This window comes from Pelomonas sp. Root1444 (assembly GCF_001426885.1).
Lineage (GTDB): Bacteria > Pseudomonadota > Gammaproteobacteria > Burkholderiales > Burkholderiaceae_C > Pelomonas.
This window is the reverse complement of record NZ_LMFP01000028.1, coordinates 214,760-271,460: the sequence shown is the minus strand read 5'-3', so window position 1 is coordinate 271,460 and position 56,701 is coordinate 214,760. Positions and strand designations below refer to the sequence as shown.

The window sequence follows — 56,701 nt, the reverse complement described above, 5'->3', positions numbered from 1 at the left end:
CGCGTCAGCTCGGCCTGCAGCCGCCCGACGTGGGCGCGCAGCGCCTCCTCGTCCAGCCGCGGCACCAGCAGCATCGCGAACTCGTCGGCCGACAGCCGCGCCACCTGGTCGCCCGGCCGGCAGTGCAGCCGCAGCCGCTGGCCGATGGCCTGCAGCACGGCGTCGCCGGTGGCATGGCGATGCTGGTCGTTGATCTGCTTGAAGTCGTCCAGGTCGAGGATGAGCAGCGTCGCGCCGCCGTCATGCTGCAACGCACGCTCCAGCAGGCCGCGCATGTGCTCGCGGTTGGGCAGGTCGGTCAGCGCGTCGAAGCGCGCGAGGTAGCGCGTGCGGCGCTCGACCTCCTTGATCTGCACGCGCAGTCGCTTGGCCATCAGCCAGGCCAGGCCCGCCGTCGCCAGCAGCGTGCCCACCGTGGCGCCGAGGAACTGGGCCAGGTCCACCCACATCGGCAGGCGGCTGGCCTCCACGGCCAGCGTGCCGACGCGCCGGCCGTTGGCCTGCACCGGCACCTCGACGCGGGCATTGCCGGCCAGCGCGTCCAGCCGCGAGTCTTCGTCGGCGACGCGCGCATACAACGTGAAGACGCTGCCGTCCTGCTTCAACAGGCGCGCATGCAGGATGGCCGGGTTCTGCTGCAGGGCCGCCAGGCTCTCGCCGGCGTCGGCCCTGCTCTCGAAGACCAGCGCCGCCGACACCGTCTGCGCGACGATGCTGGCCTGGGTCTGCAAGTCCTTGAGCTGGCGTTCCTGCAGGCGCAGGTACTGCAGCAGGCTCAGCACCAGCGCGAAGGCCAGCAGCGCGGCCAGCGCGACGACGAGTTCGCGCAGGCGTTCGAAGGCGTCGGCAAAGCCCGGCTTCATGGCGATGCGGTCTGGTGGCGCACGAAGCGGGCCAGGCGCAGCAGCTTGGTGCTGATGACGAGGCCCGCGCGGCGTGCGGCGTCGAGTTCCACGTCGAAGACGATGCGGCCGTCCTCGACCTGCAGGTTGATCATGGAACCCTGGTCGAGCATGGCGGCGGCGTCGGACACGACCAGCACCGGGGCGTCGCCCAGCGCGCTGCGCAGCGCGGGCTGCGGCGCCGGCAGGTACAGCAGGTGGCAGCCGGCGTGCTGGTCGGGGCGGTCCAGGCGGCGCACGGCGACCTTCAGCTGGCGGATGGGCCGGCCGACGAGGGCCTGCAGCGCGCCTTCGACGCGGCCCTCTCCCAGCGTGCAGATCTGCAAGCCGCGCTCAGGCACTTCGCGCTCTGGCGGCCAGTTGACGAACATCAGCACGCGGTAGATGACCTCGGCCTTGAGCGACTCGGGGCTGGCCGGCTGCGCCTTCACCGGCAGGGGCAGCAGGCAGCAGGCGAGCATCCACAGCGCCGCCCAGCGCGACTGCGCCGAACTGCCGAGGACGCTGAGCCAGTGCCGCATAGGATTCAGAGTGCGAGCCGCCAGTCCAGGCGCAGCGTGCGCCCCGGTTGCGGGATGCTGCTGAGCACGGTGTCGGGCGTCGCCGGGTCGAGGTTGCGACGGTCCAGCGCGTTGTTCACGTGCAGGGCCAGGCTCTGGCGCGCATTGAGCCGGTAGCTCAGGTGCGCGTTGATGCTGGAGGTGGACGGCACCTCGACACGGCCCAGGCGGGCGCCGAGCAGGTTCCATTCCACACCCAGCTGCCAGCGCTGCCACTGCGGCGTGATGGCGTGGCCCTTGAGCATCCACGTCGGTGCGTTGGTGAGCCGCGCGCCGGCCTCGTTGCGCGCGTCCATCCACGACGCGCTCGTGCGCCACAACCAGCCGCTGGCCGAGCGCTGCTCCACTCCCAGGTCCACGCCGCGCAGGCTGACCCGGCCGATGTTGCGGTACTGCACCAGCGCATCGACGGCATCGTCCAGCGGCACCAGCTCGATGAGCCGGCTCATGCGCGTGTAGTAGGCATTGGCGCTGAAGGCATGGCCGCTGGGCAGCAGGTATTCCCAGGCGGCCTCGACGGCGTTGACGCGCTCCGGTTTCAACGCCGTGTTGCTGAGCTGGGTGGCGCCGCCGTCCTCGTAGAAGCGTTCGTACAGGTTGGGCGTGCGGAAGGAGCGCGCCCACATCAGCTTGAGCGACTCGCGCTCGTCGGGCCGGAAGGCCAGCACCGCGCGCGGCGACAGCGCCGGCGCGAAGCCACGCACGTGATCCAGCCGCAGGCCGGTGGTGAGGTGCAGCGCCGACGACAGCCGCCACTGGTCCTGGGCGTAGACGGCTGCGGAGTCCTGCGTGACGTTGGAGTCGAGCACCGATGCATGCGGCTCCACGTCGTAGTTGCGCTGCAGGCCGTAGGGCGAGGTGCGCACTTCCGCGCCCAGCATCACCTGGTGGTTGAGCAGGCCGCGCCAGAGGATGCGGACCTCCAGCGTCGTCCACTGCGCGCGCGCCACGTCCTTGTTGACCAGGTCGGGCGCCTGCTCGAACACGTAGCGGCCGCGGAAGTCGTAACCCGCCACGCTCAGGCGCACGCTGCGGCGCACGTCGTCCTGCCAGCCGGGGTCATAGGCGACCTCGCCGAGCACGAGGCTGTCGCTGTAGGTGGTGCCCGGCACGCCGGCCAGCGTGCCGTAGGGCGCGGTCGCCGCGTCCTTCTCGCGGCGCACCGCGTTCAGAGAGAACCGCCAGGCGCCATGGCGCAGCTTGGCCAGCAGCGCGGCCTGGCGCTCGCCGTCCAGGCCGCGCACCCAGCCGTCCGGCGTGCCGAGTTCGGGCAGGTAGAGGTTCTCGCCGGCGCTGCGCTGCAGGTTCAGGCCGACGAAGAGATCCTGGTCGGCCGCCGCGCTGGCGCCGTAGTGCATCTCGACGCGGCGCAGGCCCAGCTCGCCGATGCTGCCTTGCGCGGTGAGGCCCGGTGCATCGGCGCCGTTGAGCGTGACGACGTTGACGACGCCCAGCAGCGCATTGCTGCCGTAGACCGAAGAGCCGGGGCCATGCACCAGCTCCACGCGCTTGACCCACTCCGCCATGACCGGCAGCTCCAGCTGCGGCAGGCCCTGGTCGTAGATGGCGTCGTTGACGCGCTGGCCGTCGACGGCCATCAGCACGCGCGAGCTGTAGTCGCCCGGGCGGTTGAAGCCGCGCAGGCCCAGCGCGCTGTAGGTTCGCGAGTTGCTCAGGTAGACGCCGGGCAGCCGCGCCAGCAGGTCGCCGACGGTCTGGTGCCCGAGGGCGTTCGACGTCTCGCGCTCCAGCACGCTGACTGAAGCCGGGGCATCCATCAGGCTCTGCGCATAGCGCGAGGGGCCTTGCACCTCGCGTTTGAGCAGGGCTTCCAGGGCGGCGTCATCGGCGGTGTCGGACGCCGGCGCGGCCGCCGCGGGCAGGGCGAGCGCAACCAGCCAGGCCAAGGCAAAGGTGTGGCGTGTCACGGTGTCGGTCGCCGTCATTGCGACGGCCGAAGGGAGATGAAGAGGAGCTTAGCCTTGGGTCCGCGCGCGGTCGTTGTCATATGTCACGACGCCCGCCGGATTCGAGCGCGTGTTACAGGCGCTATTCCTCGACGATGGCCACGCCCCATGGCGGCAGTGCCACCTGCCCGCCCTTGTCCACGCGTTGCCCCGACAGCAGTTCCGTGCCGGCGTCGAACGGGTTGACGACGGTGAGCTCGCTGGCCGAGTAGTTCAGCAGGTAGTGGACCGGCCGGCCGTTGTTCGACACCCCGCTGCGCACGACGGCCGGATGGTGCAGGCGCTGCTGGGCGCCCCACAGCCCGGCGCGCCGCACGGCCTCTTCCAGGATCTTCTCGGCCAGCACATCGCCGGGCATGAAGCCCATGTAGGTCACCTCGCCGGCGCCATGCCGGTTGCGGGTCAAGGCCGCATAGCTGCCCCAAACCGGGTGCTGGTAGCGGGCCAGCACCTGGGCGGTGGTGGGCGTCAGCAGCTCCATCCACCAGCGCACGCTGTTGGCCGGCTGGCCGACCTGGTAGGGGTCGCCGGCCAGCGACACGTCCTCGGGCACGGTGAACTGGCTGTACTTCACGCCGGCCGCCCCGGCGATCGCGCCGGGCTGTTGCGTATGGCGGACCTTCACGTTCTCGTCCGAGAAGCCGCTCTTGAATGTGTAGAGCAGGTGCCCGCCGGCGTGGGCGAAGTCGTTCAGGCGCTGGATCTCTGCGTCGGAGGCGGCATACAACGCCGGGGCAACGATGAGCTTGTAGGCCGACAGGTCCTGCGTGCCAGGGTGGACGAAGTCGACCTCGACGTTCATGCGGTACAGCGCGTCGTACAGCGACCGCAGCACCTCGTTGTAACCCTTGTCGTAGCCGGGCCCGAACTTGAAGGCGTTGGTGCCGGTCAGCGCCCGGTTACTGACGTAGAAGGCCACCCGGTTGTGCTTGCGCAGGTTGGCCAGCCGGGGGCCCAGGCGCTCGAGTTCGGCGCCGATGACCTTGGCCTCCTCGTAGGTCGGGTTGGGCTGGTAGTCCTGCGCCAGCAGGCCGCGCCAGTAGGTCTCGATGGCGTTGGCCGTGCTGCCCCAGTGCCAGTACTCGACCATGTTGGCGCCCGAGGCGATGTGGCTGTAGGCCTGCAGCCGCAACTGGCCGGGGTAGGGCGTCCAGCCCGGGAAGCCCATGGCCTGCGTCTCCAGCAGCAGGTAGTTGCGGTTGCCCTTGAGCGAGCGGGTCAGGTCGCCGCCGAAGGCGATCTCCGCGCCGGTCAGCTTGCTTTGCCCCGGGTGGTAGATGTCGACACCCGCGATGTCCAACGCCTTGGCGGCCTCGAAGTGGTCGACAACCGACTGGACGCCGTAGGAACCATCGCGCCAGTCGAGGTCGAAGTTGTGCGTGACGAACTGGTCCTTGCGGCCGTGCTGGCGCACGAGCGCGGCCTGCCAGGCGAGGAACTCGGTGACCAGCCCGCGCTGGAACTCCGCGAACGCGGACGACAGGCTGGCGTTGATCGAGCCGTTCACGGAAGGGAAGTCCTCCCAGCGGTTGACGCGGTTGCTCCAGTAGTTCAGGCCGAAGGCGTGATTGAGCTGGTCGAGGTCGGGGAAGCGCTTGCGCAGCCACTGCTGGAACGCCGCCTGCACGTTGGGGCCGCTGGTCTCGTAGGGCTTGGTCTCGTTGTCCACCTGGTAGCCGATGACGGCGGGGTGGTCCTTCACGCGCTTGACCAGCGCCACGATGACGCGCTCGCAGGCCTTGCGGTACTCGGGGTCGGTGATGTCCATGTTCTGGCGTGCGCCGTACTGCGCCTTCACGCCGTTCGGGCGCTGCACCAGCACGTCGGGATGCTGGCGCGCCAGCCAGGTGGGGATGGCGTAGGTCGGCGTGCCGACGATGACCTTGATGCCCGCCTTGTGCATGGCGTCCAGCACGCGGTCCACATGGCTGAAGTCGAACACGCCCGGTTGCCGCTCCAGCGTGCCCCAGGTGGATTCGGCGATGCGCACGACGCTGATGTGGGCGGCCTTCATCATCGCCACGTCCCGCGCCAGGCGGTCCTCCGGCGTGTATTCGTCGTAGTACGCCACGCCGAAGAGGACGGTGTCGGGCATCTGCGCCTGGCTGAGGCCGGGGGCGGTGATCGCCAGCGCCAGGGCCAGCCAGCTTGAAATGGGAAGCTTCATCGCTTTGCAATGGTTGGAGTCGACGGGCAGGCGGGTCGAACGCCGCGGCACGGGCTGTGCGTCGCGCAGCGTAATGGATGCTCAAGGAGCCGACCTGCCTCGCCAGCGTCCTTGCTCAAGGCGCTGAGCGCTTGACGGATTGCCCGGCCACGCAATCGCGTCGTTGTCCGACGCGGCCGGCGCGGGCGCGGCCCTAGCCTTCGTGCATGCCTGACCCGAGCAGCACGCACCCAGCGCCAGCACGCGCCTTCATCGGCACGGCCGGCTGGTCCATCCCCGCCGCGGTGGCCGACCGATTTCCGGCTGAAGGCTCGCAATTGCAGCGTTATGCGGCCGTGATGAACGGCGTGGAGATCAACTCGTCCTTCCATCGCAGCCACCGCCCGCAGACCTACGAGCGCTGGGCGGCGAGCACGCCGGCGCATTTCCGCTTCGCGGTGAAGTGCCCGAAGCAGATCTCGCATGAAGCCCGGCTCGACGGCGTGCAGGAGGCGCTGGCGAGCTTCGTCGGCGAGGCAGGCGCGCTGGGGCGCAAATGGGCCGTGCTGCTGGTGCAGTTGCCGCCGTCGCTGGCCTGCGATGCGCGGGTGGCCGGGAGGTTCTTCGAGCAGGCAAGGGCGGCCTACGGTGGCGCCATCGTCTGCGAGCCTCGCCACGCGAGCTGGTTCACGCCCGAGGCCGTGCGGATGCTGCGTGACCATGGCATCGCGCGCGCCGGCGTCGACCCGGCCAAATGGCCGGGCGCCGACGAGCCGGTGGTGCACCGTCGCCTGGCGTACTGCCGCTGGCACGGTTCGCCGCGCCTGTACTGGTCGCCCTACGAAGAGGACTGGCTGCGCGCCCGGCTTGCGTCGCTGCAGGCCCGGCCGAAGAGCGCGGCGTGCTGGTGCATCTTCGACAACACGGCCTCGGGCGCGGCATTGCACAACGCGCTGGAACTGCAGGCCATGCTGGCCTGACTGGCATTCACCACTTGCAACCCTTGCCGCGCACCGCGTCGACCGCCAGCGGCACGACGGCGAGGATGCCCGCGTTGGCGTAGGCGTTGCGGCAGTCCTTGTTGGCGGCGTCCTCGATGGACTGCTCCAGCTTGGACTTGCGCTCCGGCGGCGGCGGCAACAGGTCCACGAGGCCAGGGCCGCGGCGCGAGGCCATGTCGCCGCCGCGCGGCAGCGAGAGGTTGAGCGGCGCACGCACCGCGCTGGCGGCGGCCGAAGGCGGTACAGGCAGGTCGGGGCCCAGGCGCGGGCCCGCCTCCGGCGAACCGGCCGAGGCCTTGGGCGCGGCGTAGGGGTTGGCGTTCGGATCGCCGCGCGCCGGGCCGGCCGGTGCGCTGACCTGGCCGGGTAGCGCGCCGGACAGCTCGGGCAGCGTGGAGCCCCCCGGCGGCGCCTGCATGCTGCGTGCGCTGGGGGCCGGCTGCAAAGGGGCAACGCCGCTGGCGCCGTCGGCGGCCTCCAGCCGGCGCACCGGTGCGGGCAGGTCCTGCGCACCGGGCAGGGCGGGCGCTGCCACGCTGGCGCTGGGCGTTCGCAGCTCACCTTGGCGGGCTAGCGGGGTGACGGCGGTGCCAGCCGCGGCGGGCGCTTCCAGGCGCTGCACCGGTGCGGGCAGGGCAGCGCCGGTCTCGGGCTGCGCGATGGCGGCCGGCGCCGCACGCAGCTCGGCCGGGCGGGGCAGGGGCGTGGCGACGCTCGTGTCGGCGGGCGCCTCGAGCCGGCGTACCGGCGGCGGCAGATCGGCGCTGGGCGCTGCGGTGGCCGGCGCGGGCGCGGTGCGCAGTTCGGCGGGCCGCGGCAGCGTGGCGGCGGCAGGGGCCGCGGGCGCGGCGTCCAGGCGGCTCACCGGCGCGGGCATCTCGGCAGGCAGCGTGGGCAGTTCGGCCGGCCGGGCGGGGGGGCGCAGGTTGGCGGCCGGCTGCAAAGGCGCCAGGGCAGCGTCGGGGCGCGTCTCCAGGCGGCCGACGGCGGTGGTGGGCAGCTCCGGCGCCGGCAACTGCGAAGGCGCGCGGCGCGGCGGCGGGCTGAGGTCCTGCCGCTCGATGGGACGGAAGCCCTCGGGCAGGGCGAGCGTTGCCGGACTGGGCGGGGTGGGCGACACCTCCTCGGTGCGCGCCGCCTCGGGTGGCACATCCAGCGGGTTCCAGCGGCCTGCTTCGGCGGCGCCGGTCTCCGCCGCGGCCGCAGGGGCGGGCGGGGTGGGGCGCGCCTGGCTGCCCTGGCGCTGCGCGTTGGTGGGCGCGCCGTTGTCCTGCGGTTCACGCGTCGGGTCGCCGGGGGGGGCGCCCGGTGCGCCGCCGCTCTTGCCCGTGAGCTTGACGGTCAGGCTGCCCCACACGCCCTGCCCGGGCGCGGCGGTGCCGGTGGCGTTGCCGAAGACCAGCACCAGCCAGATGTGCAGCAGCACGGCCAGCAGCAGGCAGCGCTGCAACTGGCGCGGGTCGGGCGGCGGGCGGCGGAGGGCGACGACGGCGGCTGTCACGGCGGGGGATTGTGGCCCGCCGCCGCAAGGCGTTTGTTACCGGCCTCGACGCGCCCGGAGGCCGGCCGTGGCTTAGAGCACGCGCAGGGTGACCAGCGTCTGGTTCAGCAGCTGATAGCCGATCTCGCCGAAGGTCATCGGGCCGGCCACGCCGCCGATCGCCTGGCCTTCGAGCTCGCCATGCACATAGTTCAGGATGCAGTTGCAGGAGAACACCTGCCCGCCGCTTGGCGCGGCCGCGATCCGCTCGCGCAGCGCGGCGGCGTGGCCGGCCACCGGCTTGGCGAAGCGATACGCGACCTGCGGGAACACCGGCGCATACAAGTCCACGGACGTGTCGTTGACGCGCTGGATCGACGCGTTGATGGCCGCGCCCGAGAAGTCGCCCACCAGCGGCAGCTTGCCGTCGTCCAGCCCCCTGCTGCGCAGGTAGCTGGCGAAGTCGACGCGTTCGCCGTTGACGAGGCAGTGCCGGACGTGCATGCCGATCTCGTCGAAGGTCAGTACGTCGCCATCGCCGGCGTCGAACAGGTTGACGATGTCGATGGTGGCGAGGCGCTCCGGCGGCAGCGTGACATGCACGACGACGACGCCGTTGTCGGTCTTGTTGCCGGTCTTGCCGTCGTACACCTTCGCGCTCGCCTGGCCGATGTCGGCGAGCCGCACGCCCGCGACCCAGCCCGCCACCGGGCGTTCGAACGCCAGCGGATGGTTGGGCACCTCGGAGGCATAGCGGGTCAGCGACGCGCTGCCCGCGGGAACGATGGCGATCGCGAAGCCGTTCTCCGGCACCTCGTCGTGGATGCGGCCGATCTGCGCCTCGTCGTAGGCGCGCACGGTGCAGGCGCCGACATCCGTCAGGTCGGTCACGAAGACCTTGCCCTCGACGTCGCTGGTGCCGCCCTCGGGCAACATGAAGTAGGAGCAGGTGCCACCGATCCATTGCCCGTGCGGCAACTGGTCCAGCGACTCTTCAGGTCCTGCGATGGTGAGCGTGCGCCCCTGGCGGATGAGTTCCGCGGCGCTCTGGATGCTGGTCAGCGTGTTCATGGGATTGCCTTGTTCAGAGCGTCGAGAGTTGTTGCACTTCATGGGGCAGCGCGCGCTCCCATTTCGAGAAGAACGCGTGGATTTCGCGCGCCTTGGCGGCCGGGGCGTCGGTGCTGCGCTCCAGCCGCTTGATCATCAGCTGCGTGCCCAGGTGTTGGGTCTTCATGCGCGTCAGCGCGCCGCTTGCAAGCCGTTGCCAGCAGGGGTGTTCGGCGGAAGGTACGGGCATGGGTCATCTCCAAGACGGTGGATTCGGTCTGCGTTTTCCGGCGCCCTCAAGGCCCCGACGCGTCCACTCTAGAAGCCATCGATCGGCACGCCAATGCCGGAGCGCCGCAAGGTTGACTGCGGTCAAGCAGCGGGCTGAATCAGCCGCATTGCGTGAATACTTTGGCGCTGCGAGGCCGCAGCGTTCAGGGCCAGCCAGCGAGCCTGTGCACGACCGGCGCGAGCCAGCGGCCGTCGGCGGCGACCGTGCGCTCGATGACGCTCGTCGCACCACCGGCCTCGCGAACCAGCACCGTCGAGCAGCGCGTGCCGTAGCGCGCGATGCCGGGGCTGGACGGGTCCGTCATGCGGACGAAGCCCGCCGACAGCAGGCGCTCCCGATCGAGGCCCACGCCCGTGTCCGGCAGCGCGGCGTCGGGTGCTGTCGTGGCGTCGGCGAGAGCGCCCAGCAGCTGATCGGCCAGTTGCGCTGCCGACGTCGCAGTGGCGAGCGCCAGCGCCAGTTCGGCCTTCAGGGCGACGGTCTTGGGCCAGGGGGTGTCCATGGCGGCGTTGGACAGGCCATGGATGCCATCCGCGAGCGGCACGGCCCAAGCGTGGCGGTTGCCGATCCAGTGCCAGGCGTTGCCTCCGACATCGGCGGTGACGAGGTTGAAGCCGTTATAGCCGCCGGCCAGGCGTTGGGCGAAGGCCGGTGCGCTGTCGGCGGCACGCAGCCAGTCCACGACCAGGGCGCCGCGCGAGGGTGCGTCGGGGTTCTGCCGGCCAGGCTCGCGCACGTTGGTCAGCAGCGCCAGCCGGCCGGCGCGCGTGAGGCCGAACCAGGTGCCGCCAGCGCTCAGGTCGCGACCGGCCAGGATGTCGGGCCGGTCCGGCCACCAGCACATCGGCTCCGCGGCGCGGGCGAAAAACTCGTCACGGTTGGCGGCGATTACGAGCGGGAAGCGCGGATGGGCGTTCAGCGCGAACGCGGCGAGGCACATGGCCGCTTCAGCACTCGACGATGTTGACGGCCAGGCCGCCGCGGGCGGTTTCCTTGTACTTGGTCATCATGTCGGCGCCGGTGTCGCGCATCGTCTTGATGACCTTGTCCAGGCTGACGAAATGCGTGCCGTCGCCGCGCAGCGCCATGCGCGCCGCGTTGATGGCCTTGACCGAGGCGATGGCGTTGCGCTCGATGCAGGGGATCTGCACCAGGCCGCCTACGGGGTCGCAGGTCAGGCCCAGGTGGTGCTCCATGCCGATCTCGGCGGCGTTCTCCACCTGCTCGGGCGTGCCGCCCATGACGGCACAGAGCGCACCCGCAGCCATCGAGCAGGCCACGCCCACCTCGCCCTGGCAGCCGACCTCGGCGCCGCTGATGGAGGCGTTTTCCTTGTAAAGGATGCCGATGGCGGCGGCGGTCAGCAGGAAGTCGACGACGCCACGGTCGGTGGCGTGGTGGACGAAGCGCGTGTAGTAGTGCAGCACGGCCGGCACGATGCCCGCGGCGCCGTTGGTGGGCGCCGTGACGACGCGGCCACCAGCGGCGTTCTCCTCGTTGACGGCCAGCGCATAGAGGTTGACCCAGTCCATCACCTGCAGCGGGTCGCGCAGCGCGGCCTCGGGGTTGGCGGTCAGGTCGCGGTGCAGCTGCGCCGCGCGGCGCTTGACCTTGAAGCCGCCGGGCAGCACGCCCTCGGTCTTGCAGCCGCGCGTCACGCAAGCCTGCATGACGTCCCAGATCTTCATCAGGCCGGCGTCGATCTCGGCCTCCGTGCGCCAATGGCATTCGTTGCGGCGCATCAACTCCGCAATGGAGATGCCGTGGCGCTTGGTCAGCTCCAGCAATTCGTCGCCCGACTTGAAGGGGTAGGGCAGCACGGTGGTGTCGGGCGCGATGACCTTTTGCTTGCTGCCGTCGGCCGCCACCTCGTCGCTGACGACGAAACCGCCGCCGACCGAGTAGTAGACGCGGTTGGCGATCTCGGCGCCGTCGGCGTCGAAGGCGATGCAGCGCATGCCGTTGGCGTGGAAGGGCAGGGTCTCGCGGCGCTTGAAGACCAGGTCGCGCGCTTCGTCGAAGGTGACGGCGTGCTGGCCGAGGATCTGCAGGTGGCCGGCGCGGATGTCGGCCAGCAGCAGCGGGATGGCCTCGATGTCCACGGTGTCCGGCTCGTGCCCCGCCAGGCCCAGCAGCACGGCCTTGTCGCTGCCGTGGCCCTTGCCGGTGGCGCCGAGCGAGCCGTAAAGGATGACCTGCACGCGGGCGACGTTGGGCAGCAGGCCGTCATGCTGCAACCGCAAGCCAAACAACCGTGCCGCGCGCATCGGCCCGACGGTGTGCGAGCTGCTCGGGCCGATGCCGATCTTGAAGAGGTCGAAGACGGAGACTGCCATGGGAGCCTTTCGGGAGGAACTGGGCTGGAACGGTTGCAGGCGCTGCCTACACTCCCGCCCCATGAAAAAAAGGTGTTGGGGCGGGCGCCACCAGGTCTGGCGGTGGTGCGTGGTGGGGGTGTTGTGGCTGTTGTCGGGCGTCGCCTGGGCGGGCGGCATCGACCTGCAGGCCCTGCCGGCCGATGGGCTGGCGCTGGGGCCGCACTGGGAGCTGCTGCAGGACGCCGACCGCAAGCTGGACCTGGACGGGGCGGTTCGCGGCGACTGGCAGCCGAGCACGGCCAGTGGCGAAGCCGTGTCGTTCGGCTACACCGGCGCCGCGGTGTGGCTGCGCCTGCCGCTGCGCAACGGCGGCAGCCAGCCCGTGCAGGCGATGCTGGACATCAGCTATCCGCTGCTGCAATACCTCGACGTGATGTTGCTCGCGCCGGACGGCACGGCCGTCAGGCACGAGACCGGCTACCAGCGCGCCTTTGCGCAGCGGCCCTGGCCGGGGGGCAACTTCAGCGTGCCGGTCACGCTGGCGCCGGGCGAGACGCGGACGTTGATGCTGCGCGTGGCGTCCGCCAACTCGCTGATCGTGCCGGCACGGCTGTGGCGCGCCGACGCCTTCCCGCGCTTCGACCAGCGCCGGCTGGCCGTGCAGATGCTGTATTTCGGGCTGGCGCTGGCGGTGGGCCTCTACAACCTGGTGATCTTCCTGCTGCTGCGCGACGCGTCGTTCGGCTGGTACGTGCTGTTCGCCGGCAGCATCGCGGCGGCGCTGGCCTGCTTCACCGGCATCGGCAGCAATTTCCTGTGGCCGGACGCGCCCTACTGGCAGCAGCGCGGCGTGAACGTGCCCGGCTCGGTGGCGGCCATCGCGCTGATGATGTTCTCGCGCCGCATGCTGCGCACGCCGCAGACCATGCCGCGGCTGGACCTCGGGCTGCGCGCGCTGATCGCACTGAATGTGCTGCTCATCCCGTTGCTGATGGGCTGGTTCGCGCAGACGGCGCCGTTCTGGGCCGTCTGCAGCGCCACGACGGCCGCGCTGCTGCTGGCCTGCGGCATCACCGGCACGCTGCAGCGCCAGCGCAGCGCCTACTTCTTCGTCGTGGCCTTCAGCGTGCTGCTGGTGGCCGTGCTGCTGGGCCATATGCGCAACCTGGGCGTGCTGCCCAGCAACCTGATCACCAGCGCCGGCACCCAGGCCGGCTCGGCGGTCGACCTGCTGCTGCTGTCGCTGGCGCTGGCCGACCGCTATGCGCGCATGCGCGCCGACAAGGAGCAGGCCCAGGCGCGCGCGCTGCAGGCCGAGCAGGCCCGCGTGCAGGCACTGACCGACAGCGAACGCGTGCTGGAAGCCCGCGTGCTGGAGCGCACCGCGGCGCTGGAGGCGGCCAACCGGCAGCTCGAGCTGATGAGCCAGACCGACGGCCTGACCGGACTGGCCAACCGCCGGCATTTCGACGCGGTGCTGGCGGCCGAATGGGCGCGCGCGCAGCGGGCCGGCCAGCCGCTCGGGCTGGGCCTGCTGGATGCCGACCTGTTCAAGGCCTACAACGACCGCATGGGTCATGTCGCCGGCGACGACTGCCTGCGCCAGATCGCGGCCGTGCTGGCCGAGACCGTTGGCCGGCGCAGCGGCGAGCTGGTGGCCCGCTACGGCGGCGAGGAGTTCGCCTTCATCGTGCCCGGCGCCGGCGCTGCACAGATGCTGGCGCTGGGCGAGCGCATCGTCGCCGCGCTGCGCGCGCGGGCGCTGCCGCACCCGGCCAGCCCCACGGGTCATGTCACGGCCAGCATCGGGCTGGCGGCCGAAGTGCCCGTCGCCGATCGCCACCCGGAGCTGCTGGTGCAGACCGCCGACGAAGCCCTGTATGCCGCCAAGGCGGCCGGGCGTGATCGGGTGTGGCTGGCGCACGAGGGCTAGGACCGGTACTTGGGTGTTGTCGGGCACCGGCGCGCCGCCTTCGAGCCAGCGCCTCAGGCTTCTTCGTATTCCGACAGCGGCACGCAGCTGCAGAACAGGTTGCGGTCGCCCCAGACGTTGTCCACGCGGCCGACCGGCGACCAGTATTTCTGGCGGCGCAGGCTGGGCAGCGGGAAGGCGGCGTCCTCGCGGCTGTAGCCGTGGGTCCACTCGGACGCGCTGACGACCATGGCCGTGTGCGGCGCGTTGACCAGCGGGTTGTCCTCGCGGCTCAGCTTGCCGGACTCGACCTCGGCGATCTCGTGGCGGATCTGGATCATCGCGTCGATGAAACGGTCCAGCTCGGCGCGGCTCTCGCTCTCGGTCGGCTCGACCATCAGCGTGCCGGCGACGGGGAAGCTCAGCGTCGGTGCGTGGAAGCCGTAGTCGATCAGGCGCTTGGCGACGTCCTCGGCGCTGACGCCCGAGGTCTCCTTCAGCGGGCGCAGGTCCAGGATGCACTCGTGGGCCACGCCGCCGCCCTTCACGCCGGCGATCTCGCCGCTGAAGTGGATGTCGTAGTGGTCGCTCAAACGCGCAGCGACGTAGTTGGCCGAAAGGATGGCCACCTCGGTGGCGCGCCGAAGCCCCTCGGCGCCCATCATGCGGATGTACATCCACGAGATCGGCAGCACGGCCGCGTTGCCCAGCGGCGCGGCGGACACGGCGCCGATGTTGGTGGCCTTGCCCAGGCCCGCCGTGCGGTGCGCCGGCAGGAAGGGCACGAGATCGTCCACGACACAGACCGGGCCCACGCCCGGGCCGCCGCCGCCGTGCGGGATGCAGAAGGTCTTGTGCAGGTTCAGGTGGCTGACGTCGCCGCCGAACTCGCCCGGTGCGGCCACGCCGACCAGCGCGTTCATGTTGGCGCCGTCCACGTAGACGCGGCCGCCATGGGCCTTCACCTTCGCGCAGATCTCCTTCACGTGCGTGTCGAACACGCCATACGTGGAGGGGTAGGTGATCATGATCGCGGCAAGCTTGTCGGCGTGTTGCTCGCACTTGGCCTTTAGGTCGGCCAGGTCGATGTTGCCTTCCTTGTCGCACTTGGTGACGACGACGCTCATGCCGCACATCTGTGCCGAGGCCGGGTTGGTGCCGTGGGCGCTCTCGGGGATCAGGCAGACCGTGCGCTGGTGGTCGCCGCGCGACTCGTGCCAGGCCTTGATGGCCAGCAGGCCCGCGTATTCGCCCTGCGAGCCGGCGTTGGGCTGCAGGCTGATGCCGGCGTAGCCGGTGCATTCGGTCAGCCAGTTCTGCAGGAGCTGGTCCAGCTCGGTGTAGCCGGCCAACTGGTCCTGCGGTGCGAAGGGGTGGACGCCCGCGAACTCCGGCCAGGTGATGGGGATCATCTCAGCCGTGGCGTTGAGCTTCATCGTGCAGGAGCCCAGCGGGATCATGCTGCGGTCCAGCGCCAGGTCCTTGTCCGACAGGCTGCGGATGTAGCGCAGCATCTCGGTTTCGCTGTGGTGGGTGTTGAAGACCGGGTGGGTCAGGTAGGCGCTGGTGCGGCGCAGGTTGGCCGGGATCAGGCTGTCGACGCCGGCGACGAACTCGGCCACCGTCGGCACCTTCGCACCAGCGGGCGCGAACCAGCTCCAGATCGCCTCGATGTCGGCGCGCGACGTCGTCTCGTCCAGCGCGATGCCGACAAGCTTGTCGCCGAGCTTGCGGAGGTTGGCCTGGGCCGCCACGGCCTTGGCCATGACGAGGCCGGGCTCGCACTCGACCAGCAGCGTGTCGAACACATGCGGCGTGACGACCTTGACACCCATGCGCGTCAGGCCGGCGTGCAGAATGGCCGTGTAGCTGGCCACGCGCTCGGCGATGCGCTTCAGGCCTTGCGGGCCGTGGTAGACGGCGTACATGCTGGCCACGACGGCCGGCAGCACTTGCGCCGTGCAGATGTTGCTCGTCGCCTTCTCGCGGCGGATGTGCTGCTCGCGGGTCTGCAACGCCAGGCGCAGCGCGGGGTGGCCTTGCGCATCCTTGGACACGCCGACCAGGCGACCGGGCATCGAACGCTTGAACTCGTCCTTGCAGGCCAGGAAGGCCGCGTGCGGGCCGCCGCAGCCCATGGGCATGCCGAAGCGCTGCGTGTTGCCGACGACGATGTCGGCGCCGAACTCGCCGGGCGAGACCAGCAGCGTCAGCGCCAGCAGGTCGGCGCAGACGATGAAGGCAGCCTGCTTGGCATGGGCCTGCTCGGTGAAGGCCTTCAGGTCGTGGATGAGGCCGGTGGTGCTGGGGTATTGGCAGACGACGGCGAAGTAGTCGTTCTCGGCCATCAGCGCGGGCGCCATGCCGACCTTCACCTCGATGCCCAGCGGCGCACAGCGCGTCTGGATGACCTCGATGGTCTGCGGGTGCACGTCGCCGGCGACGATCAGCGTGTTGCTCTTGCTCTTCACGCCGCGCTTGGCCAGCGTGACGGCCTCGGCGGCCGACGTGGCTTCGTCGAGCATGGAGCCGTTGGCGATGTCCATGCCGGTGAGGTCGGTCACCATCGTCTGGAAGTTGACGAGGGCTTCCATGCGGCCCTGCGAGATCTCGGCCTGGTAGGGCGTGTAGGCGGTGTACCAGGCGGGGTTCTCGAGGATGTTGCGCAGGATGACGCCCGGCGTGTGCGTGCCGTGGTAGCCCTGGCCGATGAAGCTCTTGTAGACCTTGTTCTTGCTGGCGATGAGCTTGAGCTCGGCCAGCGCGCCGGCCTCGGTGATGGGCGCGGGCAGGTTCATCGCCTGGGCGCGGCGGATGGACTTGGGCACGACCGCGTCGATCAGCGCGGACCGGCTGGCCACGCCGACGGCGGCGCACATCAGCGATTCATCGACGGCATCCGGCCCGATGTGGCGGGCGTGGAATTCGGAGGCGTCTTCGAGTTGAGAAAGCGGCGTCGGCATGGCAGGTCTACAGCAGGTGGATCAGAGGGTCTTGAGCAGGGCGTCGTAGGCGGTCGAGTCCATCAGCGCGTCGAGCTGGCTGGGGTTGCTCAGCTTGACCTTGAAGAACCAGCCGGCCTTCAACGGGTCGGAGTTGGCCAGCGCCGGGTCGTCGCGCAGGGCCTCGTTGACCTCGGTGACCTCGCCGTCGACGGGCATGTAGACGTCGGCCGCGGCCTTCACGGATTCGACGACACCGGCGACTTCCTTCTCGGCATAGGTCTTGCCGACCTCGGGCAGGTCCACGAAGACCACGTCGCCCAGCGCGTCCTGCGCGTGCACGGTGATGCCGACCGTCGCGGTGCCATCACCGTGGACTTCGAGCCATTCGTGGTCGGGGGTGTACTTGATGCTCATCGTTCAGGGCTCCGTGATTAGCCGCGGTAGTAGCGGTTGGGGGTGAAGGGGGTGGGGGAGACGGTCATGGGCGTGCGCTTGTCGCGCACGATGGCGAAGACTTCGGTGCCGACGGCGGCATACGGCGTGCCGATGTAGGCCAGCGCCACCGGCTGGTTGACGGTAGGGCCCAGCGTGCCGCTGGTGACGACGCCGATCTCGACATCGTTGGCGGTGACGATCTTGGCGCCTTCACGCACGGGCATGCGCTCCTTGCCGACCAGGCCCACGCGCTTGCGCGCGGCACCGTGGGCGAGCTGCTCGTCGATGACGGCCGCGCCCGGGTAGCCGCCGGCACGCGCACCGCCGGCGCGGCGCACCTTCTGGATGGCCCAGGTGATGGAGGCTTCGACCGGCGTGGTCGTCTCGTCGATGTCGTGGCCGTAGAGGCACAGGCCCGCTTCCAGGCGCAGCGAGTCGCGCGCGCCGAGACCAATGGGCTTGACCTCGGCATGGGCCAACAGCTTGCGGGCCAGCGCGACGGCGTCGTCCTCGTGGACGGAGATCTCAAAGCCATCCTCGCCGGTGTAGCCCGAGCGGGTCAAGAAGGTGGCTATGCCGTCCAGCTCGAAGAAGCCGCCGGTCATGAAGGTCAGCTTGGCGACCTCGGGGTTCAGGCGGCTCAGCACGTCCACCGCCTGCGGGCCTTGCAGCGCCAGCAGCGCGCGCTCCGGCACGGGGATGACCTGGCAACGCGAGCCGATGTGCTTTTGCATGTGCGCAATGTCCTGCGACTTGCAGCCGGCGTTGACGACGACGAACAGGTCGTCGGGCCGCTTGCAGACCATCAGGTCGTCCAGCAGGCCGCCTTGCTCGTTCGTGAACAGCGCGTAGCGCTGCTTGAACACGCCGAGGTCGACGATGTCAACGGGCACCAGCGTCTCCAGCGCGGCGGCGGCATCGGCGCCGACCAGCCGCACCTGGCCCATGTGCGACACGTCGAACAGGCCGGCGGCCACTCGCGTGTGCTTGTGCTCGGCCATCACGCCGGCGGGGTATTGCACCGGCATGTCATAGCCGGCGAAGGGCACCATCTTGGCGCCGAGTTCGAGATGGAGGGCGTGCAGCGGCGTTTGCAGCAAAGAGGACATCAAGGGCTCCGACGGAATTCGGGTTTGGATGTCCTCGCCGTCCGGGGTACCTGAGAGATTGACCCCAGGCGAATCGCCTCGGGCTTGCCCCTTCGGTGGGCCGGCTCAAGGACCGGCCTCTCTCCAGTGAGGAACGCGCCGAGTGTCTGTCACCCGCCGCGTCTTGTCAGTCCTTCTGCCTGAGCGTTGTTGCGCCTTCGGCGGCCCCCACCTTCACCGGGGCGCTCTCCTGACCGGCGGCATTCTAGGGGCTGATTACAGCAAGCTGATCGCAGCCAGATTGCGCAACGAGGTTTCGCGCATCAGCCGGACGAAATCGGCCAGGAAGGGCTTGGCCGCCAGGCCCTCGGTGCTGACGGCGTACAGCCGCCCCGTCAGGCCCGCCTCGCCGATGCGCTGGCGCGCCACGTAGCCTCGCGCCAGATAGCCTTCCACCGCCCACAGCGGCAGCGCCGCGAAGCCGCGGCCGCTGGCCACCAGCTGCAGCATCGCCACCGTCAGCTCGCTGGTGCGGCGCGGCGGCGTGATGCCGGCGGGCTGGAGCACGCGGCGCACGAGGTCCAGCATGTCGTCGGGCACGGGGTAGGTGATGAGGGTGTGGTCGGCGAAGTCGGCCGCCTCCAGCCAGGGCTTGGCCAGCAGCGCATGGCCCTTGGGCAGCAGCGCGACGATCTCGAAGCTGAACAGCGGGTGCACCGCCACGCCGGTCTCGTCGGCGTCCACGTCGGACACGATGGCCAGCTCGGCGCGGTCCTGGTGCAACAGGCCGACGGGATCAGCCTGGAAGCCGGAGACGATGTCCAGCTCCACCTCGGGCCAGCGCTCGCGGAAGGCATCCATCGCCGGCATCAGCCAGTCGAAGCAGGTGTGGCACTCCACGGCGATGCGCAGCTGGCCGGCCGAGCCGTCCACCAGCCGGCCCACGTCGCGGTCGGCCTCGTCGACCAGCGGCAGCACCGCGTCCGCCAGCTTCAGCAGCCGCTGGCCGACGACGCCGAACACCAGCGGGTTGCTCTTGCGCGCGAACAGCTCGGCGCCGTAATGCGCCTCCAGCCCCTTGAGCTGGTGGGACAGCGCGGACTGCGTCAGGTTCAGCAGTTGCGCGGCGCGCGACAGGTTGCCGGCCTCGCGCAGGGCGACCAACGTGCGCAGTTGGCGAAGCTCCAAAGGCGTTGGCATGAGCAGAACTTGTGATGATTCAGAAAATGTTTCGTTTGAATCATAGTCATGGATTGTCGATCATGACGAATCAATTTCAGCATCGTTCGATTCATCATGATCAAGACTCATATTCTCGGCTTCCCTCGCATGGGCGAGCAGCGCGAACTGAAGATGGCGCTGGAGCGCCACTGGCGCGGCGAGCTGGACGCCGACGCCCTGGAAGCGCAAGCCGCCACGCTGCGCGCAAGGCACTGGACGCTGCAGCGCAACGCCGGGCTGGACCATGTCACCGTGGGCGACTTCGCGCTCTACGACCATGTCGCCAACCTCATCCAGCTGTTCGGCTGCGAGCCGGCGCGCTTCGGCTTCACCGGCCGGGAGACGCCCCTGCAGCGCTACTTCGCGATGGCCCGCGGCACGGCCGCCCACGTGCACGCCGACAGCTGCGGCTGTGGCGCGGCCCCCGGCGAAGGCGTGCCGGCGTTGGAGATGACCAAGTGGTTCGACACCAACTACCACTACCTCGTGCCCGAGTTCGACGGCGCCACCCAGTTCAGCCTGCACGCCGAGCGCCTGCTGGCCGAGGTGGACGAGGCCATCGCGCTGCCGGCCAGCCCCAAGGTCGCGCTGCTGGGGCCGGTGAGCTTCCTGTACCTGGGCAAGAGCAAGCAGGAGGGCTTCGACCGCCTCGTGCTGCTGAAGCGCCTGCTGCCCGCCTACGAGCAGCTGCTGACCCGCCTGGCCGCACGCGGCGTGACCTGGGTGCAGCTGGACGAACCCATCCTCGGCCTGGACCTGCCGCCCGCCTGGGCCGACGCGCTGCGCCTGGCCTACGCGCGGCTGGGCGTGGTGGGCCAGCCGCTGCTGCTGGCCACCTACTTCTCGCCGCTGGCCGACAACCTGAACCTGGCCTGCGAGTTGCCCGTGGCCGGCCTGCATGTGGACGCCGTGCGTGCGCCAGGTGAGCTGCTGGCCGTGGCGATGAAGCTGCCGCAGGACCGCGAGCTGTCGGTGGGCGTCGTCGACGGCCGCAACATCTGGCGCAGCGACCTCGACCAGGCGCTCGGCCAGTTGCGCAAGGTGCAGGCGCTGCGCGGCGGCCGGCTGTGGGTGGCGCCGTCGTGCTCGCTGCTGCACGTGCCCTTCAGCCTGCGCGACGACAAGGCGCTGGACACCGAGCTGCAGGGCTGGCTGGCCGGTGCCGTCGAGAAGCTGGACGAGCTGCGCGTGCTCAAGCGTGCGCTGTGGGGCGACGAAGCCAGCGTCGCTCGCGAGCTGGCCGAGGCGCGCGTCGCGCATGCGGCCCGCGCCGTGAGCCCGCGCGTGCGCAACGGCACCGTCGCGGCCCGCGTCAAGGCGCTGCCTGCGGATGCCGACAGGCGCCGCTCGCCGTTTGCGGCGCGCCGGGCGGCGCAGCGCCAGCGCCTGCGGCTGCCTGCTTTCCCGACGACCACCATCGGCTCCTTCCCGCAGACGCCCGCCATCCGCGCGGCGCGCGCCGCCTTCAAGCGCGGCCAGCTCCCTGAGGGCGACTACCGCCAGGCCATGCAGCGGGAGATCGAACTGGCCGTGCGCAAGCAGGAGGCGCTGGGGCTGGACGTGCTGGTGCACGGCGAGGCGGAGCGCAACGACATGGTCGAGTACTTCGGCGAGCAGCTGTCGGGCTTTGCCTTCACGGCCAACGGCTGGGTGCAGAGCTACGGCTCGCGCTGCGTGAAGCCGCCGGTGCTGTTCGGCGACGTGTCGAGGCCACAGGCGATGACGGTGGACTGGACCGTGTTCGCGCAGCGCCTCACTAGCAAGCCGATGAAGGGCATGCTGACCGGCCCCATCACCATCCTGCAATGGTCCTTCGTGCGCGACGACCAGCCGCGCGCCGACACGGCCCTGCAGATCGCGCTGGCCATCCGCGACGAGGTGGCCGACCTGGAGGCCGCCGGCATCGCCGTCATCCAGATCGACGAGCCCGCCATCCGCGAGGGCCTGCCGCTGCGCCGCGCGGACTGGGGCGCCTACCTCGCGTGGGCGACGCGCGCCTTCCGCGTGGCCGCCAGCCCGGTGCGCGACGACACGCAGATCCACACCCATATGTGCTACTCGGAGTTCAACGACATCCTGCCCGAGATCGCGGCGATGGACGCCGACGTCATCACCATCGAGACCAGCCGCTCCGACATGGAGCTGCTGCGCGGCTTCGGCGACTTCCGCTACCCCAACGAGATCGGCCCCGGCGTCTACGACATCCACTCGCCGCGCGTGCCGGACGCGGCCGAGATGCTGCGCCTGCTGCAGAAGGCCGCGGCCGTCATCCCGCCCGAGCTGCTCTGGGTCAACCCCGACTGCGGGCTGAAGACGCGCGGCTGGCCCGAGACCGAGGCCGCGCTGCAGCAGATGGTGCAGGCCGCCCAGACGCTGCGGCGGCAGCTGGCCTGACGCCTCAGTCGCCGAGGTGGCCCGACTCCAGCGCCTCGTTGTCGATGGGCATGGTCTTGCCGTCGGCGCCGTCGAAGAACAGCGGCTTGCGGGTCTTGGCGACCGGGGCGAGCTGGTTCATCGTCGCGGCGTCGAACAGGCGGCCGTTCTGCATCACCTGCACGACGCGGTCGCTCTGGCGGATGTCGGCCAGCGGGTTGCCGTCGATGACGACGAGGTCGGCCAGCTTGCCGGGCTCGATGGAGCCCAGGTCCTTGTCGAAGCCGAAGTTGCGCGCCGGGTTGATGGTGGCGGTGCGCAGCGCCTCGTGCGGCGTCATGCCGCCCAGCACGAACATCCACATCTCCCAGTGCGCCCCCAGGCCCTCGCGCTGGCCGTGGGCGCCGATCATCGTGTTGACGCCCGCGCGTGACAGCGCCGTGGCCGTGCGGGCCACGCGGATGATGTTGAAGTCCTCCTCCGGCGCCGTCACGCGGCGCACGGCGCGCGGCTCCAGCACGGTGCGCGGCACGTAGCGGCTCAGCAGCGGGTGCTGCCAGACCTCCGTGCGGGCGTACCAGTAGTGCTCGCCGTCCAGCCCGCCGTAGCCGACGTTGAGCGTGGGCGTATAGCCCACGGCGGTCTGGCCCCACAGCTGCTTCACGTCGTCCCAGACCTCGGCCAGCGGCAGCGCGTGCTCGATGGTCGTGTGGCCGTCGACCACCATGCCCATGTTCATCTGGAACAGCGAGCCGCCCTCGGGCACGACCATCATGCCGGTCTGGCGTGCGGCCTCCAGCACTTGCTGGCGTTGGTCGCGGCGCGGCTGCTGGTAGCTCTTCACGCTGATGGCGCCTTCGGCCTTCTGGCGGTGCAGGTGGTCCAGCGCGTCGTCCAGGCCTTGGATGTCGGACGTGAACGGCGTCTTGGCGCCGTACAGGATGGTGCCGGTCGAATAGATGCGCGGCCCCAGCACGATGCCGGCGCGCTGCATCTCGGCCTGCGTGAAGATGGCGGCGTTGCTGTTCGAGGGGTCGTGCAGCGTCGTCACGCCGAAGGCCAGCGACGCCAGGTTGATCCAGCTCTGCTGCGGGATCAGGCCCGCGTCGTTCATCGAGCCATGCCAGTGCGCGTCGATGAAGCCGGGCACGATGGTCTTGCCGCTGGCGTCGATGCGCTTGGCGTCGGCCGGGATGGCGACGTCCTTGCCGACGGCAGTGATGCGGTTGCCGTCGACGACGACCGTGCCGCCTTCGATGACTTCATCGCCCTTCATCGTCACGATGCGCGCACCGGTCAGCGCGATCTTGCCGCCGGGTTTGTCGCTGGCTTGCTGGAAGCCGATCTTCTGGCTCGTCGCCTGGTCCTGGCCCGCGGCGTTGGCCGTGAACAGCGCGTCGCCCAGCGTGAAGTGAAGCCGCTGGCTGTCGCCGCTCCAGTGCAGCGCCGAGCCGGCGTTCGCGTCCAGCCGCCGCACCGGCAGCGCGTCCATCTTGGCGCCCACGGTCAGGACCTTGCCGGCGCCCTGCGCATGGGGCAGCGGCGTCACGTAGGCGTGGAAGCGCTCGACGAAGCCCAGCCACTGGCCGTCGGGCGACACGCTGTACTCGCTGGCGAGGTCGCTGCGCGCCACCTCGGTCTCGCTGCGGTCGCGCAGGTTCAGGCGCGTCAGTGCAAAGCGCTGCTCGACCTCGCTGGGGCTGCTGGTCTTGGTGAAGAACAGCTCGTCGCTGCGGGCGCCGAAATGAGCGCCGCTGCCTTCCTTGCTGATGCGCTCGGTCTTGCCCGAACCGTCGGCCGCCGCGAGATAGAGGCCGGTGTCCAGGCTGTGCCACGGGCTGGTCAGCCCGCCGCCCTTCACCTTGCGGTAGACGACGCTTTTGCCGTCCGGCGACAGGCGCGGCTCCAGGTACTTGCCGGGCTCCTTGACGAGGACGGTCTCCTTGCCGGAGGCGACGTCCAGCCGGCGGATCGTGCCTTGCGTGTCGTCGCGCCAGGTCGCGTAGACGAGGCTCTTGCCGTCGCGCGCCCAACTCGGCGCGAGCTCGAAGGCTTCGTCCTGCTTGGTCAGCCGGCGCGGCGTGCCGTCCGGCAAGTCCTTCACGTACAGCGCGCCCAGCGCCGAGTAGACGACGCGCTTCCCGTCCGGCGACACCTGCGCGCCGCGCAGCTGATGCACGGCGAACTTCTCGGGTGCCACCTCCTGCGCGAAACGCATCGGCTCGCGCAGCTCGCGCGTGTCCTTGACGTGGAAGGGAATCTCCGCGGCGCTGCCCTTGAACGGGTCGACGCGCCAAATCTTGCCCTCGGCCCAGACCACCAGTTCCTTGGAGCCCGGCATCCACGCGAAGCTGGGGTAGACGCCCCACATCGCCCAGATCTCCTGCAGGTCGCGCGACAGGCCGCTCCAGGCGGGGCGCTCCACGCCGGTGGCCAGGTCCTTCAGGAACAGCGTGCTCTGGTTGCGCACGCGGCGCACGAAGGCGAGGTACTTGCCGTCGGGCGAGGGCGTGGGCCGCACCGCGCCGCCGGCGCCCTGCACGAAGGGCTCGACCGAGCCGTCGGAGAGGTCCTGGCGGTAGATCTTGTAGATCTCGCCGTTGCTGTCCTTGTTGTACTCAAAGACGCGGCCGGGCGTGGTGTCCTGCGAGTAGTACAGGTACTTGCCGTCCGGCGAGATGGCTGGCTCGCCCAGGTCCTTCTGCCAGTTGGGCTTCTCGTTGAGCTGCACGCCCTTGTTCTTGGCCGCGTCGCCGTCGACGTGGAACAGCCAGATCTCGCCCGAGCCCGCGCTGCGCGTGCCGGTGTAGTGCTTGCGCGCCAGCAGGTACTTGCCGCTGGGGTGCCAGGCCGGGTTGTTCAGCAGCCGGAAGTCCTCCTTCGTGACGGCGCGCGCGCCGCTGCCGTCCGCGTTCATGACCCACAGGTTGTCGCCGCCGCCGGCATCGCTCAAGAAGGCGATCTGCTTGCCGTCCGGCGAGAAGCGCGCCTGCTGCTCCCAGGCGATGGAGTGCGTCAGCGGCTTGGCCTCGCCGCCGGCGATGGGCAGCGTGTAGAGGTCGCCCAGCAGGTCGAACACGATCGTCTTGCCGTCGGGGCTCACGTCCACGCTCAGCCAGGTGCCGGTCTTCACGTCGATGCTGGCCGTCTTGGCAACGCCGGGTGGCGCATTGACGTTCCACGGCGCAGGCTTGGGCGCTTCTTGCGCGTTCGCAGCCAGGGCAGCGGCCAGCAGCAGGGCGGGGGCGACGTTCAGACGGGGCATGGAAGGTGTTTGGGAGGACCAAAACCTTCGATGCTAGCGAAGGCAGGCTTGCCGGCCCGTTCGTCACGGCCGGGCAAACCCGGGGCGCTTCAGCCGAACAGCCACCAGACCAGCAGGCCGCCGAAGATCAACCACTGCAAGCCGTAATAGGCGAAGCGGCTCCGGGCCTTGATGCGCTTGCCGAACAGGCGCACCTGCTGCACGTAGGCGAACAGCCGGTTGATGCCGCCGGTGCGGTCGGTCTCCGAGTTGGGGGCGGACGCCGCGCGGATCAGCGTGTGGCTGATGAAGTGGTTGAACCAGCGCGCCACCGGGTTGTTCAGCGGCCGCTCGATGTCGCAGAACAGGATGATGCGCATCATGTCCGACTGGTTCTCGGCGTAGTGCAGGTAGGTCTCGTCGAAGATGACGCCCTCGCCGTCGCGCCAGCTGTAGCGTTCGCCGTCCACCGAGATGTAGCAGCTGTCGGCGTTGGGCGTGACCAGGCCCAGGTGGTAGCGCAGCGAGCCGGCGAAGGGGTCGCGGTGCGTGACCAGGCGGCCGCCCGGTGGCAGCGCCGCGAACATCGCGGCCTTCACGGTCGGGATGCGTTGCAGCAGCTCGGTAGTCACCGGGCACAGCTCGCGCGCCGACGAGTGCGCCTCGTCGTACCACTTCAGGTGAAAGCGCGTCCAGCCGGTCTTGAAGAAGCTGTTGAAGCCGGCGTCGTCGTACTTGTCGCTCTTCTTGATCTCGCCCGCCGCCGCCAGCTTGAAGGCCTCGGCGCGGATGTCCTGCCAGTGGTCTTCCAGCAGCTTAAGCTCCGGGAAGCCGGCCACCGGCAGGTAGGGCCTGGCCGGCAGCTTGGAGAACATGTACATCAGGCAGTTGATGGGCGCCATGAAGGTGGAGTGGTCCATCAACTGGCGGAAGAAGCGCAGCCGCACGCGGCCGCGGAAGTGCACGTAGACCGTGCTCGCGATGAAGATCGCGACGATGCTGAGCTTGATGTAGGGGATGTCGTGAGTCATCGCGAATAGAAGTCGGCCTCGCCGGGCGGGCGCGACTTGAAGCGCTTGTGCAGCCAGAAGTACTGGTGCAATTGTCGGCGCGCCTGGGCTTCGATGACGGCGTTCATCCGTGTCGCGTCGGCCACGATGTCGTCGGTCGGGAAGTTCTCCAGCGCCGGCTCGATGACCAGCGTGTAGCCGTCGGCCTCGCGGCGCGGGTAGCAGGGCAGCACCGCCGCCTTGGTGACGGCCGCCATGCGCGACAGCCCGCCGATGGTGGCCGCCGGCACGCCGAAGAAGGGCACGAAGACCGAGTCGCGGTGACCGAAGTCCTGGTCGGGCAGGTAGTACAGGCGGTAGCCGTCCTTCAACGCCCGCAGCGTCGGCCGCGTGCCCTGCTGGCGCGCGAAGATGATGCCGGTGCCGAAGCGCAGCCGCTTGGCGCGGAAGAAGGCGTCCAGCCAGGGGTCCTTCTGCACCGAGTAGATGCTCACCAGCGGCGTCTCCAGCGACACGCGCAGGCCGGCCAGGTCCAGCCCGGTGAAGTGCGGCATCATCAGGATCACGTTGCGTCCGTCCAGCGCGCGCAGGTGCTCCAGGCCTTCGATACGCATCAGTCGCTTGAGCCGCTCGCGCGACGCGAACCAGCAGTAGCCGTACTCCAGCAGCATCTGCACCATGGCGACGAAATGCCGGCGCAGCAGGCGCTGGCGCTGCGCGGGTGTCCAGTCGGGCAGCGCCAGCCGCAGGTTCACCTCGCCGATGTGGCGGCGCGACGAGGGCAGGGCGGCGATCAGGCTGCCGATCACCCAGCCCAGCGCCGAGAGGACGCGGAACGGCAGCCAGCTCAGCAGCCAGACCAGCCCGACGAGCAGGCGCATCAGCAGCCCCACGCGCACCCACCCATCTCAGACAAATCCATCCAACGCATCGGTCCCACATCCCATGTCCAGGGGCGGCATCGTAGTGGCTCGGGCCATCGCGCTGTCCGGCCCCGCCGATCCCCTAAAAACCCTGCCAGCATGGAGGCCATTGCCACGCCATTGCCTCCCAGCAACATGACTTCCAGAATGAACTGACCAAATAGCTGAAGAGGCGGCATGTCCGATCAAGCGAGCGGCCGGGGGAGACGGGAGACGGAACTGCAATGCTTGAAGCCCCGCGGCGGGGCGCGCCCTGCCATGGGAGCCCTGGCAGTGCTGTGCATGCTGGCCTCGGCGGGCGCCATGGCGAACACCGCAACCAACCTCGCCGACCTCTCGCTCGAACAACTCGGTGACATCGAGGTCACGTCGGTATCCAAACGCGAGCAGCGCCTGGGCGATGCGCCGGCCTCGGTCTACGTCATCACGAAGGAGGCGATCCACCGTGCCGGCGTCAACACCCTCGCCGAAGCCCTGCGACTGGCGCCCAACCTGCATGTCGCGCGCATCAATGCCAGCCAATACGCGATCAGCGCGCGCGGCTTCAATTCGGCCACGGCGAACAAGCTGCTGGTGCTGGTCGACGGCCGCAGCGTCTACACGCCGCTGTACTCGGGCGTGTTCTGGGAGACGCAGGACGTGCCGCTGGGCGACGTGGAGCGCATCGAGGTCGTCAGTGGCCCGGGCGGCACGCTGTGGGGCGCCAATGCGGTCAACGGCGTCATCAACGTCATCACCACCGCCGCCAGCGCCAGCGTCGGCACGCTGGCCCAGGCCGCCGGGGGCAACCTGAGCCAGGCGCTGTCGCTGCGCCAGGGCTGGCGCTATGGCGAGGGCGGCGCGCTGCGCGTCTATGCCAAGTACAACAAGCGCCGCGACAGCGAACGCGCCAGCGGCATCGACGCCGGCGACGGGTTCGAGAAGCTGCAGCTGGGTTTTCGCAGCGATGCCGATGCCGCCGGCGGGGCGTTGACGCTGCAGGGCGACGCCTACAAGGAATCGATCAACCAGGCCGCTGCGGCCGACCAGCGCCACCATGGCGCCAACCTGCTGGCCCGCTGGTCGCGCATGCTGGACGACGGTGCGACGCTGAACCTGCAGGGCTACGTCGACCGCTCCTGGCGCGACATCCCGGGTTCGTACACCGAGAGCCTGCGCATCCTGGACGTGGACCTGCAATACCTGCTGCCGGCCGGCGAGGGCAGCCAGTGGATCTTCGGCGGCGGCCACCGGCAGGCCAGCGACGACGTCGGCAACTACGGCCGGCTGACCTTCCTGCCGCCCTCGCGCAGCCTGCATTGGACGAACGCCTTCGCCCAGTACGAGCGGTCGCTGTCGGCCGCCACGACGGCGACGCTGGGCACACGGGTCGAGCACAACAGCTACTCGGGCACCGAGTGGATGCCCAGCGCGCGGCTGGCCTGGAAGCCGTCGCCCGGGCTGCTGCTGTGGGGTGCGGCCTCCCGCGCCGTGCGCACCCCCTCGCGGGTCGACGTCGAGCTGTTCGCGCCGGCCCAGCCGCCGTACCAACTGGCCGGCGGCCCCAACTTCCGCTCCGAGATCGCCAAGACGCTGGAGCTGGGCCTGCGCGGCCAGCCGAGCGAGCAGCTGTCCTATTCGCTGACGCTGTTCGGCAGCCGCTACACCAGCCTGCGCAACTACCGCCGGCTCAGCGACCGCAGCTTCGTGCTGATCAACGGGGCGACGGCCAACGTCTACGGCGTCGAGGCCGGGGGGCGCTACCTGGTGCGCCGGGGCTGGACGATGCAGGCCGGCCTGACCTGGATGCACGAGGGCTTCAGCGGCGCCAACATCGCATCCATCGCGCCGGGCAACGACCCGCGCTACCAGCTGCGGCTGCAGTCGTCCTGGTCGCTGGCGGAGGGCGTCGATCTCGACGTGACGCTGCGGCGCGTGGCGGCGCTGCGCTTCACCAACGTGCCCGGCTACAACGAGGCCGATGCACGGCTGGGCTGGCGCCACTCCGACCGGCTGGAGTTCGCGCTGTCCGGCCGCAACCTGCTCCATGCCCAGCATCGCGAGTTCCCGCAGGGCGGCCTGGCGGGTGCGAACCCGATCCAGGTGGGCCGCACGGTGCAGCTGACCGTCACCGTGAGGCCCTGATGCAAGCCCGCCGCAGCCTCGTCACATGCTGGTGCGCGGCGCCCCTGCAGCGGTGGTCGACCGCGGGCCTGCTGGCCTGTGCTGCGCTGGGCGGCGCAAACGCTGGCGACAACGACGGCAAGCCGCTGGGCGCGCAGGTCAAGGCCGCCTACCTGTACAAATTCATCGGCCACGTCGACTGGCCGCCCGGCACCTTCGCGGATGCGACGGCACCCTTCACCATCGGCATCGTCGGCGCGGGCGACATCGCGGACGAACTCGGCAAGCTCAAGCCGGCCCGCGCGATGAACGAGCACCCGGTCGAGGTGCGCGTCCTGAAGGCCGGCGAGGCGGTGCGCGGCGTCCAGCTGGTCTTCGTGGGCGGGGCGGATGCCGCCCAGCTCAAGCGCCTGCTGGAGCCCTACAAGGCCTCGCCCACGCTGACGATCTCCGACGTGCCCGGCGCCATGGAAGCCGGCTGCGTCATCAACTTCGTGACGGTGGACAACCGCATCCGCTTCGAGATCTCGATGGCCAACGCGGAGCGCCAGGGTCTCAAGGTGAGTTCGCGGCTGCTGGCCGTCGCACAACGCGTGGACACGGGAAGGCCTTGAATGACGATCCGATTGCGCTCGATACGCACCAAGGTGCTGCTGATGGTGCTGGCCGTCAATGCCTGCACGCTGCTGGCCGCGAGCGCCGCATTCTTCTTCCACGCCATGTCGGAGAACCGCACCCGCTCGGCGCGCGAGCTGACCACGCTGGCCGAGATCCTGGGCCAGGGCAGCGTCACGGCGCTGGAGTTCGACGACGCCAAGGTGGCGGCCGACAACCTGGGCCAGCTGCGGGGCGACGCCAACATCAATGCGGCCGCCCTCTATACCGCGAGCGGCAAGCTGTTCGCGCAGTACGTCAACCCGCGCGCGCCTGAAACCCGCGTGCCGGCGCAGAGGCCGACCGGCGGCGTGGAGGTGTTCCGCGAGAACATGACGGTGCTGGTGCCGGTCAAGTCCAGCACTGGCCAGATCGGCGCCGTCTATGTGGACGGGCAGCACGATGCGGCCCAGTGGCTGCGCGACTACCTGGTCATCTTCGGCCTGGTGCTGGCTTTCAGCCTGGGCTTCGGCCTGCTGGTGTCCTCCGGCCTGCAGCGCCGCATCACCGGTCCCATCCTGGCGGTGGGCAAGGTGGCACGGCGGGTCATGGAGAGTCGCGACTTCAAGCTGCGGGCCGCCAAGACCACGGAGGACGAGATCGGCGAGCTGGCCGAGTCCTTCAACGGCATGCTGCAGACGCTGGAGCACGAGATCGCCGAGCGCAGCACCGCCGAGGTGGCCGTGCGCACGCTGAACGCTGAGCTGGAGCAGCGCGTTGAGCAGCGCACCACCGAGCTGGCCGTGCGCACCCGCGAGGCCGAGGCCGCCAGCCGCGCCAAGGCCGACTTCCTCGCCAACATGAGCCACGAGATCCGCACGCCGATGAATGCCGTGCTGGGGCTGGCCTACCTGCTGGCGAACAAGCCGCTGGACGCCGACGCGCTGGACCTGGTGCGCAAGATCCGCAATGCCGGGCGCTCGCTGCAGACCATCATCAACGACATCCTGGACTTCTCCAAGATCGAGGCCGGCCGCCTGGAGATCGAGGAGGCGCCGCTGCACCTGGACGGCGTGCTGGACAACCTGGCCAACATCATGGGCACCAACGCCGGCGACAAGGACCTCGAGCTGGTGATCGCCCCGGCGCCCGACGTCGGCGGCGAGCTGCATGGCGATGCGCTGCGCCTGGAGCAGATCCTGATCAACCTGACCAGCAACGCCATCAAGTTCACCCATCACGGTGTCGTCAAGGTCGGCATCTCCTTGCTGGAACGCTCGGACACCGTGGCACGGCTGCGCTTCTCGGTGAGCGACACCGGCATCGGCATCCCGCTGGAGAAGCAGGCGCACGTCTTCTCGGCCTTCGCCCAGGCCGACACGTCGACGACGCGCCGCTTCGGCGGCACCGGCCTGGGGCTGGCCATCTGCCGCCAGCTGGTGAGCAAGATGGGCGGCGAGATCGGCGTCATCAGCACGCCGGGCAAGGGCAGCGAGTTCTGGTTCAGCCTGCCTTTCAAGTGGGTGCCGACGCAGAGCTACGAGCCGATGGCGCTGTCCAAGCTGGAGATCCTCGTCGCCGACGACAGCGACGTGGCGCGCGAGAACCTGGCGCTGACGGCACGCGCGATGGGCTGGTCGCCGACGCTGACGGACTCCGGCGCGGCGGCCGTCGACCAGGCGCGCAGCCGCTGGCAGACGGCGCAGCCCTACGACGTGCTGCTGCTGGACTGGCGCATGCCCGGCATGGACGGCCTGGAGGCCGCGCGCGCCATCCGCCGCGTGATGGACGGGCAGACCGCGCCCATCGTGCTGATGGTCACGGCCTACGCCCACGACGAGCTGCTCAAGAGCGTCGGCAGCGACCTCGTCGACGGCGTGCTCAACAAGCCGGTGACCAGCTCGTCGCTCTACAACAGCGTGGCCGAAGCGATGCGTCGCCGCGGCCGGCCCACGGTGTCGGACCGACCGGAAACCGGCAATGCGCAACGCCTGGCGGGCGTGCGGGCGCTGGTCGTCGACGACAGCGACATCAATCGCGAAGTCGCGTCGCGCATCCTCGAATCCGAAGGCGCCAGTGTGGAGCTGGCCGAGAACGGTCTGGTGGCGCTGGACTGGCTGAGCGCGCATGTCGGCGCGGTCGACGTGGTGCTGATGGATGTGCAGATGCCGGTGATGGACGGCTACCAGGCCACCCGCATGCTGCGAGGCGTCGCGGGCCTGGCCGACCTGCCGGTCGTGGCGCTGACGGCGGGCGCCTTCAAGGTGCAGCAGGACGAGGCGCGCGAGGCCGGCATGAATGCCTTCGTCGCCAAGCCTTTCGCCGTCGACGAACTGATCGGGGTCATCCAGCGCCTGGCCGTGCCACGGCCCATGGCCGCCGTGGCGCCCGCGGACGCCGGCCCGCCGGCGCCGGCGAATGGCGGAGTGGACGTCATCGCCGTCGAGGACGCCGTCAAGGTCTGGCGCGACCTTGCCGTCTACCGCCGCTTCCTGGCCAAGTTCGCACGCGACAACGCCGACAGCATGGCGCAGCTGCGCCAGTTGCTCGACGAAGGCAACGCCAAGCAGGCCGGCGCGTTGCTGCACAAGCTCAAGGGCTCGGCCGGCAACCTGGCGCTGCCGGAACTGACCCGCGTCGCCGGGCGGCTGGAGCGGCTGCTGATGGACGGCGGCGACGTGCTCGCCGAGTTCGCGGCACTGCAGGACGCCTTCATCCGCGCCTGCGCGGCGATCGCGGCGCATCTGGCGGAGCAGGGCGCCGAGGCGCCACCGCCCGTCGCGACGGCGCAGGCACCGGCCGACAAGGCGCGGCTCAAGCCCCTGTTCGATGAGTTGCTGGGCGCGCTGGACCGCGACAACCCCGACCTGGCGACCCCGGTGCTGCAACAGCTGGGCGCCTGGGTGCCGGACGCCAGCCTGGCACCGATTCGGGCGAGCGTCGAGGACTTCGACTTCCGCCGCGCGGAGAACCTGGCGCGAGAACTCGTCGCCGAGCTCAAATGAAACCGCCCCTCGCCCAACACCGCATCGCTGAACGCGAGCCGGCCTGGTCGGCCTTGCAGGCCGAGCGCTGCGGGTGCCGCGACGGCGCAATGGATGACTGAAACGAGCAAAGGTAGCAGGCGATGTCAACCCGACCCATCCTGGCCGTCGACGACGAAGCGACCAACCTCGCGACGTTGAAGCAGATCCTCTCGCCGCATTACCCGCTCGTTTTCGCGCGCAGTGGTACCGAGTGCCTGGCCGCCGCCGCCAAGCATCAGCCGGCGCTGATCCTGCTCGACGTGCAGATGCCCGACCTGGACGGCTACGAGGTCTGCCGGCGCCTGAAGGCCGACCCGCAGACCGAACACATCGCCGTCATCTTCGTCACCGCGCTCGCCGAGGCCGGCGACGAGGCCGCGGGTTTCGAGTGCGGCGCCGTGGACTACATCGTCAAGCCGGTGTCGCCGGCCCTGGTGCTGGCGCGCGTGCGTACCCACCTGTCGCTGGTGCGGGCCTCCATGCTGGAGCGCTACGTCCAGCAGCTGGAGGCCCAGCAGCTCAAGATCGGCCGGCTCAACCGCATCAAGACCGTGCAGAGCGGCATCAACTCGGCCATCGTGCGGCTGCGCGACCGGCAGGCGCTGCTGGACGAAGCCTGCCGCATCGCGGCGGAGGACGGTGGCTTTGCCATGGCCTGGGTCGCGCTGGCCCACGGCCCGCTGGCAGCGCTCGACCCGGTCGCCACCCGCGGGCTGAGCGCCCAGCAACTGGACCGCCTGCGCCTGACGCTCTCCAAGGCCGCGCTGCCGCACCGGCGCGCGCTGCCGTACAAGGCGCTGGACGGCGGCAACCCCGTGTACTGCAACGACCTCGCCGAGGTGGACCCGGCGACCGACGCCGTCTGCACCGATGCGCGGGCGCTCGGTTTCGCCTCGGCGATCGCGCTGCCGCTGACGCCCTGGGACCGCGCGGTCGGCGTCATCACGCTCTATGCCCGTGACGCGCATCTCTTCGACGACGACGAGCTCAAGCTGCTCGGCGAGCTGGCCGGCGACATCTCGTTCGCGCTCAAGCACATCGAGCAGGAGGAGAAGGTCCATTACCTGTCGCGCTACGACGCGTTGACGGGCCTGCCCAACAACCACGTCTTCCTCGACCACCTGGGCCTGGCCATCCAGTCGGCGGCGGCGGCAGGGCGCACGGTGGTGGCCGTCGTGGCCAACCTGAGCCGCTTCAAGCGCGTCAACGATGCCCACGGGCGCCACGTCGGCGACCAGCTGCTGCGCCAACTTGGCCAGCGGCTCGCAGCCGAGTTCTCGCGCAGCCACAGCGTCGCCCGCGTCGCCGGCGACAACTTCGCGATCGCCGGCCCGTACCACGGCGATGAAGACATCACCGCATTGCTGCGCACGCTCGACGACATCGTCGGCAAGCCCGCCGCAATCCACGGTGCCGAGGTGACCCTGGACGCGCATTTCGGCCTGGCGGTCTACCCCGACGACGGCATGGACGCCGAATCGCTGTTCCGCAATGCCGAGGCGGCGCTCAAGCAGGCGCGGCTGTCGGGCGAGAAGCATGCCACCTACTCGCCCGAGATGAACGCCCGCATGGCCGAAAAGCATGAGATGGAGCGCCTGTTGCGAGAGGCGCTGGCGCGGCAGCAGTTCGTGCTGCATTTCCAGCCCAAGGTCGACCTGCTGCAGGGCCGCATCACCGGCGCCGAGGCGCTGATCCGCTGGCGGCATCCGACGCGCGGGTTGTTGGGCCCAGGCGAGTTCATGGCCGTGGCGGAGGAGACCGGCCTGATCGTGCCCATCGGCGAATGGGTCATCCAGGCGGTTTGCGCCCAGCAGGCGGCGTGGCGGGCACGGGGCGTCCCGATCCTGCCGGTCGCCGTCAACCTGTCGGCGTTGCAGTTCCGCGAAGGGCGCGTGCGCTTGTGCATCGAGCAGGCCCTGCGGGACAACGCGCTCCAGGCCGGCGCCATCGAACTCGAGGTGACCGAGACCCTGGTCATGCAGGACCCGGCCGATGCCGAGCGCACCATGCAGGACTTCCGTGAGTTCGGCCTGCACCTGTCGCTGGACGACTTCGGTACCGGCTATTCCTCGCTGGCCTACCTGAAGCTCTTTCCCTTCAACTCGGTCAAGATCGACCGCGCCTTCGTCACCGACATCTCCCGTGGCGAACAGGATGGCGCCATCGCGCTGGCCATCATCTCCATGGCGCACAGCATGCACATGCAGGTCATCGCCGAGGGCGTCGAGACCGTGGAGCAACTCGAGTTCCTGCGCCGCAGCGGCTGCGACCAGATGCAGGGTTACTACTTCAGCCGCCCGGTTCCTGCCGACGACTATGCCCGCACGCTGACGGAGGGGCGGCAGCTGCAGTTGCAGCCGCAGCAAGGCCTCCTCGCGGGCGAGGCCGCCGTACCGAGGCGGCAGGCGCCGCTCGACCACTGAACGCGGCGCCGGCTGACCCGCGGGACTCACTCCCGCCGGGCGGGGCGCTCAGCTCAGTGCGAGAACAGCACCGGCACCGGTGACGTGGTCACCAGCGTGCGCGTCACACCACCCAGCACCGACTCGCGGAAGCGCGAGTGGCCATAGCCGCCCGCGACGATCAGCTGGGCGCCCATGTCCGCGGCGTGGGACAACAGGGCCGCACCCGCTGCGACCTTGATGGGCACGTAGTTGACCTTCACATTCAGCCCATGGCGGGCCAGCCACAGCCCGATGTCGGCGCCGGGCAGGGGGCCGTGGCGGGTGTCGACGTCCTCCGGCTTGTCGAACACGACCACCTCGACGCTGGCCGCCGTCCGCATCAGCGGCAGCGCGTCGCGCATGGCGCGCGCCGCCTCGCGGCTGCCGTCCCAGCCCACCAGCACGCGGGCGTCCGGCGGCACTTCGCATTCCCCGGCATAGGGCAGCACGAGCACGGGGCGGCCCGATTCGAGCAGCACGTCCTGCGGCATCTGCGGCGATTGCGCGGCGTTCGATTCGTCGGGGTTGAACTGGGTGACGACCGCCAGGTCGCAATAGCGAGCCGCCAGGATCATGGTCTCGGCCGCATAGCCGGTGGCGACCCGTCCTTCGAAGGACAACACGCCGAGGCTGTCCGCCTGCTTCAGGAAGCGCCGCACGCAGTCGTCCGCGTTCGCGCGCTGCTGCTCCAGCGTGGCTTGCTGGTAGGCCGGCGCCCCCCAGGCCAGCGCCCCGCCAGGCGGCAGCGCGATCCAACCGGTCGGCGCCAGGCCGATCAGGTGGGCGTCGTGCCGGCGGGCCAGCGCTGCTGCCGCGGCCACGCGCCCTTGCACGTTGCTGCCGTTGTCGAGGTGGACGAGGATGCTCTTGATGCCCATCGCAGTTTCCTTTGCGCGATTGCGCGGTTGAATACCTGCATGGTTCGCCAACCGGGCTGCCGGACCCTTGACGGCGATCAACAGATTGCAGCGACAACCGCGAGCAGTCCGGCGCCGACTTGGCCGGGCGCCGTGCGGCCAGCAAGGATCAACCAAGCTCCCTCGATTTGCTTCGTTGGCCCGCGAAACGCGCCTGCCTAGAGTGGCGGCATGTCACTCGCTGCGGCCTCTCCAGCCCTTGCTCCTTCTCCCGTGCTGCTGCTTCAGCAGTTGGCACAGTCGCGCGGCGGCCGCCTGCTGTTCGAGGGGTTGGACCTGGCGCTGCACCCCGGCGAGCTGCTCTGGGTGCAAGGCGCCAACGGCAGCGGCAAGACCAGCCTGTTGCGGCTCATCTGCGGCCTGAGCGGGCCGCACGCCGGGCGCGTGCATGTCGAGCACGAACTGCTCTACCTCGGGCACAGCCCCGGGCTGAAGGACGTGTTCACGGTCATCGAGCAGCTGCGCAGCGGCGCCGCGCTGGCGGGCCATCCCTGCAGCGCGGCCGAGGCGCTGGCGGCCCTCGCCCCTGTCGGGCTGCGCGACCTGGCAGGCCAGCGCCTGGCGCGGCTCTCGGCCGGCCAGCGGCGCCGCGCGGCGCTGGCGAGGCTGTGGCTGCCGCATGTGGCGCCTCTGTGGGTGCTGGATGAACCGGTGGCGGCGCTGGACGCTGCCATGGTGGACCGGCTCGCCCAGCGCCTGGACCGGCATGCCCGCGAGGGCGGCAGCGCCGTCTTCACCAGCCACCAACCCCTGCCGTTGAAGCAGCCGGTGCGCACGCTGCACGTCGGGGGCCACTGATGGCGCCGGCTTGGCAGGGCGCCCGCGCGCTGGCGGGGCGGGAGTGGTGCAGCAGCTGGCGTCAGCCGGCGGAGTGGCTCACGCCGCTGGCCTTCGTCATCGGCGTGGCGTTGATGTTCCCGCTCGGCCTGGGGCCCGAGCCCGCGCGGCTGCGCGAGCTGGCGCCGGGCCTGCTGTGGATCGCTGCGCTGCTGGCCAGCCTGCTGCCGCTGCCGCGGCTGTTCGCCGCCGACCTCGCCGACGGGAGCCTGGAGCAGTGGTGGCTCGCGCCGCTGCCCCGCCCGCTGGCCGTGGCCCTGAAACTGGCGGTGCACTGGGGCTTGACCGGCCTGCCGCTGGTGCTGCTGGCGCCGTTGCTGGCGCTGGCCTTCGGCGTGGACGACGCGGGCCCGCTGGCGCTCAGCCTGCTGCTGGGCACGCCGGCGCTGACCCTGCTGGGCGGCCTGGGCGCCGCGCTGGTGCTGCATGCACGGGCCGGTGCGGGGCTGCTGGCCTTGCTGCTGCTGCCGCTGCAGGTGCCGGTGCTGGTCTTCGGCACGGCCGCCGCCCAGGGGAGCAGCAACGCGCCCGCGGCCCTGCTGCTGCTCGGCGCCTGGCTGGCCGTACTTCTGGCGCTTGTCCCCTGGGGCATCGCCGCCACGCTTTCACTGATGCTCGACTGATGACCACGCCGCACCCTCTCTGGCGCTACGCCAGCCCCGCCCACTTCCTGACGCTCAGCGGCCGGCTGCTGCCTGCGCTGTGGGGGCTCGCCGCCCTCGGCATCCTGGCCGGCCTGGTGCTTGGGCTTTTCATCGCCCCGACGGACGCCCAGCAGGGCGAGGCCTACCGCATCCTCTACGTGCACGTGCCGGCGGCGTGGATCGCCATGGTCTGCTACGGCGCCATGGCCGCCTGGGCGTTGTGGGGCCTGGCCTGGCGCACGCGGCTGGCCTTCGTGCTGATGCGGGCACTGGCCCCCAGCGGCGCGCTCTTCGCGGTGTTGACGCTGCTGACCGGCGCGCTCTGGGGGCGGCCGACCTGGGGCACCTGGTGGGTGTGGGACGCGCGCCTCACTTCCGCCCTGCTGCTGGCCTTGCTCTACGTCGGCTTCATCGCGCTGACCTCGGCGGTCGACACCCCCGACGACCCCCGCCGCGGCGACCATGCCGGCGCGCTGCTCGCGCTCGTTGGCGCCCTCAACCTGCCGGTGCTGTACTTCTCCGTCAGCTGGTGGAACACGCTGCACCAGGGCGCCTCCGTCGGCCCGCGCGGCAGCGCCATCGCGCCGGAGATGCTGGCGGGCCTGCTGCTGGCCACCGCTGGCTTCTGGGCCTATGCCGCCGCTGCCGTGCTGACACGGGCGCGCCGGCTGCTGCAGGTGCGCGTCGGGACCGAAACCCGCTGGCCGCGCGCCTTGGGGAGCGCCGCATGACGGTGCTGTTCGGCGCACATGCGCCTTTCGTGTGGGCTGCGCTCGCCGCCGTGGCAGCGGGCATCGCGCTGGAACTCTGGAGCCTGAGGAAATGAGCCCCCACGCTCGCCAAGGCTCGCTGCCCCCCGAGGCTCACCCGGGCTCCGGGCGGCCGCGCGCCCGGGTGACGAAGCCGCGCCACCTGCGACTGGCGGGCCTGCTGGCCATGCTCGCCTTGCTGGCGCTGGCCGGAGGGCTGGTGCTGAAGGCCTTCCGGCAGAACCTCGTCTTCTTCATCACGCCCAGCGAGATCGTGCAGGGCAGGGCGCCGGCGGGCGAGCGCTTCCGGCTTGGTGGCCTGGTGGCGCCGGGCTCGGTGCAGCGCGCCGGCAGCGACCTGCGCTTTGCCGTCACCGACGGTGCGCAGCAGGTCGTCGTCAGCTACCGCGGCACGTTGCCCGACCTCTTCCGCGAGGGCAAAGGCGTCGTCGCACAGGGGCGGCTGGCGGGCCTGCAGTTCGTGGCCGACGAGGTGCTGGCCAAGCATGACGAGAACTACATGCCGCCCGAAGCCGCTGCGGCCTTGAAGCAGGCGTCCGCCCGATGACCGGCGAAATCGGGCAGTTCGCGCTGCTGCTCGCGCTCGCCGCGGCGCTGGTGCAGGCGGTGCTGCCGCTGTGGGGTGCGCAGCGCGGTGACCTGCGCTGGATGGCACTCGCCCGCCCACTGGCGGGCGTGGGCTTCGGCCTGACCAGCACGGCGCTGACCTCGCTCATCGCGGGCTTCGTGCAGGTGGACACCTCCATCGCCTATGTCGCCGCCCACGCCAGCCAGGAGCTGCCGCTGGGCTACCGCATCACCGCCAGCTGGGGCGGCCACGAGGGCTCGCTGCTGCTGTGGGTGTGGATGCTCGCCGGCTGGAGCGCGCTGGTCGCCGCCCGCAGCGCCGGCTTGCCGGCAGCGTTCGCGGCGCGCGTGCAAGGCGTGCTCGGGCTGGTGGCCGCCGGCTTCCTGGCCTTCATCGCCTTCACGTCCAACCCGTTCGGCCGCCTGCTGCCGGCGCCGCCGGACGGCCGCGACCTCAACCCACTGCTGCAGGACCCCGGCATGGCCGCGCACCCGCCGCTGCTCTACATGGGCTACGTCGGCTTCGCCGTGGGCTTCGCGTTCGCGGTGGCGGCCTTGCTGGAGGACGAGCTCTCGCCGCGCTGGACGCGCTGGGCGCGGCCCTGGGTGCTGGCCGCCTGGTCGGCGCTGACGGCGGGCATCGGCCTGGGCAGCTTCTGGGCCTACTACGAGCTGGGCTGGGGCGGGTTCTGGTTCTGGGACGCGGTCGAGAACGCGGCCTTCATGCCCTGGCTGCTGGGCACGGCATTGATCCACTCGCTGGCCGTGGCCGAGAAGCGCCCCGGCTTCCTGCGCTGGAGCGTGCTGCTGGCGCTGCTGGCTTTCTCGCTGTCGCTGCTGGGCACCTTCCTCGTGCGCTCGGGCGTGGTCAGCTCGGTCCATGCGTTTGCCAGCGACCCCGCACGCGGCCTCTTCATCCTCGCCTTGCTGGCCGCCGCGGTGGGTGGCTCGCTCGCGCTCTATGCCTGGCGGGCGCACCGTGCGCCGCCGGCCGAGCGCTTCGCCTTCGGCTCGCGCGAGTCGCTGCTGCTGCTCAACAACCTGCTGCTGGCCACCGCCACGGCCACGGTGCTGCTCGGCACGCTCTACCCGCTGGCGGCCGAGGTGCTGGGGGGCGTGAAGCTGTCGGTGGGCGCGCCTTACTTCGACACCGTCTTCCCGCCCCTGATGCTGCCGCTGGTGGCCCTGATGGTCATCGGCCCGCTGGCGCGCTGGAAGCTGGCCGTAATGCCGCAGTTGCGGCCCCTGCTGCCGTTGGCCGCCGCCTCGCTGGTGGCCGCCGCGGCGCTCGCCCTGGGCCTGCAGGGCTCGCTGTGGATGGCGGCCGGCATCGCCGCCGGCCTGTGGGCGTTGGGCGGCACGCTGGCCCTGGCCTGGTCGCAACGCACCGCCTGGCGCCACGGCCTGCCGCTGTGGCTGGCGCATGCGGGCGTCGCCATCTTCGTGCTGGGCGTGACGCTGGTGCGCAGCCTGGAGCAGTCGCATGACCTGCAACTGGCGCCTGGCGAGCAGGCCAGCGTCGCCGGACACGTGCTGCGCTTCCAGGCGCTGGACGCGGTGGACGGCCCCAACTACCGTGCCGCGCGGGCCACGCTCGCCTGGCACCGCGGCGGCGAGCCGCTGCTGCTGGCACCCGAGAAGCGCGTCTACGGCCGCCGCCAGATGGCCATGACCGAAGCCGCCATCTCGCGCGGCGCCTGGCGCGACGTCTACGTGAGCCTGGGCGAGGCCGGCGCCGACGGCCGCTGGGCGCTGCGCGTGCAGGTCAAGCCCTTCATGAGCTGGGTCTGGGCCGGTGTGCTGGCCATGACGGCTGGTGGCCTCTGGGGCGTGGTCGCACGCCGCCCGCGGGTCCGCACAGCCCCCGAGGTCGAGCCGCCGCCCTTGGTCCAACCCCTTCCATCGACACCATGAGACCCACCGCCGCATTGCCCCTGCTGGCCGCCACTGCACTGGTCGGCCTGCTCGGCCGCAGCCTGCTGCAGCGCGACGCCCATGCCGAGCCCACCTCGCCGCTGATCGGCACGCCGGCGCCGGTGCTGGACCTGCAGCGCCTGGAAGGCGGCGCGCCCACGCCGCAAGGCGAGGTCTGGGTGCTCAACGTCTTCGCCTCCTGGTGCGCACCCTGCCGCGCCGAACTGCCCGTGCTGGGCCAGCTGGCCGAGCAGGGCGGCGTGCGCGTCGTCGGGCTGGACTACCGCGACAGCCAGGACGCCGCCGCCGCCTTCCTGAAGCGCCACGGCAACCCGTACGCCGCCACGCTGCTCGACCCGCAGGGCCGCGGCAGCCTGGCCTGGGGCGTGACGGGCGTGCCCGAGACCTTCGTCATCGACCGCCGCGGCATCGTGCGCCTGCGCCATGCCGGGCCCGTGACGGCGGACGACCTGCAGCAGCGCCTGCTGCCGCTCATCGGAAGGCTCAAGCGTGCGTAGGCTGCTGGTCGCCGCGCTGCTCGGCGCCGCCTGGGCCGCGCAGGCAGCAGACTTGGAGGACCGGGTCGAACGCCTGGCGCGCGAACTGCGCTGCGTCGTCTGCCAGGGCCAGAGCGTCGCGGAGTCCCAGGCGCCGCTGGCCGTGGACATGAAGGCCCACCTGCGCGAAGGCCTGGCTGCGGGCCGCAGCGAAGGCGAGCTCCGGGCCGAACTCGTGCGGCGCTATGGCGAGCAGGTGCTCCTGCGCCCGGAACTGCATGCCGGCACGGTGGCGTTGTGGTTCGGCCCGCTGGCCTTGCTGGCGCTGGGCGGCCTCGTCTACTGGCGACGTGGCCGGCCGGGCAAGCGCCGCGAACACAAAGACCTGTCATGACCCCGTTCATCCTCGCCGCAGCCGCGTTGACGCTGGCTGCGCTGCTGCCGCTGGCACCGGCGCTGCTCGCCGGCCGCGACGCACCGCGCGCCTGGCGCACCGTGCTTGCGCTGGGCCTGGCGCTGCCGCTGGCCGCCGGGCTGCTGTATGCCCAGCTGGGCCGCCCCGAGGCCATCCAGCCGCCGTCCACCGCCAATCCGGCCGAGCCGGTTCAGCAGATGGTGCAACGCCTTGCCGACCGGCTGCAGCGCGCACCCGACGACGCGCAAGGCTGGGCCTTGCTGGCCCGCGCCTATGAGCAGCTCGGCCGCCCGCAGGACGCGTTGCCGGCCTATGTGCAACTCGAGCGCTTGCGGCCCGATGACGCGCAGGTGCTGAGCCAGCATGCCGTCACGCTCGCGCTGGTGCGGGGGCAGGGGCTGGCCGGCGAACCCGAAGCGCTGCTGAAGCGCGCGCTGGCGCTCGATGCGCGGCATGTGCCGGCGCTGGCCCTGTTGGGCGCGGCGGCGCAGGAGCAAGGAGACGCGGCCGCCGCCCGCGGCTACTGGTTGCGCGTGCAGGCCGAGGCGCCTGCGCAAAGCGACGTGGCGCAGCAGGCACGCGAGAACCTCAAGCAGCTGGACGGCGGCCGGTAGGCTGAGCCTCATGTCCACACGCCGCCATCTGCTGCTCGCCGCCTTGGCCAGCCCGGCCCTGGCGCGTGCACAAGCGCCGCTGGCCACCGCGAGCCGGCTGGCCGCCGTCTACCCCGTCAAGCCGTCACTGGGCTATGTGTCGGCGCTCATCCTGTCGGCCCAGCGCCGCCTGAGCCCAGGCGGCGCACTGCCGCCGGCCAGCCAGCAGGCGCTGCACAGCTGGCGCGATGCCGCCCGGGCCGCGCCCCCACACCCCGACTGGCCGCAGCGCGCCGGTTACGCCGCCTTTGCCGAAGCCGCACGCATCGATGGCGACGTGGCGTGCCACAAGCTGGCATGCGACGCCGTTCGCGCCGCACTGGCCGACACGCCGCGAGGCCTGCGGCTGGCCGGCCTGCGGCCATGGACCGACGACCTCTTCATGGCCACGCTGCTGCTCGGCTGCAGCCTGCCGCTGCTGCCGGCGCCCGAGCAGGCGCGCGCTGCCGAGGCCCTGGCGGGCACGCTGCAGGGTTTGGCCGAACGCCTGCAGCGGCCCGATGGCCTCTTCGACCACGCTGTGGGCTCGCCCGTCGCCTGGGGGCGTGGCAACGGCTTCGCGTCACTGGCGCTGGCCCATGCGCTGGCTGGCCCGCTGCAGGGCCTGCCACCGGCCACGGTGGCACCGCTGCGTGAGCGGCTGCTGGCGCACCTGCGCGCGCTGCTGCCGCTGCAGGGTGAGGGCGGGCTGTGGCGCCAGGTGCTGGACGTGCCGGACGCCGCACCCGAGCTGACCGTGACCGCAATGAGCATCACCGCGCTGAGCCTGGCAGCCGGGCAGGGCTGGGTGGAGAAGGCGGAGGTCGGGCCCGCGATCCAGCGCGGATGGGCGGGCATCGCCGCGAGAGTCGATGCCGATGGGGGCTTCCGCGACGTCTGCGCCAGCACGCCGGCGGGGCCGACGGTGGCGTTCTACCTGCAGCGGCCGATGCTCGGCGGCTTGGATGACAGGGCGGCGGCGATGGTCATGCACGCAGCCCTGGCGGCGCAGCCGTGAACCGCGCCGGCCCGCCGGGGCGCCCAGGGGATCAGCGCATCACGAGAAGATGACGGGCAGGGCGACCTGCACTTCGTCCGCGCCGCCGGCCGTGCAGCGCATGCGCTTCACGGCAGCCTGGACGTACTTGTAGTACTCCTTGGGGCCGGACTGCGGCGTCACCTCGACGACCTGCGTGCCGCGGATCTTGATGAGGGTCTGCACCGTGCCGCGGATGCCCACGCGCTCGATGGCTTCTTCCAACGCCGAAGCCAGCACGGCCTCGTAGCCCGGGCAGGCCAGGCTGATCTCGCGCTTGACGACGGCCGGGGCCGGCTGCGGGGGCGGTGCAGGCGCCGGTGCGGGTGCGGCGGCCACCACGACCGGCTCCTTGGGCGGCGTGGCCTGCACGACCTGGATGGGTGCGGGGGGTGGTGTGACGGCGGGTGCGATCTCGGGCGGCGGCACGTAGGCGGGCGGCGGCGCCACCTTCTGCATCGGCTCGATCTTCACGACCTTGGGCGGCGGTGGCGGCGGGGGCGGTGGTGGCGCCGGTTCGGTCAGGAGGGCCATCTCGATGGGCTTCTTGATGACTTGGACCGCCTTCGTGGCCAGGCCGCTGCTCAGGCCCCAGCCCAGCAGCACATGCAGGCCGACAACGACGGCGATGCCAGTGCCGCGGTTGCCGCTGGACGGCGGCTGCAGCCGCGAGCGCCTGGCACCGGAGGCCGGCAGGGGTGGTGCCGGCGGCACCAGCCGCCGCGGTGGCGGGCGGCTGTCGTCCAGCGTCAGGCCGCCGGAGATGCCGGGGGAAAGAACTGCACTCATGGATTGAATCTCCTACTGCGAGTCGTCCAGGAACTGCTCGCTGCCGACGACGCCGAGCTTGGTGAGCCCCGCCTGGTTGGCCGCCGTCATGACGGCGGCGAAGCGGTCGTACCTGGCGCCCGGCTGCGGGCGCACGTGCACCTCGGGCTGGGTGCCTTGCGCGCCGGCGGCGGCCAGGCGTTCGCGCAACGCGGCGTCGTCGGCAACGGCCTCGCCGTTCCAGCTCACGATGTCGCCGGGCGCGATGTCGATGCGAACGACCTCGGGCGGCGCCGGCGGCGGCGCGGCGGGCGGGGCGATCGGCAGGTTGAGGTTGACGCTGTGCAGCTGGACCGGGATGGTGATGATGAGCATGACCAGCAGCACCAGCATCACGTCGATGAGGGGCGTGGTGTTGATGTCCGGCACGGGCAGGGCGGTGGTGACCTGGCGACGCGCGCGGGCTGCCTTCTTCAGCGGTGAGGTGCTCATGGCGTGCTGCGGATCGGCGGTTCGGTGATGAAGCCGACCTTGGCGATGCCGGCGCGCTGCGCGGCCAGCAGCACGCGGCCGATGGGCGCGTAGTCGCTGCCGGCGTCGCCGCGCAGATGCAGCTCGGGCTGGGGCTGCTGCTGGGCGATGCCCTTCAGGCGCTCGAACAGCACGGCCTGGTTGGCCACCGGCGCGTCGAACCAGTAGAGGCGGCCTTGGCGGTCCACCGTCACGACGACGTCCTTGGGCTGGCTCTCGCGCACCTCGTTGCGCTGGTGCGGCAGCTCCACCGGCACCGAGAAGTTCACGACCGGGATGGTGATGAGGAAGATGATGAGCAACACCAGCATGACGTCGACGAGCGGCGTCGTGTTGATGGACGAGACCGCCTCGTCGGGGCCTTGCGCGATCTGGATGGCCATGGCGTGAGCCTCGCCCTTCGTCGGTCAGGCCAGCGCCGGGCTGAGGCCTGCGGGCTGCGGCTGCGGGTGTTGCGGCTCGGCGGCGGGTTCTTCATGGCCCGAACCCAGCAGCACGGAGTGCAGCTCGCCGGAGAAGTCGCGCACGTCGTCCAGCACCAGCGCATTGCGGCGCAGCAGCGCGTTGTAGCCCAGCACGGCAGGCACGGCGACCGCCAGGCCGATGGCCGTCATGATCAGCGCCTCTCCGACCGGGCCGGCCACCTTGTCGATGGACGCCTGACCCGCCACGCCGATGGCGGTGAGGGCGTGATAGATGCCCCAGACCGTGCCGAGCAGGCCGACGAAGGGCGACGTGGAGCCCACGGTGGCGAGCACGCTCAGGCCGGTGGAGAGCTGGCGCTGCACGCGCTCGGTGGCGCGGTGCAGGGACAGGTCCACCCAGTCGGCGAAATCGACCTTGGCGCGCAGGCCGTGATGGCGCTGGGTGGCTTCCAGGCTGGCCTCGGCGATGTAGCGGAAGGGGCTGTTGGCGGCCAGCTTCTCGGCGCCTGCCTTGACGGTGCCGGCGCTCCAGAAGTCCTTCTGCGCCGCGCGCGACTGCGCGCCCAGGCGGGCCTGCTGCAGCAGTTTCGTGATGATGACGTACCAGCTGCCGGCGCTCATCGCGACAAGGGTGAAGAGCACGGCCTTGGTGACGGCGTCGCTGTTTGCCCAGACCGAGGCGATGCCGTAGGGGCTGTCGCCGCCCTGGGCCTGTGCAGCGGTGGCGGCCAGAAGCAGGCCAAGGGGCGCGAGGGCGCGGCGGGCGAAGGTGGATGAGTTCATCGGTGCGGTGGGAGAGATCTGATGGACGAGGCCAGTGTGCGCAGCACCCGGCGGAGCGAGAACTAAGCTTTTCGCGTTAGCTCATTCATGCGGCGGCGTGGAAGGGCGCCGGCGGGTGGGCAGCGTCACGCGCCAGAGGCGCTGCCGCGGTGCGGCCCGGTGGCAGCAGGCCCAGCCGCTTGAGGTGCGTGCGCAGCACATTGCGTGTGACGCCTAACAGCGCAGCCGTGTGCACCTGGTTTTGGTGGCAATGGCGGTAGGCGCTGCGGATCAGCGCCGCCTCGACACGCGCCTGCAGTGCCTGTGGCGGCTCGTCGAACAGGCGCTCGAACAGGCGCTCCAGCGCGTCGTCGCCGGCAGCCACCGGCGCCTCGGCGGGCAACAGATGGGGCCGCGCCACCGCGTGCAGCTGCAGGTCGTCGCGCGCGATCCGGCCGTCGCGGCAGATGATCAGCGCGTAGTGGATGACGTTCTCCAGCTCGCGGATGTTGCCCGGCCAGGCATAGTCCAGCAGGGCGTCGCTGGCCTCGCCGCTGAGGCGCACGTCGCTCAGGCCCAGGCGCCGGCTGTACACGCCGATGAAGTGCTCGGCCAGGGCGAGGATGTCGCCGGGCCGTTGGGCCAGCGGGCTGAGCTGCAGCGTGGCGACGCTGAGGCGGTAGTAAAGGTCGGCGCGGAAGTGGCCGGCCGCCACGGCCTGCTCCAGCCGCACGTTGGTCGCCGCGACGAGGCGCACGCGCACGTCGATGGGCTTGCGCGAGCCGATGCGCACCACCTGCCGCTCCTGCAGCACGCGCAGCAGCTTGACCTGTACCGACAGCGGCAGGTCGCCCACTTCGTCGAGGAACAGCGTGCCGTCGGCCGCGGCCTCGAACCAGCCGGCCCGGGCGCTGGCAGCGCCGGTGTAGGCGCCGGCCTCGTGGCCGAACAGTTCGGCCTCCACCAGTTGTTCGGTGAAGGCGCCGCAGTTCACGGCGAGGAAGGGGCCGCGGCGCCCGCTGCAGTTGTGGATGTGGCGGGCGATCAGCTCCTTGCCGGTGCCGGTCTCGCCGATGATGAGGACAGTGGCGTCGCTGGGCGCCACGCGCTCGGCCTGAGCCAGCAGCGCACGGGAGGCCGGGTCGTCGAACACCAGCGCCTTGGCACGGATGGACAGGACCTGGTGCTGTGAATCGGGGAAGGTGAGCAGGCGTGTCATTGGGCTGCCACTCTAGGCAGCGCCGGCCTGCGCGTGAACGCCGCTTTGCGCAGATGGATATGCGTTCTGGCGCGAGGGCTCAGGCCGTGAGCGACTGGAAGGCCGAGGGCGGCTCGCCCGGTGGGTGGGCCTGCGAGTCGGCTTGCGAGATGCGGCTGCCAGGCGGCACGCTGCGCGTCAGCCAGACGTTGCCACCGATGACCGAGCCGCGGCCCAGCGTGATGCGGCCGAGCACCGTCGCGCCGGCATAGATCACCACCCCGTCCTCCACGATGGGATGGCGCGGCTGGCCCTTCACCAGGTTGCCGTCGCCGTCCGTCTGGAAGCTCTTGGCCCCCAGCGTGACGTTCTGGTACAGCCGCACGCCGCGTCCCAGGACGGCCGTCTCGCCGATGACGACGCCGGTGCCGTGGTCGATGAAGCAGCCGGCGCCGATTTCGGCGCCCGGATGGATGTCGATGCCGGTCTGCGCGTGGGCCAGCTCGGCGATGACGCGGGCGATCAGCGGCACGCCGAGCCGGTAGAGCTCATGCGCCAGCCGGTGGCTGATCAGTGCATGCAGGCCGGGGTAGCACAGCAGCACCTCGTCCACGCTGCGGGCGGCGGGGTCGCCCTGGAAGGCCGCCGTGACGTCGCTGTCCAGCAGCTCGCGCACGGCGGGCAGGCGCCGGCTGAAGGCGCTGACGAGTGCCGCCGCTGCGCCTTCGGCCGGCGGCTCGGCACCGCGCAGCCGCGCCTCGTGGCCCAGCTCCAGCCGCACCTGCTGGCGCAGCCGGGCCAGCGCCATGCCGAGCGTGTGGCCGACGTAGTGGTCCTCGCCGTCCGGCTGCAGGTCCGGCGGCCCGAGGCGCATCGGGAAGAGGGCGCCGGCCAGTTGCTCGACGACGGCGGCCAGCAGCTCGCGCGAGGGCAGCTCGCGGCGGCCGTCGGTGTCCCAGCGCCGGTGGGCGTCGCGCCAGCGCCGGCGCGCAGCGCGCAGGCCGTCGACGATGTCGGTCAGTTCGTCGGGGGCAGGGGCGCTCATGTCGGCTCTCTTGCAAAAGCCGGCAAGGCTAGGGCGCTGGGCTTCCGCGGTCAATGAAGCAAAACGCGAACGCTTATGCGGCCGGCGAGCTTCAGAAGCCGATGAGGCCCGGCGACGCCGCGACGACGCCCGCCGCCACCGCCAGCAGCAGCGACGCGGCCACGCGCCAGGCCGGCACGCGTGAGGCCGCCGCGGCCGGGTCGCCCGGCCGCCGGCCCGTCCACATCGCGCGCAGCAGCGGGTGGCGCCTGACGAGGCCATGGACGGCAATGGCCAGCAGGTGCAGGCCTATCCACACGTAGAGCACCTTGGCGGCCAAGCGGTGCCAGCTCGTCAGCTTCAGGCTCAGGTCCTCGTCGATGGCGCCGGCCCACGGGCCGGTGAAGGCGATCTCGTCGTTGCCGGCCAGGCCGCTGCCCACCTGGAAGACCAGCAGGGCCAGCACCGCCAGCACCGACAGCGCGCCCAGCGGGTTGTGGCCCAGGCTTTGCCAGCGCCCGCGCAGGTATGCCGCCAGCCGCGCCGGCGTGGGCCAGAACTGCGCGAAGCGCGCGTAGCGGCTGCCCCACAGGCCCCAGCTCAGGCGCAGCGCCAGCAGCGCGGCGATGGCCTGGCCGGCGCGGGCGTGCCAGGCCATCCAGTCGCCGCCGGCCAGCCCGGTGGCGATGGCGGTGCCCACGAGCAGCACCAAGGCCCAGTGGAAAGCGCGCAGCAGGCCGTCCCAGACAGGGACGTCGACCGGTTCAGGGCTGACGTGCGGCGACATTCGTTCCCTCGGCGGCCTGGGCGCGCGGCTGCGGCGGCTGAATGTGGGCGACGGCCTTGCCGCCTTCCTGTTCATAGTCCTCGCTGCCCGTGGCGCCGGCGACCTTGTAGCCCCTCTCGGCCAGCAGGTCGCCGGCGCGGCCGGCGCGCTGGGCGTGATTGGACACGGTCAGGATGGCGCGGTCGCGCGGCAGGTAGGCCAGGTGCTTTTCCAGGTCGCGGTTCTGGATGTTGAGGAAGACCGGGAAGCTGCCGTACTTGATGAGCTCGTCGGGACGGCGCAGGTCCAGCACCAGCAGCTTGTCGGGTTGTGCCAGCAGCGCGTCGACTTCGGCGGCCTTCAGGCGCTGGGTCTTGTACTTCCATTCGGCCGCTGTGGGTGCGGCAGCGGGGGGCTGGGCGTGGGCCAGCGTGCTGAGGCCGAGCAGGGTGGCCAGGGCGAGGGCGTGGAGTGGCTTCATGAGGCAGGGGTGTAGTGACAGACATCCGCCGATGCGCAGCTTCCGTGCCAGCGTGCCGACGCGCCAAACCGCGCTTTCGAAGCGCTGGCTGCGCATCGCGCAGCAGTGCACTGTCGAGCGGCTGTTGATGCGGCAACAGCGCGAGATCGCTTTGCGGCCGGGAGGGCGTCGCGCCGCGCGCTTGGAGCCCCGAAATCCCGCAAAAACCAGGCCCGCCAACGAGAACCGCAGCAGCTTAGAAGCCGGTTGCATTGGGCACGCTCCCTGCAAAGAAGTGATCGACCCACCCTCTCTCCGATCACTTCCCCCACATGACGACCACCCACCGCTACCGCCTAAAGCCCGTCACCGCCCTCATCGCCACGCTCGCCGCCGGCAGCACCTTCGCGCAGGACGCCGCGCCTGCTGCAGACACCCAGGCCCTCGGTGCCGTCACCGTGCGCAGCCGCAACCGCATCGAGAAGCTGCAGGACGTGCCGCTGTCCATCTCCGTCATCCAGGGCGCCGAGCTGGACCGCCTCGGCGCCGTGGGCATCGACGACATCACCAAGCGCGCCGCCAACGTGAGCTGGAACCTGGGCAACCAGCGCACGAGCTCCATCTCCATCCGCGGCATCGGCAAGATCGGCCAGACCGAGGCCCAGGACCCGAGCGTGGGCATCATCGTGGACGGCGTCTCCTACGCCTACAACGCGCTGACCTCCAGCTTCGACTTCGTCGACATCGACACCATCGAAGTCACCCGCGGCCCGCAGGGCACGCTGCTGGGCAAGAACGCCAGCGTCGGCAACGTCATCTTCACGACCAAGCGGCCGAGCTTCACGCCCACCGCCGACTTCACGCTGGGCTTCCGCCAGCGCGACGGCCTGTTCGCCACCGCCGCCGTCGGCGGCCCGGTGGTGGACGGCCTCATCGCCTGGCGCGGCACCTTCTCGGCCAACAAGGGCGCGGGCGACATCAAGAACGCCTACAACCGCGACATCAGCTACACCAACACCGACCGCATCTCCGGCCGCGTGCAGTTCCTGATCACGCCGTCGCCCGACTTCAAGGCGCGCATCGCCTTCGACCTGCAGCCCCGCGCCGGCGAGACGACCAACGGGCGCGCCTTGCCCGTAGTCAACCCGCCGACCACCTACTCCAACGGCGCGCCCATCACCACGCTGACCAACGAGCAGCGCCTGGCGCGCCGCTGGTTCAAGGACAACACCGGCTACTCGCTCGCCGACTACCAGAACAGCATCACCACCGATTCCGTTCGCGGACTCGTCACCGGCAGCGCCGGTGCCACGGCGGACCTGAACTGGCAGCTCGGCAGCCACACGCTGACCTCCATCACCGCCTGGAAGAGCTACCACTTCGACGCGGTGAACGACGACGCGACGCCCTTCGACGTCTACCGCAATGCCGGCGGCTTCTGGAACGACTACCACCAGGCCTCGCAGGAGCTGCGCCTCACGTCCGCGCCGGGCGGCTTCGTCGACTACCAGGCGGGCCTCTACTTCATCAAGGTCGACAACACGGCGGACTACCGCCGCTGGTGGGGCAACGACGCGGGCGCCTGGTTCGCCAGCAACGCGCAGTACGCCCGCCTGGACGCCGACGGCGCCGGCCGCGACCTGCTGCGCAACAGCCTGGCCAACGCGCGCGCCTCGTACAACAGCCCAACGGGCGTACAGGACATCACCAACAAGAGCGCCGCCATCTTTGCCCAGGCCAACTGGCACCTGAGCGACGCGCTGACGCTGACCACCGGCGCACGGCTGACACGCGAGGACCGCCGCAACGTCGGCACCAGCCGCATCACCAGCAACGGCAGCGCGCCGGAGCTGAACCCGGTCAGCGTCAACGGCGTGGCGCTGGGCGGCTTCGCCACCAACGCGACGGGCGACCTTGCGGCCGGCAACACCGCCGAGCAGATCGCGCTGGCCAACGCCACCGCGGCGAAGTACTTCAACGTGCCGACCTACGCCGCGCTGACCGCCGCGCAGCGCCGGCAGGTCGCCGATGCCAAGGCCATCCGCCAGACCAACATCGGCGTGCTCTTCCCGACGGTCCAGGCCGAGCCTTTCAAGGCGACGCAGCCAGCCTGGGTGCTGAGCCCGAGCTACAAGTTCACCCGGGACCTGACGGGTTACGCCTCGCTGCAACACGGCGAGAAGGCCGGCATCGCGCAGTTCGTCAACGGCATCTCCACGCCCGTCAAGGCGGAGAAGACCGACAGCTTCGAGGTGGGCTTCAAGTCGGCGCTGCTCAACAAGACGCTGATCCTCAACGCCGACGTCTTCCTCACCCGCATCAAGGACTACCAGCAGAGCGTGCGCGTCGTCGACGCCTACACCACGGCCCTCAACAACGACGGCACTTTCTACTACACCAGCACCACCGGCAACTCGCCCAAGGTGGAGGTCAAGGGCATCGAGGTGGACGGCGTGTACGGCGGCATCCGCAACCTGACGGTGCGCTTCTCGGCGGCCTACAACGACGCCAAGTACAAGTCCTTCCCCAACGCCGCGCAGCGCGCGGAGGACAACTTCCCCGGTGCCGCGCCCTACACCGACCAGAGCGGCAGGCCGCTGGCCGGCGCGGCCAAGTACACCGGCAACGTCGGCGTGGACTACCGCCAGCCCGTCTGGGGCGACAAGGAGATCAACTACACGGCCAACGTCGCGTTCTCCTCGTCGTACTACTCGGACGCGGGCCTGTCGGCCTACTCCATCGTGCCCAAGAGCACGACGGTGGACGCCGGCATCGGCTTCGGCACGCGCAACAAGGCCTTCAACGTCAGCCTCATCGTCAAGAACCTGTTCGACGACGACACGGTGCGCAGCCGCACGAGCACCAGCTACACGCCGGCCATCCCGCGCAGCGTGGGCATTCAGTTCATGGCCCGGCTGTGAGCGCTGTTGATCCGCCAACAGCGCATCAACAGCGCTGTCGGTGCGCCTGCACGCCACCCCCTGTTTTGCCGCCTTCCGTGCCCTTTTGGCGCCACTTTTCCTGGCGCGCTTATTGCGCTGATCGCACCAGTCACATCCCCCGGGAGACCCACATGCCGAAGTTCAGGATCGCCCCCATCGCCGTTGCCACGCTGCTGGCCGGCCTCACCACCCTCAGCTCCGCCGAGGATTACGCCCCGCCCGGCGGCTTCGTGAAGGGCAGTGAACGGCCCTGGTCGTACACACCGCTCAACCCACAGGTCAGCACGCCCGCCGTCAAGGCCAAGGCTTGGGTGCGCCAGCCGCTGGACGCGTTCGTGCTGGCCAGACTCGAAGCGCAGGGCATCTCGCCCTCGCCCGAGGCCGACCGCCGTGCCTTCATCCGCCGCGCCACGCTGGATGCCTGGGGCCTGCTGCCCACGCCCGAAGAGGTGAACGCCTTCGTCGCCGACAAGTCGCCCAAGGCGCACGAGAAACTCGTCGACCGCCTGCTGGCCTCGCCGCGCTACGGCGAGCGCCAGGCACGCCGCTGGCTGGACGTGAGCCGCTACGCCGACAGCGACGGCTACAACACCGACGGCACGCGACCCAACGTCTGGCGCTACCGCGACTACGTCGTCGACGCCTTCAACAGCGACAAGCCCTTCGACCGCTTCGTCAAGGAGCAGATCGCCGGCGACGAGCTCTGGCCCGACCGCAAGGAGGCGCTGATCGCCACCGGCTTCCTGCGCAACCTGCCCGACGAAATCAATGCGCGCGACCTGAACCTGAAGAAGCAGGAGGTGGCCAACGACCTGACCGACACGGTCTCGTCAGTCTTCCTGGGCACGACATTGGGCTGCGCCCAATGTCACGACCACAAGACCGAGAAGATCACGCAGCAGGAGTACTACCAGTTCCAGGCCTTCCTCGTGAACGCGAGCTGGAAGGACGATGTCTCGCCGCTGTCGGGCAAGGCCAAGGCCGATCACGACGCGCAACTGGCCAGGTGGGAAGCCGCGACCAAGGACATCCGCGAGCAACGCGAGGCCCTGCTCAAGCCGACCATCGACAAGCTGGAGACCGACCGCCTGTCGGGCTTCGTGCCGGCCACGCGCGAGTCCATCACCAAGCCGGCGTCCGAGCGCAGTGCCTATGACCGCTGGATCTACCACCGCAACCTGTGGACCATGCAAGGCCGCACCCGCAATGCGGAGAACCAGCTCAAGACCAAGGACAAGGACAGCTACGCGAAGTACCAGGCGCTGGGCGAGCAGCTGAAGAAGTTCGACCACCTCAAGCCCAAGGACCCGGGCGCCATCTCGACGATGGTGGAGCTGGGCCCCGACGCGCCGCCGACCAGGGTGCTGTTCAAGGGCATCTACGACCGGCCGCTGCAGGAGGTGCAGCCGGGCCTGCCGGCGCTGTGGACCGACGACACGGCGCTGAAGATCGAGCCGACGGGCACCTCGTCAGGCCGCCGCACGGCGCTGGCCAACTGGCTGGTGAGCCCGGACAACGGCCTGACGGCGCGCGTGTTCGTCAACCGCCAGTGGAGCCAGTTCTTCGGCCGCGGCATCGTCGACACGCTGGCCGACTTCGGCAAGACCGGCAGCAAGCCCACGCACCCGGAGCTGCTCGACAAGCTGGCAGCCGATTTCGTCAAGCAGGGCTGGAGCGTGAAGACGCTGCACAAGCAGATCCTGTTGTCCAGCACCTACCGCCAGGCCAGCCAGGCACGTGAAGTCAAGCAGGACCCGGAGAACAAGCTGCTGTGGGCCTTCCCGCGCCAGCGGCTGGAGGCCGAGCAGCTGCGCGACTCGCTGCTGGCCGCCAGCGGCCTGCTGGAGGAGAAGCGTGGCGGCCCGGCGGTCTACCCGCCCATCCCGCCCAACTTCGACATCGGCGGCCAGCGCAACCGCTGGCAGACGTCCGAGGACCCGCGCGACCACCACCGCCGCAGCCTCTACGTCTTCGTGCTGCGCAACTCGCCCTATCCGCTGCTGGAAACCTTCGACTGGGCCAACCCGCAGTCCCCGCATTTCCGCCGCGACGTGACGACGACCGCGCCGCAGGCCCTGGCGCTGGTCAACAGCGACCTCGTGCTCGGCTGGAGCCAGGCGCTGGCCGGGCGGGTGATCCGGGAAGCCGGCGGGAACGAAGGCGCGCAGATCGACCGCGTCTACGAGATCCTGTTCGCCCGCAAGCCCGACGCGAAGGAGAAGGAGAAGCTCGTCGCCTTCCTGAATGCGCAAGAGGCGCTGCAGGCCGGCCAGGCCGCCTCGGTGAAGAAGCAGCACCTGCCCGAGGGCTGGGGCGTGGACCCGAAGCTCGCCCGCCAGATCGACGGCTTCTACAAGGCCGCCTACCGGCGCGCCCCCGACCGCTATGAGCGCCAGGCGCTGCTGGCCCACCTGGACTCGCAGGCCGCCAAGCGCAAGACGACCGCGGTGGGCGAATCACCGGACGACGGTGGGGGCACGGTCGCCACCGCCGCGGCCACCTCACCCGTCAAGGGCCCGAGCAAGGCCCGCGCCGCCGCCTTCGTCGACCTGGTCCACACCCTGGTCAACACCAACGAATTCACCTACCGCTTCTGAGGTTTGAGATGAGCCACCACGACCATTCCCGCCGCAACTTCCTCGGCACCGCCGCCGGCGCCGCCGCTGCGGGCGCCTTCGGCTTCGGCAGCTTCGGCGGCCTGCAGTCCGCGTTCGGCAGCGAGCTGTTCGACCCCACCACGCCGCGCCAGCCCCACCACCCGGCCAAGGCCAAGGCCGTCATCTGGCTGCACATGGCCGGTGCGCCCAGCACGCTGGACCTGTTCGACTACAAGCCCGAACTCGTCAAGCTGGCCGGCACACCGCTGCCCGACAGCTTCGGCAAGGACCTGAAGACCGCCACCGACGGCGGCGTGGGCAACCTCTACGCCAGCAAGCGCACGTGGAAGCAGCACGGCGAGAGCGGTGCCTGGGTGTCGGACCTGCTGCCCCACATCGCCAGGCAGGTGGACGACATCGCCTTCCTGAAGGGCAGCAAGACCGAGGGCAGCACCCACGTCATCGCGTCGCTCAAGCTGCACACCGCGGGCCTGGTGCCGGGCCGCCCGGCTTTGGGCGCCTGGGTGCAGTACGGCCTGGGCTCGGCCAACCCCGACCTGCCGGCCTTCGTCGTGCTGCCCACCGGCGTGGGCGCCGCGGGTGGCGGGCGCGGTGCCGTCATCTGGAGCAGCGGCTTCCTGCCTGCGGCGCTGCAGGGCACGCCCTTCCGCAAGGGTGACTCGCCCATCCTGCACCTGGCGCGGCCCGAGGGCATCACCGAGGGTGAGCAGCGCGCCCAGCTCGACCTGCTGCGCCAGCTCAACGGCGCACATGCCGAGCGCTATCCCGGCGATACCGAGCTGATCGCGCGTGCCAAGAGCTACGACCTGGCCTACCGCATGCAGGTGTCCGCGCCCGAGGCGGTGGATCTCAGCAAGGAAACCGCGGCGATCAAGACGGCCTACGGCATCGGCACCAAGGAAACCGACGAGTACGGCACGGCGTTGCTGCGTGCCCGCCGCCTGGTCGAGCGCGGTGTGAGGTTCGTGCATGTCATCTCGGGGGCGCCGGACAACAGCGTCGACTCATGGGACGCGCACAACGGCCTGGAGAAGAACCACGCCGTCATGTGCAAGCAGGTGGACCAGCCGGTGGGTGCGTTGCTGGCCGACCTGAAGGCGCGTGGGTTGCTGGACACGACGCTGGTGGTGTGGGCCTCGGAGTTCGGGCGTACACCCTACGGGCAGAGCGGGGATGGGCGCGACCACAACCCCTGGGGCTACACGCAGTGGATCGCGGGGGGCGGCATCAAGCCGGGCACCTATGGCTCGACGGACGAGATTGGCCTGCGCGCTGCGGAAGGCATCGTCGACACGTACGACCTGCAGGCGACGCTGCTGCATCAGCTGGGGCTGAACCACAAGAAGCTGGTGTTTGCGCATCAGGGGCGTGCGGAAAAGGCGACGACCGTGTTTGGGGATGTGATCAAGGAGATCCTGGCTTAAGGGTTGTGCGGTTGTGCTTGCGGCAGCGGGCGCCTCATCGGTGCATTGCCGGGAGTCCCGCCCGGCAGCGGGGTAACTTTCTTCTGCGGGGCCAGAAGAAAGTCACCAAAGAAGAGGCCCTGAACCGCAAACCATCCCGACGCCGCTATCAGCGGCGCGCGAAAACAACCGGCGGCCTTGCGCCCACACGCGACCCGCTTCGCTCTCGCTGCTGTCCTTGTCACCAGCATCACTCATCGCCACGGCGGGCCGCCTAACGCGCGGCTGCACGCCGTGCTCACGAGAAGAAAACCAATGCAGCGTCGCTCGGGCGACGCGAGCGCCGCGCAACATCCACCGGGGCGTCGCCCCAGCGACGCTGCATTGGGCTGTTCTGGTGAGCACGGCGTGCAGCCGCGCGTTAACGGGCGTGAAGCTGCGATTTGTGGTGCTCGTCACAGGGACAGCAGCGAGAGCGAAGCGGGTCGCGTCTGCCCACAACACCGCTGGTCGTTTTCGCGCGCCGCTCATCGCGTCGTCG

Annotated in this window: 45 protein-coding genes, 1 pseudogene and 2 riboswitches (1 of these 48 only partly in view); of the genes and pseudogenes, 20 read left to right on the top strand and 26 right to left on the bottom strand. The window is 70.5% G+C overall.

Annotation, left to right across the window (positions count from 1 at the left end; genetic code table 11):
* The 4 genes from ASD35_RS19010 to ASD35_RS18995 all read right to left on the bottom strand — a co-directional run.
* On the bottom strand, positions 1–863 hold the beginning of the coding sequence (locus ASD35_RS19010) for a bifunctional diguanylate cyclase/phosphodiesterase (RefSeq protein ID WP_056876533.1). 946 nt of this gene lie to the left of the window's left edge; the window shows 863 of its 1,809 coding nt (coding positions 1–863); it begins with the start codon at positions 861–863; its stop codon lies beyond the left edge, outside the window.
* The gene (locus tag ASD35_RS19005) at positions 860–1,423 is read right to left on the bottom strand and encodes a YfiR family protein (RefSeq protein WP_056876532.1); all 564 of its coding nucleotides are present in this window, start codon (positions 1,421–1,423) and stop codon (positions 860–862) included. The genes ASD35_RS19010 and ASD35_RS19005 overlap by 4 nt, the downstream gene beginning before the upstream one ends.
* Before the next feature lie 5 nt (positions 1,424–1,428).
* On the bottom strand, positions 1,429–3,408 hold the full coding sequence (locus tag ASD35_RS19000) for a TonB-dependent siderophore receptor (protein WP_056876531.1): 1,980 nt from the start codon (positions 3,406–3,408) through the stop codon (positions 1,429–1,431).
* 103 nt (positions 3,409–3,511) lie between these two features.
* Positions 3,512–5,596, bottom strand: coding sequence for a beta-galactosidase (locus ASD35_RS18995; RefSeq protein ID WP_056876530.1), 2,085 nt, complete (start codon positions 5,594–5,596; stop codon positions 3,512–3,514).
* Between the two features lie 206 nt (positions 5,597–5,802).
* Here ASD35_RS18995 and ASD35_RS18990 point away from each other — a divergent pair, with 206 nt between their 5' ends.
* Positions 5,803–6,555, top strand: a complete 753-nt coding sequence (locus ASD35_RS18990; RefSeq protein ID WP_056876529.1) for a DUF72 domain-containing protein — start codon at positions 5,803–5,805, stop codon at positions 6,553–6,555.
* Positions 6,556–6,562: 7 nt separating this feature from the next.
* Here the strand turns inward: ASD35_RS18990 and ASD35_RS18985 are convergent, their stop codons facing one another.
* The 5 genes from ASD35_RS18985 to ASD35_RS18965 all read right to left on the bottom strand — a co-directional run bounded on the left by ASD35_RS18985 (position 6,563) and on the right by ASD35_RS18965 (position 11,734).
* Positions 6,563–8,077 (bottom strand): hypothetical protein, encoded by a 1,515-nt coding sequence (locus ASD35_RS18985; RefSeq protein WP_056876528.1) that lies wholly within the window; start codon positions 8,075–8,077, stop codon positions 6,563–6,565.
* A gap of 72 nt (positions 8,078–8,149) precedes the next feature.
* Complete coding sequence (locus ASD35_RS18980) at positions 8,150–9,127, bottom strand: hypothetical protein (RefSeq protein WP_056876527.1); 978 nt, start codon at positions 9,125–9,127, stop codon at positions 8,150–8,152.
* 13 nt (positions 9,128–9,140) lie between these two features.
* Positions 9,141–9,356, bottom strand: a complete 216-nt coding sequence (locus ASD35_RS18975; protein ID WP_056876526.1) for a hypothetical protein — start codon at positions 9,354–9,356, stop codon at positions 9,141–9,143.
* Between the two features lie 184 nt (positions 9,357–9,540).
* Positions 9,541–10,338: an NRDE family protein gene (locus ASD35_RS18970; protein ID WP_056876525.1), complete on the bottom strand. Its 798-nt coding sequence runs from the start codon at positions 10,336–10,338 to the stop codon at positions 9,541–9,543.
* Positions 10,339–10,345: 7 nt separating this feature from the next.
* Entirely contained in the window at positions 10,346–11,734 is a 1,389-nt protein-coding gene (locus ASD35_RS18965; protein WP_056876524.1) for an L-serine ammonia-lyase, read from the bottom strand.
* 61 nt (positions 11,735–11,795) lie between these two features.
* Here ASD35_RS18965 and ASD35_RS18960 point away from each other — a divergent pair, with 61 nt between their 5' ends.
* Positions 11,796–13,649: a diguanylate cyclase gene (locus ASD35_RS18960; RefSeq protein WP_162254495.1), complete on the top strand. Its 1,854-nt coding sequence runs from the start codon at positions 11,796–11,798 to the stop codon at positions 13,647–13,649.
* A gap of 53 nt (positions 13,650–13,702) precedes the next feature.
* On the opposite strand, the gene gcvP is transcribed toward ASD35_RS18960, so the two are convergent.
* From gcvP to ASD35_RS18940, 4 genes are all read right to left on the bottom strand, one after another.
* Positions 13,703–16,591, bottom strand: coding sequence for an aminomethyl-transferring glycine dehydrogenase (gene gcvP / locus ASD35_RS18955; protein WP_056876522.1), 2,889 nt, complete (start codon positions 16,589–16,591; stop codon positions 13,703–13,705).
* A gap of 21 nt (positions 16,592–16,612) precedes the next feature.
* On the bottom strand, positions 16,613–16,987 hold the full coding sequence (gene gcvH, locus ASD35_RS18950) for a glycine cleavage system protein GcvH (RefSeq protein WP_056876521.1): 375 nt from the start codon (positions 16,985–16,987) through the stop codon (positions 16,613–16,615).
* Positions 16,988–17,004: 17 nt separating this feature from the next.
* On the bottom strand, positions 17,005–18,117 hold the full coding sequence (gene gcvT, locus ASD35_RS18945) for a glycine cleavage system aminomethyltransferase GcvT (protein ID WP_056876520.1): 1,113 nt from the start codon (positions 18,115–18,117) through the stop codon (positions 17,005–17,007).
* A gap of 27 nt (positions 18,118–18,144) precedes the next feature.
* Positions 18,145–18,254: riboswitch (glycine riboswitch) on the bottom strand.
* A 20-nt stretch (positions 18,255–18,274) separates the two neighbouring features.
* A riboswitch (glycine riboswitch) is annotated at positions 18,275–18,359 on the bottom strand.
* Positions 18,360–18,372: 13 nt separating this feature from the next.
* Positions 18,373–19,296, bottom strand: coding sequence for a LysR family transcriptional regulator (locus ASD35_RS18940; RefSeq protein ID WP_056876519.1), 924 nt, complete (start codon positions 19,294–19,296; stop codon positions 18,373–18,375).
* A 96-nt stretch (positions 19,297–19,392) separates the two neighbouring features.
* Here ASD35_RS18940 and metE point away from each other — a divergent pair, with 96 nt between their 5' ends.
* Positions 19,393–21,711: a 5-methyltetrahydropteroyltriglutamate--homocysteine S-methyltransferase gene (metE, locus tag ASD35_RS18935; protein WP_056876518.1), complete on the top strand. Its 2,319-nt coding sequence runs from the start codon at positions 19,393–19,395 to the stop codon at positions 21,709–21,711.
* A 4-nt stretch (positions 21,712–21,715) separates the two neighbouring features.
* On the opposite strand, the gene ASD35_RS18930 is transcribed toward metE, so the two are convergent.
* From ASD35_RS18930 to ASD35_RS18920, 3 genes are all read right to left on the bottom strand, one after another.
* Positions 21,716–24,955 (bottom strand): amidohydrolase family protein, encoded by a 3,240-nt coding sequence (locus ASD35_RS18930; protein ID WP_056876517.1) that lies wholly within the window; start codon positions 24,953–24,955, stop codon positions 21,716–21,718.
* 89 nt (positions 24,956–25,044) lie between these two features.
* The gene (locus tag ASD35_RS18925; RefSeq protein ID WP_056877429.1) at positions 25,045–25,944 is read right to left on the bottom strand and encodes an aspartyl/asparaginyl beta-hydroxylase domain-containing protein; all 900 of its coding nucleotides are present in this window, start codon (positions 25,942–25,944) and stop codon (positions 25,045–25,047) included.
* A gap of 17 nt (positions 25,945–25,961) precedes the next feature.
* Positions 25,962–26,825, bottom strand: coding sequence for a lysophospholipid acyltransferase family protein (locus ASD35_RS18920; RefSeq protein WP_056877428.1), 864 nt, complete (start codon positions 26,823–26,825; stop codon positions 25,962–25,964).
* Between the two features lie 300 nt (positions 26,826–27,125).
* On the opposite strand from ASD35_RS18920, the gene ASD35_RS18915 reads away from it, so the two are divergent.
* From ASD35_RS18915 to ASD35_RS18900, 4 genes are all read left to right on the top strand, one after another.
* Positions 27,126–28,991, top strand: a complete 1,866-nt coding sequence (locus ASD35_RS18915; protein ID WP_056876516.1) for a TonB-dependent siderophore receptor — start codon at positions 27,126–27,128, stop codon at positions 28,989–28,991.
* Positions 28,991–29,584, top strand: coding sequence for a YfiR family protein (locus tag ASD35_RS18910; RefSeq protein WP_056876515.1), 594 nt, complete (start codon positions 28,991–28,993; stop codon positions 29,582–29,584). Before ASD35_RS18915 ends, ASD35_RS18910 begins: the two co-directional genes overlap by 1 nt.
* The gene (locus ASD35_RS18905; protein ID WP_056876514.1) at positions 29,585–32,569 is read left to right on the top strand and encodes a response regulator; all 2,985 of its coding nucleotides are present in this window, start codon (positions 29,585–29,587) and stop codon (positions 32,567–32,569) included.
* Positions 32,570–32,691: 122 nt separating this feature from the next.
* Entirely contained in the window at positions 32,692–35,013 is a 2,322-nt protein-coding gene (locus ASD35_RS18900; RefSeq protein WP_056876513.1) for an EAL domain-containing response regulator, read from the top strand.
* Positions 35,014–35,066: 53 nt separating this feature from the next.
* Here ASD35_RS18900 and ASD35_RS18895 read toward each other — a convergent pair whose 3' ends face one another.
* On the bottom strand, positions 35,067–35,912 hold the full coding sequence (locus ASD35_RS18895; protein WP_056876512.1) for a universal stress protein: 846 nt from the start codon (positions 35,910–35,912) through the stop codon (positions 35,067–35,069).
* A 210-nt stretch (positions 35,913–36,122) separates the two neighbouring features.
* On the opposite strand from ASD35_RS18895, the gene ccmA reads away from it, so the two are divergent.
* The 9 genes from ccmA (at position 36,123) to ASD35_RS18850 (ending at position 43,245) form a co-directional block, all read left to right on the top strand.
* Positions 36,123–36,749, top strand: coding sequence for a heme ABC exporter ATP-binding protein CcmA (gene ccmA / locus ASD35_RS18890; protein WP_082580284.1), 627 nt, complete (start codon positions 36,123–36,125; stop codon positions 36,747–36,749).
* On the top strand, positions 36,749–37,411 hold the full coding sequence (gene ccmB, locus ASD35_RS18885; protein ID WP_056876510.1) for a heme exporter protein CcmB: 663 nt from the start codon (positions 36,749–36,751) through the stop codon (positions 37,409–37,411). The genes ccmA and ccmB overlap by 1 nt, the downstream gene beginning before the upstream one ends.
* On the top strand, positions 37,411–38,163 hold the full coding sequence (ccmC, locus tag ASD35_RS18880) for a heme ABC transporter permease CcmC (protein ID WP_056876509.1): 753 nt from the start codon (positions 37,411–37,413) through the stop codon (positions 38,161–38,163). Before ccmB ends, ccmC begins: the two co-directional genes overlap by 1 nt.
* Before the next feature lie 163 nt (positions 38,164–38,326).
* Complete coding sequence (gene ccmE, locus ASD35_RS18875; protein WP_369819238.1) at positions 38,327–38,749, top strand: cytochrome c maturation protein CcmE; 423 nt, start codon at positions 38,327–38,329, stop codon at positions 38,747–38,749.
* A complete protein-coding gene (locus tag ASD35_RS18870; RefSeq protein ID WP_056876508.1) occupies positions 38,746–40,683 on the top strand; it encodes a heme lyase CcmF/NrfE family subunit in 1,938 nt (645 codons plus the stop codon). The genes ccmE and ASD35_RS18870 overlap by 4 nt, the downstream gene beginning before the upstream one ends.
* Positions 40,680–41,201: a DsbE family thiol:disulfide interchange protein gene (locus ASD35_RS18865; RefSeq protein WP_056876507.1), complete on the top strand. Its 522-nt coding sequence runs from the start codon at positions 40,680–40,682 to the stop codon at positions 41,199–41,201. The genes ASD35_RS18870 and ASD35_RS18865 overlap by 4 nt, the downstream gene beginning before the upstream one ends.
* Entirely contained in the window at positions 41,194–41,574 is a 381-nt protein-coding gene (locus tag ASD35_RS18860) for a cytochrome c-type biogenesis protein CcmH (protein WP_056876506.1), read from the top strand. Before ASD35_RS18865 ends, ASD35_RS18860 begins: the two co-directional genes overlap by 8 nt.
* Positions 41,571–42,209 carry a tetratricopeptide repeat protein gene (locus ASD35_RS27395; RefSeq protein ID WP_056876505.1) on the top strand — a complete coding sequence of 213 codons (639 nt, stop codon included), beginning with the start codon at positions 41,571–41,573 and terminating at the stop codon, positions 42,207–42,209. The genes ASD35_RS18860 and ASD35_RS27395 overlap by 4 nt, the downstream gene beginning before the upstream one ends.
* 10 nt (positions 42,210–42,219) lie before the next feature.
* On the top strand, positions 42,220–43,245 hold the full coding sequence (locus tag ASD35_RS18850; RefSeq protein ID WP_056876504.1) for a glycoside hydrolase family 88 protein: 1,026 nt from the start codon (positions 42,220–42,222) through the stop codon (positions 43,243–43,245).
* 39 nt (positions 43,246–43,284) lie between these two features.
* On the opposite strand, the gene ASD35_RS28425 is transcribed toward ASD35_RS18850, so the two are convergent.
* From ASD35_RS28425 to ASD35_RS18810, 8 genes are all read right to left on the bottom strand, one after another.
* On the bottom strand, positions 43,285–44,052 hold the full coding sequence (locus ASD35_RS28425; RefSeq protein ID WP_056876503.1) for a hypothetical protein: 768 nt from the start codon (positions 44,050–44,052) through the stop codon (positions 43,285–43,287).
* A gap of 12 nt (positions 44,053–44,064) precedes the next feature.
* Positions 44,065–44,523: a biopolymer transporter ExbD gene (locus ASD35_RS18840; RefSeq protein WP_082580281.1), complete on the bottom strand. Its 459-nt coding sequence runs from the start codon at positions 44,521–44,523 to the stop codon at positions 44,065–44,067.
* Positions 44,520–44,945 carry a biopolymer transporter ExbD gene (locus tag ASD35_RS18835; protein ID WP_056876502.1) on the bottom strand — a complete coding sequence of 142 codons (426 nt, stop codon included), beginning with the start codon at positions 44,943–44,945 and terminating at the stop codon, positions 44,520–44,522. The genes ASD35_RS18840 and ASD35_RS18835 overlap by 4 nt, the downstream gene beginning before the upstream one ends.
* Positions 44,946–44,969: 24 nt before the next feature.
* Positions 44,970–45,770, bottom strand: a complete 801-nt coding sequence (locus tag ASD35_RS18830; RefSeq protein ID WP_056876501.1) for a MotA/TolQ/ExbB proton channel family protein — start codon at positions 45,768–45,770, stop codon at positions 44,970–44,972.
* Positions 45,771–45,855: 85 nt separating this feature from the next.
* Positions 45,856–46,968 (bottom strand): sigma-54-dependent Fis family transcriptional regulator, encoded by a 1,113-nt coding sequence (locus ASD35_RS18825; RefSeq protein ID WP_056876500.1) that lies wholly within the window; start codon positions 46,966–46,968, stop codon positions 45,856–45,858.
* A gap of 79 nt (positions 46,969–47,047) precedes the next feature.
* Complete coding sequence (gene epsC, locus ASD35_RS18820) at positions 47,048–47,992, bottom strand: serine O-acetyltransferase EpsC (RefSeq protein WP_056876499.1); 945 nt, start codon at positions 47,990–47,992, stop codon at positions 47,048–47,050.
* 91 nt (positions 47,993–48,083) lie between these two features.
* Positions 48,084–48,758, bottom strand: coding sequence for a cytochrome b/b6 domain-containing protein (locus ASD35_RS18815; protein ID WP_056876498.1), 675 nt, complete (start codon positions 48,756–48,758; stop codon positions 48,084–48,086).
* The gene (locus tag ASD35_RS18810) at positions 48,736–49,218 is read right to left on the bottom strand and encodes a hypothetical protein (RefSeq protein WP_056877425.1); all 483 of its coding nucleotides are present in this window, start codon (positions 49,216–49,218) and stop codon (positions 48,736–48,738) included. Before ASD35_RS18810 ends, ASD35_RS18815 begins: the two co-directional genes overlap by 23 nt.
* Before the next feature lie 311 nt (positions 49,219–49,529).
* On the opposite strand from ASD35_RS18810, the gene ASD35_RS18805 reads away from it, so the two are divergent.
* The 4 genes and pseudogenes from ASD35_RS18805 to ASD35_RS28610 all read left to right on the top strand — a co-directional run.
* Complete coding sequence (locus ASD35_RS18805) at positions 49,530–52,118, top strand: TonB-dependent receptor (protein ID WP_056876497.1); 2,589 nt, start codon at positions 49,530–49,532, stop codon at positions 52,116–52,118.
* Between the two features lie 152 nt (positions 52,119–52,270).
* Positions 52,271–54,736 (top strand): DUF1549 and DUF1553 domain-containing protein, encoded by a 2,466-nt coding sequence (locus ASD35_RS18800; protein ID WP_056876496.1) that lies wholly within the window; start codon positions 52,271–52,273, stop codon positions 54,734–54,736.
* An 8-nt stretch (positions 54,737–54,744) separates the two neighbouring features.
* Positions 54,745–56,181 (top strand): DUF1501 domain-containing protein, encoded by a 1,437-nt coding sequence (locus ASD35_RS18795; protein ID WP_056876495.1) that lies wholly within the window; start codon positions 54,745–54,747, stop codon positions 56,179–56,181.
* 7 nt (positions 56,182–56,188) lie between these two features.
* A pseudogene (locus ASD35_RS28610) lies at positions 56,189–56,257 on the top strand (hypothetical protein); the annotation flags it as partial.
* Between the two features lie 26 nt (positions 56,258–56,283).
* Here the strand turns inward: ASD35_RS28610 and ASD35_RS28175 are convergent.
* Positions 56,284–56,701, bottom strand: a 418-nt coding sequence (locus ASD35_RS28175; RefSeq protein WP_235538397.1) for a hypothetical protein, incomplete at its 5' end; no start/stop codon positions are given.

Excerpts from the sequence above, each read along its gene's own strand:
- ASD35_RS19005 (WP_056876532.1), bottom strand. The coding sequence starts at position 1,423 with ATGCGGCACTGGCTCAGCGTCCTCGGCAGTTCGGCGCAGTCGCGCTGG.
- ASD35_RS19000 (WP_056876531.1), bottom strand. The coding sequence starts at position 3,408 with ATGACGGCGACCGACACCGTGACACGCCACACCTTTGCCTTGGCCTGG.
- ASD35_RS18995 (WP_056876530.1), bottom strand. The coding sequence starts at position 5,596 with ATGAAGCTTCCCATTTCAAGCTGGCTGGCCCTGGCGCTGGCGATCACC.
- ASD35_RS18990 (WP_056876529.1), top strand. The coding sequence starts at position 5,803 with ATGCCTGACCCGAGCAGCACGCACCCAGCGCCAGCACGCGCCTTCATC.
- ASD35_RS18980 (WP_056876527.1), bottom strand. The coding sequence starts at position 9,127 with ATGAACACGCTGACCAGCATCCAGAGCGCCGCGGAACTCATCCGCCAG.
- ASD35_RS18975 (WP_056876526.1), bottom strand. The coding sequence starts at position 9,356 with ATGCCCGTACCTTCCGCCGAACACCCCTGCTGGCAACGGCTTGCAAGC.
- ASD35_RS18970 (WP_056876525.1), bottom strand. The coding sequence starts at position 10,338 with ATGTGCCTCGCCGCGTTCGCGCTGAACGCCCATCCGCGCTTCCCGCTC.
- ASD35_RS18965 (WP_056876524.1), bottom strand. The coding sequence starts at position 11,734 with ATGGCAGTCTCCGTCTTCGACCTCTTCAAGATCGGCATCGGCCCGAGC.
- ASD35_RS18960 (WP_162254495.1), top strand. The coding sequence starts at position 11,796 with ATGAAAAAAAGGTGTTGGGGCGGGCGCCACCAGGTCTGGCGGTGGTGC.
- gcvP (WP_056876522.1), bottom strand. The coding sequence starts at position 16,591 with ATGCCGACGCCGCTTTCTCAACTCGAAGACGCCTCCGAATTCCACGCC.
- gcvH (WP_056876521.1), bottom strand. The coding sequence starts at position 16,987 with ATGAGCATCAAGTACACCCCCGACCACGAATGGCTCGAAGTCCACGGT.
- gcvT (WP_056876520.1), bottom strand. The coding sequence starts at position 18,117 with ATGTCCTCTTTGCTGCAAACGCCGCTGCACGCCCTCCATCTCGAACTC.
- ASD35_RS18940 (WP_056876519.1), bottom strand. The coding sequence starts at position 19,296 with ATGCCAACGCCTTTGGAGCTTCGCCAACTGCGCACGTTGGTCGCCCTG.
- metE (WP_056876518.1), top strand. The coding sequence starts at position 19,393 with ATGATCAAGACTCATATTCTCGGCTTCCCTCGCATGGGCGAGCAGCGC.
- ASD35_RS18930 (WP_056876517.1), bottom strand. The coding sequence starts at position 24,955 with ATGCCCCGTCTGAACGTCGCCCCCGCCCTGCTGCTGGCCGCTGCCCTG.
- ASD35_RS18920 (WP_056877428.1), bottom strand. The coding sequence starts at position 26,825 with ATGCGCCTGCTCGTCGGGCTGGTCTGGCTGCTGAGCTGGCTGCCGTTC.
- ASD35_RS18915 (WP_056876516.1), top strand. The coding sequence starts at position 27,126 with ATGGGAGCCCTGGCAGTGCTGTGCATGCTGGCCTCGGCGGGCGCCATG.
- ASD35_RS18910 (WP_056876515.1), top strand. The coding sequence starts at position 28,991 with ATGCAAGCCCGCCGCAGCCTCGTCACATGCTGGTGCGCGGCGCCCCTG.
- ASD35_RS18905 (WP_056876514.1), top strand. The coding sequence starts at position 29,585 with ATGACGATCCGATTGCGCTCGATACGCACCAAGGTGCTGCTGATGGTG.
- ASD35_RS18900 (WP_056876513.1), top strand. The coding sequence starts at position 32,692 with ATGTCAACCCGACCCATCCTGGCCGTCGACGACGAAGCGACCAACCTC.
- ASD35_RS18895 (WP_056876512.1), bottom strand. The coding sequence starts at position 35,912 with ATGGGCATCAAGAGCATCCTCGTCCACCTCGACAACGGCAGCAACGTG.
- ccmA (WP_082580284.1), top strand. The coding sequence starts at position 36,123 with ATGTCACTCGCTGCGGCCTCTCCAGCCCTTGCTCCTTCTCCCGTGCTG.
- ccmB (WP_056876510.1), top strand. The coding sequence starts at position 36,749 with ATGGCGCCGGCTTGGCAGGGCGCCCGCGCGCTGGCGGGGCGGGAGTGG.
- ccmC (WP_056876509.1), top strand. The coding sequence starts at position 37,411 with ATGACCACGCCGCACCCTCTCTGGCGCTACGCCAGCCCCGCCCACTTC.
- ASD35_RS18870 (WP_056876508.1), top strand. The coding sequence starts at position 38,746 with ATGACCGGCGAAATCGGGCAGTTCGCGCTGCTGCTCGCGCTCGCCGCG.
- ASD35_RS18865 (WP_056876507.1), top strand. The coding sequence starts at position 40,680 with ATGAGACCCACCGCCGCATTGCCCCTGCTGGCCGCCACTGCACTGGTC.
- ASD35_RS27395 (WP_056876505.1), top strand. The coding sequence starts at position 41,571 with ATGACCCCGTTCATCCTCGCCGCAGCCGCGTTGACGCTGGCTGCGCTG.
- ASD35_RS18850 (WP_056876504.1), top strand. The coding sequence starts at position 42,220 with ATGTCCACACGCCGCCATCTGCTGCTCGCCGCCTTGGCCAGCCCGGCC.
- ASD35_RS28425 (WP_056876503.1), bottom strand. The coding sequence starts at position 44,052 with ATGAGTGCAGTTCTTTCCCCCGGCATCTCCGGCGGCCTGACGCTGGAC.
- ASD35_RS18840 (WP_082580281.1), bottom strand. The coding sequence starts at position 44,523 with ATGAGCACCTCACCGCTGAAGAAGGCAGCCCGCGCGCGTCGCCAGGTC.
- ASD35_RS18835 (WP_056876502.1), bottom strand. The coding sequence starts at position 44,945 with ATGGCCATCCAGATCGCGCAAGGCCCCGACGAGGCGGTCTCGTCCATC.
- ASD35_RS18830 (WP_056876501.1), bottom strand. The coding sequence starts at position 45,770 with ATGAACTCATCCACCTTCGCCCGCCGCGCCCTCGCGCCCCTTGGCCTG.
- ASD35_RS18825 (WP_056876500.1), bottom strand. The coding sequence starts at position 46,968 with ATGACACGCCTGCTCACCTTCCCCGATTCACAGCACCAGGTCCTGTCC.
- epsC (WP_056876499.1), bottom strand. The coding sequence starts at position 47,992 with ATGAGCGCCCCTGCCCCCGACGAACTGACCGACATCGTCGACGGCCTG.
- ASD35_RS18815 (WP_056876498.1), bottom strand. The coding sequence starts at position 48,758 with ATGTCGCCGCACGTCAGCCCTGAACCGGTCGACGTCCCTGTCTGGGAC.
- ASD35_RS18810 (WP_056877425.1), bottom strand. The coding sequence starts at position 49,218 with ATGAAGCCACTCCACGCCCTCGCCCTGGCCACCCTGCTCGGCCTCAGC.
- ASD35_RS18805 (WP_056876497.1), top strand. The coding sequence starts at position 49,530 with ATGACGACCACCCACCGCTACCGCCTAAAGCCCGTCACCGCCCTCATC.
- ASD35_RS18800 (WP_056876496.1), top strand. The coding sequence starts at position 52,271 with ATGCCGAAGTTCAGGATCGCCCCCATCGCCGTTGCCACGCTGCTGGCC.
- ASD35_RS18795 (WP_056876495.1), top strand. The coding sequence starts at position 54,745 with ATGAGCCACCACGACCATTCCCGCCGCAACTTCCTCGGCACCGCCGCC.